The sequence below is a fragment of the Psychrobacter sp. 1176_08 genome, assembly GCF_052850615.1.
The window spans coordinates 115,344-173,014 of sequence record NZ_VXCU01000002.1; the positions used below are offsets into that span (position 1 = coordinate 115,344).

55 protein-coding genes, 1 tRNA gene and 1 pseudogene (2 of these 57 cut by a window edge) are annotated in these 57,671 nt (G+C 42.5%); 31 read left to right on the plus strand and 26 right to left on the minus strand.

Annotation, left to right across the window (positions count from 1 at the left end):
* From FW759_RS03065 to FW759_RS03075, 3 genes are all read right to left on the minus strand, one after another.
* On the minus strand, positions 1 to 622 hold the 5' end (the start) of the coding sequence (locus FW759_RS03065; RefSeq protein ID WP_443529876.1) for an ATP-binding protein. The gene continues 1,508 nt to the left of window position 1, outside the view; only the first 622 of its 2,130 coding nucleotides appear in the window; its start codon is at positions 620 to 622; its stop codon lies off the left edge, out of view.
* A 24-nt stretch (positions 623 to 646) separates the two neighbouring features.
* Positions 647 to 1,369, minus strand: a complete 723-nt coding sequence (locus FW759_RS03070) for a response regulator transcription factor (RefSeq protein WP_062845432.1) — start codon at positions 1,367 to 1,369, stop codon at positions 647 to 649.
* Between the two features lie 298 nt (positions 1,370 to 1,667).
* Positions 1,668 to 2,918, minus strand: coding sequence for an HlyD family efflux transporter periplasmic adaptor subunit (locus FW759_RS03075; protein ID WP_446442163.1), 1,251 nt, complete (start codon positions 2,916 to 2,918; stop codon positions 1,668 to 1,670).
* A gap of 701 nt (positions 2,919 to 3,619) precedes the next feature.
* Between FW759_RS03075 and pilG the strand changes: the two genes are divergently transcribed.
* The 9 genes and pseudogenes from pilG (at position 3,620) to FW759_RS03120 (ending at position 16,947) form a co-directional block, all read left to right on the plus strand.
* On the plus strand, positions 3,620 to 3,997 hold the full coding sequence (pilG, locus tag FW759_RS03080; RefSeq protein WP_446442164.1) for a twitching motility response regulator PilG: 378 nt from the start codon (positions 3,620 to 3,622) through the stop codon (positions 3,995 to 3,997).
* Positions 3,998 to 4,248: 251 nt separating this feature from the next.
* The gene (locus FW759_RS03085) at positions 4,249 to 4,611 is read left to right on the plus strand and encodes a response regulator (RefSeq protein WP_062845430.1); all 363 of its coding nucleotides are present in this window, start codon (positions 4,249 to 4,251) and stop codon (positions 4,609 to 4,611) included.
* Positions 4,612 to 4,614: 3 nt separating this feature from the next.
* Positions 4,615 to 5,145: a chemotaxis protein CheW gene (locus tag FW759_RS03090; RefSeq protein ID WP_062845429.1), complete on the plus strand. Its 531-nt coding sequence runs from the start codon at positions 4,615 to 4,617 to the stop codon at positions 5,143 to 5,145.
* Between the two features lie 516 nt (positions 5,146 to 5,661).
* Positions 5,662 to 6,732: pseudogene (locus FW759_RS03095) on the plus strand (methyl-accepting chemotaxis protein); the annotation flags it as partial.
* 182 nt (positions 6,733 to 6,914) lie between these two features.
* Positions 6,915 to 7,799: a CheR family methyltransferase gene (locus FW759_RS03100; RefSeq protein WP_446442165.1), complete on the plus strand. Its 885-nt coding sequence runs from the start codon at positions 6,915 to 6,917 to the stop codon at positions 7,797 to 7,799.
* A gap of 30 nt (positions 7,800 to 7,829) precedes the next feature.
* On the plus strand, positions 7,830 to 14,753 hold the full coding sequence (locus FW759_RS03105; RefSeq protein ID WP_446442166.1) for an Hpt domain-containing protein: 6,924 nt from the start codon (positions 7,830 to 7,832) through the stop codon (positions 14,751 to 14,753).
* The gene (locus FW759_RS03110) at positions 14,743 to 15,747 is read left to right on the plus strand and encodes a chemotaxis protein CheB (RefSeq protein ID WP_446442167.1); all 1,005 of its coding nucleotides are present in this window, start codon (positions 14,743 to 14,745) and stop codon (positions 15,745 to 15,747) included. The genes FW759_RS03105 and FW759_RS03110 overlap by 11 nt, the downstream gene beginning before the upstream one ends.
* Positions 15,748 to 15,764: 17 nt before the next feature.
* Entirely contained in the window at positions 15,765 to 16,271 is a 507-nt protein-coding gene (locus tag FW759_RS03115) for a hypothetical protein (protein ID WP_443566377.1), read from the plus strand.
* A 148-nt stretch (positions 16,272 to 16,419) separates the two neighbouring features.
* The gene (locus FW759_RS03120; RefSeq protein ID WP_446442168.1) at positions 16,420 to 16,947 is read left to right on the plus strand and encodes a cytochrome b; all 528 of its coding nucleotides are present in this window, start codon (positions 16,420 to 16,422) and stop codon (positions 16,945 to 16,947) included.
* Between the two features lie 123 nt (positions 16,948 to 17,070).
* On the opposite strand, the gene minE is transcribed toward FW759_RS03120, so the two are convergent.
* From minE to FW759_RS03145, 5 genes are all read right to left on the minus strand, one after another.
* Positions 17,071 to 17,361, minus strand: coding sequence for a cell division topological specificity factor MinE (gene minE / locus FW759_RS03125; protein ID WP_062846006.1), 291 nt, complete (start codon positions 17,359 to 17,361; stop codon positions 17,071 to 17,073).
* Positions 17,362 to 17,363: 2 nt separating this feature from the next.
* Positions 17,364 to 18,176 (minus strand): septum site-determining protein MinD, encoded by an 813-nt coding sequence (gene minD, locus FW759_RS03130; protein ID WP_062845422.1) that lies wholly within the window; start codon positions 18,174 to 18,176, stop codon positions 17,364 to 17,366.
* A 415-nt stretch (positions 18,177 to 18,591) separates the two neighbouring features.
* Positions 18,592 to 19,419 carry a septum site-determining protein MinC gene (gene minC / locus FW759_RS03135; protein ID WP_446442169.1) on the minus strand — a complete coding sequence of 276 codons (828 nt, stop codon included), beginning with the start codon at positions 19,417 to 19,419 and terminating at the stop codon, positions 18,592 to 18,594.
* A gap of 104 nt (positions 19,420 to 19,523) precedes the next feature.
* The gene (locus FW759_RS03140; protein ID WP_446442170.1) at positions 19,524 to 20,615 is read right to left on the minus strand and encodes a hypothetical protein; all 1,092 of its coding nucleotides are present in this window, start codon (positions 20,613 to 20,615) and stop codon (positions 19,524 to 19,526) included.
* Between the two features lie 238 nt (positions 20,616 to 20,853).
* Positions 20,854 to 21,807: an acyltransferase gene (locus FW759_RS03145; protein WP_446442171.1), complete on the minus strand. Its 954-nt coding sequence runs from the start codon at positions 21,805 to 21,807 to the stop codon at positions 20,854 to 20,856.
* Positions 21,808 to 22,260: 453 nt separating this feature from the next.
* On the opposite strand from FW759_RS03145, the gene FW759_RS03150 reads away from it, so the two are divergent.
* From FW759_RS03150 to FW759_RS03180, 7 genes are all read left to right on the plus strand, one after another.
* Positions 22,261 to 22,917 (plus strand): OmpA family protein, encoded by a 657-nt coding sequence (locus tag FW759_RS03150; RefSeq protein ID WP_062845418.1) that lies wholly within the window; start codon positions 22,261 to 22,263, stop codon positions 22,915 to 22,917.
* A 447-nt stretch (positions 22,918 to 23,364) separates the two neighbouring features.
* Positions 23,365 to 24,825 carry an imelysin family protein gene (locus tag FW759_RS03155; protein ID WP_446442172.1) on the plus strand — a complete coding sequence of 487 codons (1,461 nt, stop codon included), beginning with the start codon at positions 23,365 to 23,367 and terminating at the stop codon, positions 24,823 to 24,825.
* Between the two features lie 188 nt (positions 24,826 to 25,013).
* A complete protein-coding gene (locus FW759_RS03160; protein ID WP_446442173.1) occupies positions 25,014 to 26,684 on the plus strand; it encodes a di-heme oxidoreductase family protein in 1,671 nt (556 codons plus the stop codon).
* A 33-nt stretch (positions 26,685 to 26,717) separates the two neighbouring features.
* Positions 26,718 to 27,869, plus strand: coding sequence for an imelysin family protein (locus FW759_RS03165; RefSeq protein WP_446442174.1), 1,152 nt, complete (start codon positions 26,718 to 26,720; stop codon positions 27,867 to 27,869).
* A 3-nt stretch (positions 27,870 to 27,872) separates the two neighbouring features.
* Positions 27,873 to 29,504 carry a DUF1513 domain-containing protein gene (locus FW759_RS03170; RefSeq protein WP_446442175.1) on the plus strand — a complete coding sequence of 544 codons (1,632 nt, stop codon included), beginning with the start codon at positions 27,873 to 27,875 and terminating at the stop codon, positions 29,502 to 29,504.
* Positions 29,505 to 29,715: 211 nt separating this feature from the next.
* On the plus strand, positions 29,716 to 30,387 hold the full coding sequence (locus FW759_RS03175) for a M48 family metallopeptidase (RefSeq protein WP_446442176.1): 672 nt from the start codon (positions 29,716 to 29,718) through the stop codon (positions 30,385 to 30,387).
* A gap of 18 nt (positions 30,388 to 30,405) precedes the next feature.
* Positions 30,406 to 31,011, plus strand: coding sequence for a methyltransferase domain-containing protein (locus FW759_RS03180; RefSeq protein ID WP_446442177.1), 606 nt, complete (start codon positions 30,406 to 30,408; stop codon positions 31,009 to 31,011).
* On the opposite strand, the gene FW759_RS03185 is transcribed toward FW759_RS03180, so the two are convergent.
* Positions 30,989 to 31,657, minus strand: a complete 669-nt coding sequence (locus FW759_RS03185; RefSeq protein ID WP_446442178.1) for an HD domain-containing protein — start codon at positions 31,655 to 31,657, stop codon at positions 30,989 to 30,991. The two genes, FW759_RS03180 and FW759_RS03185, sit on opposite strands and share 23 nt — an antisense overlap.
* A gap of 164 nt (positions 31,658 to 31,821) precedes the next feature.
* A complete protein-coding gene (locus tag FW759_RS03190; protein ID WP_062845410.1) occupies positions 31,822 to 32,754 on the minus strand; it encodes a hydrogen peroxide-inducible genes activator in 933 nt (310 codons plus the stop codon).
* 328 nt (positions 32,755 to 33,082) lie between these two features.
* Here FW759_RS03190 and ahpC point away from each other — a divergent pair, with 328 nt between their 5' ends.
* Complete coding sequence (ahpC, locus tag FW759_RS03195; RefSeq protein ID WP_057761534.1) at positions 33,083 to 33,649, plus strand: alkyl hydroperoxide reductase subunit C; 567 nt, start codon at positions 33,083 to 33,085, stop codon at positions 33,647 to 33,649.
* A 169-nt stretch (positions 33,650 to 33,818) separates the two neighbouring features.
* Here ahpC and FW759_RS03200 read toward each other — a convergent pair whose 3' ends face one another.
* Positions 33,819 to 34,070 (minus strand): YdcH family protein, encoded by a 252-nt coding sequence (locus tag FW759_RS03200; RefSeq protein ID WP_062845408.1) that lies wholly within the window; start codon positions 34,068 to 34,070, stop codon positions 33,819 to 33,821.
* 465 nt (positions 34,071 to 34,535) lie between these two features.
* On the opposite strand from FW759_RS03200, the gene ahpF reads away from it, so the two are divergent.
* Positions 34,536 to 36,113, plus strand: coding sequence for an alkyl hydroperoxide reductase subunit F (ahpF, locus tag FW759_RS03205; RefSeq protein WP_446442179.1), 1,578 nt, complete (start codon positions 34,536 to 34,538; stop codon positions 36,111 to 36,113).
* 56 nt (positions 36,114 to 36,169) lie between these two features.
* Here ahpF and FW759_RS03210 read toward each other — a convergent pair whose 3' ends face one another.
* The 6 genes from FW759_RS03210 to FW759_RS03235 form a co-directional block, all read right to left on the minus strand.
* Positions 36,170 to 37,033, minus strand: a complete 864-nt coding sequence (locus FW759_RS03210; protein ID WP_446442180.1) for a bile acid:sodium symporter family protein — start codon at positions 37,031 to 37,033, stop codon at positions 36,170 to 36,172.
* 344 nt (positions 37,034 to 37,377) lie between these two features.
* Positions 37,378 to 38,121 carry a glutathione S-transferase family protein gene (locus FW759_RS03215; RefSeq protein ID WP_446442181.1) on the minus strand — a complete coding sequence of 248 codons (744 nt, stop codon included), beginning with the start codon at positions 38,119 to 38,121 and terminating at the stop codon, positions 37,378 to 37,380.
* 350 nt (positions 38,122 to 38,471) lie between these two features.
* A complete protein-coding gene (locus FW759_RS03220) occupies positions 38,472 to 38,804 on the minus strand; it encodes a TIGR01244 family sulfur transferase (protein WP_095569827.1) in 333 nt (110 codons plus the stop codon).
* A gap of 299 nt (positions 38,805 to 39,103) precedes the next feature.
* Complete coding sequence (locus tag FW759_RS03225; protein WP_131392767.1) at positions 39,104 to 39,430, minus strand: beta-lactamase hydrolase domain-containing protein; 327 nt, start codon at positions 39,428 to 39,430, stop codon at positions 39,104 to 39,106.
* A 224-nt stretch (positions 39,431 to 39,654) separates the two neighbouring features.
* A complete protein-coding gene (locus tag FW759_RS03230) occupies positions 39,655 to 41,364 on the minus strand; it encodes a SulP family inorganic anion transporter (RefSeq protein WP_446442182.1) in 1,710 nt (569 codons plus the stop codon).
* A 51-nt stretch (positions 41,365 to 41,415) separates the two neighbouring features.
* Positions 41,416 to 41,706 carry an ArsR/SmtB family transcription factor gene (locus FW759_RS03235; RefSeq protein WP_062846005.1) on the minus strand — a complete coding sequence of 97 codons (291 nt, stop codon included), beginning with the start codon at positions 41,704 to 41,706 and terminating at the stop codon, positions 41,416 to 41,418.
* Positions 41,707 to 42,053: 347 nt separating this feature from the next.
* Between FW759_RS03235 and FW759_RS03240 the strand changes: the two genes are divergently transcribed.
* Positions 42,054 to 42,920 carry an MBL fold metallo-hydrolase gene (locus tag FW759_RS03240; protein WP_443529853.1) on the plus strand — a complete coding sequence of 289 codons (867 nt, stop codon included), beginning with the start codon at positions 42,054 to 42,056 and terminating at the stop codon, positions 42,918 to 42,920.
* A 48-nt stretch (positions 42,921 to 42,968) separates the two neighbouring features.
* Positions 42,969 to 43,406: a thioredoxin TrxC gene (gene trxC / locus FW759_RS03245; RefSeq protein ID WP_443529852.1), complete on the plus strand. Its 438-nt coding sequence runs from the start codon at positions 42,969 to 42,971 to the stop codon at positions 43,404 to 43,406.
* Positions 43,407 to 43,589: 183 nt separating this feature from the next.
* Here trxC and FW759_RS03250 read toward each other — a convergent pair whose 3' ends face one another.
* The 4 genes from FW759_RS03250 to FW759_RS03265 all read right to left on the minus strand — a co-directional run bounded on the left by FW759_RS03250 (position 43,590) and on the right by FW759_RS03265 (position 45,945).
* Entirely contained in the window at positions 43,590 to 43,991 is a 402-nt protein-coding gene (locus FW759_RS03250) for a hypothetical protein (RefSeq protein WP_062845396.1), read from the minus strand.
* 164 nt (positions 43,992 to 44,155) lie between these two features.
* Entirely contained in the window at positions 44,156 to 44,515 is a 360-nt protein-coding gene (locus FW759_RS03255; protein ID WP_446442183.1) for a SirB2 family protein, read from the minus strand.
* A gap of 89 nt (positions 44,516 to 44,604) precedes the next feature.
* Entirely contained in the window at positions 44,605 to 44,928 is a 324-nt protein-coding gene (locus FW759_RS03260; RefSeq protein ID WP_446442184.1) for a BolA family protein, read from the minus strand.
* 204 nt (positions 44,929 to 45,132) lie between these two features.
* Positions 45,133 to 45,945, minus strand: a complete 813-nt coding sequence (locus tag FW759_RS03265) for a M48 family metallopeptidase (protein WP_446442185.1) — start codon at positions 45,943 to 45,945, stop codon at positions 45,133 to 45,135.
* A gap of 547 nt (positions 45,946 to 46,492) precedes the next feature.
* Between FW759_RS03265 and FW759_RS03270 the strand changes: the two genes are divergently transcribed.
* From FW759_RS03270 to FW759_RS03290, 5 genes are all read left to right on the plus strand, one after another.
* A tRNA-Gly gene (locus FW759_RS03270) sits at positions 46,493 to 46,567 on the plus strand.
* Positions 46,568 to 47,424: 857 nt separating this feature from the next.
* A complete protein-coding gene (locus FW759_RS03275; protein ID WP_062845392.1) occupies positions 47,425 to 47,784 on the plus strand; it encodes a hypothetical protein in 360 nt (119 codons plus the stop codon).
* A gap of 180 nt (positions 47,785 to 47,964) precedes the next feature.
* Positions 47,965 to 48,465, plus strand: a complete 501-nt coding sequence (locus tag FW759_RS03280) for a BLUF domain-containing protein (RefSeq protein WP_446442186.1) — start codon at positions 47,965 to 47,967, stop codon at positions 48,463 to 48,465.
* A 228-nt stretch (positions 48,466 to 48,693) separates the two neighbouring features.
* Positions 48,694 to 49,227: a GTP-binding protein gene (locus FW759_RS03285; RefSeq protein ID WP_062845390.1), complete on the plus strand. Its 534-nt coding sequence runs from the start codon at positions 48,694 to 48,696 to the stop codon at positions 49,225 to 49,227.
* 8 nt (positions 49,228 to 49,235) lie between these two features.
* On the plus strand, positions 49,236 to 49,640 hold the full coding sequence (locus FW759_RS03290) for a roadblock/LC7 domain-containing protein (protein WP_131392753.1): 405 nt from the start codon (positions 49,236 to 49,238) through the stop codon (positions 49,638 to 49,640).
* 40 nt (positions 49,641 to 49,680) lie between these two features.
* Here FW759_RS03290 and FW759_RS03295 read toward each other — a convergent pair whose 3' ends face one another.
* Positions 49,681 to 50,586 (minus strand): LysR family transcriptional regulator, encoded by a 906-nt coding sequence (locus FW759_RS03295; protein ID WP_446442187.1) that lies wholly within the window; start codon positions 50,584 to 50,586, stop codon positions 49,681 to 49,683.
* Positions 50,587 to 50,722: 136 nt separating this feature from the next.
* Here FW759_RS03295 and FW759_RS03300 point away from each other — a divergent pair, with 136 nt between their 5' ends.
* The 3 genes from FW759_RS03300 to FW759_RS03310 all read left to right on the plus strand — a co-directional run bounded on the left by FW759_RS03300 (position 50,723) and on the right by FW759_RS03310 (position 52,610).
* A complete protein-coding gene (locus FW759_RS03300; protein WP_062845387.1) occupies positions 50,723 to 51,121 on the plus strand; it encodes a DoxX family protein in 399 nt (132 codons plus the stop codon).
* A 192-nt stretch (positions 51,122 to 51,313) separates the two neighbouring features.
* Positions 51,314 to 51,868, plus strand: a complete 555-nt coding sequence (locus FW759_RS03305) for an NADPH-dependent FMN reductase (RefSeq protein ID WP_446442188.1) — start codon at positions 51,314 to 51,316, stop codon at positions 51,866 to 51,868.
* On the plus strand, positions 51,858 to 52,610 hold the full coding sequence (locus FW759_RS03310) for a YoaK family protein (RefSeq protein ID WP_446442189.1): 753 nt from the start codon (positions 51,858 to 51,860) through the stop codon (positions 52,608 to 52,610). The genes FW759_RS03305 and FW759_RS03310 overlap by 11 nt, the downstream gene beginning before the upstream one ends.
* A gap of 113 nt (positions 52,611 to 52,723) precedes the next feature.
* Here FW759_RS03310 and FW759_RS03315 read toward each other — a convergent pair whose 3' ends face one another.
* Positions 52,724 to 53,044 (minus strand): GNAT family N-acetyltransferase, encoded by a 321-nt coding sequence (locus FW759_RS03315; protein ID WP_446442190.1) that lies wholly within the window; start codon positions 53,042 to 53,044, stop codon positions 52,724 to 52,726.
* A gap of 275 nt (positions 53,045 to 53,319) precedes the next feature.
* Here FW759_RS03315 and FW759_RS03320 point away from each other — a divergent pair, with 275 nt between their 5' ends.
* The 3 genes from FW759_RS03320 (at position 53,320) to FW759_RS03330 (ending at position 55,903) form a co-directional block, all read left to right on the plus strand.
* Positions 53,320 to 54,033 (plus strand): pirin family protein, encoded by a 714-nt coding sequence (locus FW759_RS03320; protein WP_353670403.1) that lies wholly within the window; start codon positions 53,320 to 53,322, stop codon positions 54,031 to 54,033.
* 105 nt (positions 54,034 to 54,138) lie between these two features.
* Positions 54,139 to 55,077 carry a pirin family protein gene (locus tag FW759_RS03325; protein ID WP_446442191.1) on the plus strand — a complete coding sequence of 313 codons (939 nt, stop codon included), beginning with the start codon at positions 54,139 to 54,141 and terminating at the stop codon, positions 55,075 to 55,077.
* Positions 55,078 to 55,291: 214 nt separating this feature from the next.
* Positions 55,292 to 55,903 (plus strand): nitroreductase family protein, encoded by a 612-nt coding sequence (locus FW759_RS03330; protein ID WP_095569842.1) that lies wholly within the window; start codon positions 55,292 to 55,294, stop codon positions 55,901 to 55,903.
* A 75-nt stretch (positions 55,904 to 55,978) separates the two neighbouring features.
* Here the strand turns inward: FW759_RS03330 and FW759_RS03335 are convergent, their stop codons facing one another.
* From FW759_RS03335 to nadR, 3 genes are all read right to left on the minus strand, one after another.
* Positions 55,979 to 56,422, minus strand: coding sequence for an Mpo1 family 2-hydroxy fatty acid dioxygenase (locus tag FW759_RS03335; RefSeq protein WP_062845381.1), 444 nt, complete (start codon positions 56,420 to 56,422; stop codon positions 55,979 to 55,981).
* 194 nt (positions 56,423 to 56,616) lie between these two features.
* Complete coding sequence (gene pnuC / locus FW759_RS03340; RefSeq protein WP_446442192.1) at positions 56,617 to 57,348, minus strand: nicotinamide riboside transporter PnuC; 732 nt, start codon at positions 57,346 to 57,348, stop codon at positions 56,617 to 56,619.
* A 134-nt stretch (positions 57,349 to 57,482) separates the two neighbouring features.
* Positions 57,483 to 57,671: the 3' end of a multifunctional transcriptional regulator/nicotinamide-nucleotide adenylyltransferase/ribosylnicotinamide kinase NadR gene (gene nadR / locus FW759_RS03345; RefSeq protein ID WP_443566404.1), read on the minus strand. The gene runs 864 nt beyond the window's last position; only the last 189 of its 1,053 coding nucleotides appear in the window; the start codon falls outside the window, past its right edge — the gene reads right to left on this strand; it ends in the stop codon at positions 57,483 to 57,485.

The window sequence follows — 57,671 nt, forward strand, 5'->3', positions numbered from 1 at the left end:
CACCCAATTGTGCCATCTGCTGACTCATCTGATTGATACGCCAAGTAATGGTACGTGCAATCACCCACAGGACGCCTGCCATGATGATGAGCAAGAGCAGCGTACCCGTAAATAAATTTAGGGCAGCAGAAAGTACAGGTTTTTTGGGTGGTAAACGTGATTCATACAGAAGCGTATAACCAGTGCTGCTATATACTTGAGCTTGCTTGGTAGGGGAGGTATCTGCAAACGAAGGAAACACACGGGACAATAAAGAAGGTGGTGCTGGCAATTCAAGTGGTAGGTCACTGTTGTCGGTTTGCATCAACAAACGACCTTCACTGTCATACAAGCCCATCTTTGCTTGCAATGACTCATCAAAAATATCAAAGCTTTTTTTGACCACAGCCAGCATAAAGCGTGACTGTAACCTGTTATCTTTGCTAACAGAGATATTCAGCTCATGCAAAAATGGGTCGATTTGACCCAAAATCTGCGTGGCTAGGACTTCGGAGCGAATACCTGCATCTTTGTCATGGACAAGTTGTGTCAATAACACCATAGCAACGGCAAACAATATAAGAGCCAGCATGACACTGGCAAATAGCTTGGCAAATACGGAACGAAATCCCAACTGCTGCATTAAACCATCTCTTTTATCAGATGCTTATACCTGATCTGTTGCAAATTGATAACCAACGCCGCGTACGGTAATGATTCGTTTTGGCTGACGTGGATTGTCTTCAATCAAAGCACGCAAGCGCGAAATATGTACGTCAATGGCACGATCAATATTGTCTGAGCTGTCATCGTTTGGCATGGCTTGCCAAAGTTGCTCGCGATTCAGTACTTTACCAGAATGCGTGGCAAAGTAATGCAATAATTGAAACTGATGCGTCGTCAGGCGAACAGGCTCATCATCGATGGTGACTTCGTGGCTATCAGGGAACACGCTCAAACGACCAAACGTTAAGCTATCTGATTGGCTGTCTGCTTGATTGGGCTGTTCGTGCCGACGAATAACCGCACGAATACGTGCCAATAGTTCACGTGGCTCAAATGGCTTAGCGATATAATCATCAGCACCCATTTCAAGACCTAAAACGCGATCTGTCGTATCACCCTTAGCTGTCAACATGATGATCGGCACTTTATTGGTCATGTTATTTTTGTTACCGCGAATTTTTTGACACACTTGCATACCGTCCATATCAGGCAGCATCAAATCAAGTACAACCAAATCAATTTCACGTTCTTTGGCATCTAATAAGTCAAGCCCTTCCTGACCGAGTCCCGCATGATGGACGTCGTAATAATTCATGGTGAGATAGTCGCTGATTAGCTCAGCCAAATCAGGATCGTCTTCAATCAATAAAATTTGCTTGCTCATGGGTTATCCTCTAGTTGTTATAGTTACCAAAAGTGTAATACATCCGAATGCTTTATATATCAAATATTTCATATACAGATAGCTTTAACCAATCAATCGTGAGACTTCAAAGCATTTAATAGGTTAAGTCATCTGATAGGTCTCAAAACCTTAAATAAGCATCAAGATAGAAAAAATATAAAATCTAAATACTCGGTTAATGACATATATAATACCGTTATATTGCCTAATTAGGCTGTTACAAAACAAGAGCGGGTTTGTTAATGTTTCTGTGTAATGTAACTGTCAGTGCTGTTAATTAAGAAACGATAACTTTTTTACCATTAGAATCAACAGGTAAGTCTGCCAAACAAATCAGACTATCATTACTAATACCTGCAATTAAATATTGTTTTGTTGTAGGATTATATTCTACTACCTCAATAGGCCGACGCATCAAGCGCTGATCTTGTCCAATAATCCATACATTGGCCGTTAAAGGTCTTAGTGGCTTGTATGGTGGCTTTTGTAATTCTGTCAAGTCAACATCGTGAAGCGCACGCTTGGGTACAATTGTACCCACATCTATTTGACCATAGTCCACACGTCCTATGACTTTCATGTTTGGCAATAATGTGGCACGACTGGCTTTGTTTTCAATCACATCCACATGCACTAAAAGCTTTTTTGGTTGACTCGTTGTGGTCAGCTTGCTGATTTGACCGGTAAAATTATCTGATTGTCCATTCACTGAAAAATTGACAGTCTGACCAATCGAAAGCTGAGGCTTTGCCTGAATGGGTAACGATGAGACAAAGTACAACTGCGTCTCATCATTTAGCTGTAAAAGAGGTGTACGAGCTACGAGCTGATCTTCTGCTTTGACCTGTAACCCTTCTACGCGCCCTACAAAACTCGCACGTATTGTGACCAAGTTATACGGTGATTTTGAATGCGTTTCTTGATCGGCACTATCGGTTACGTCATCTTTGACAGAAACATTGTCATCGTTAGTGGATGAAGATCGTGAAGAGTTTTCTTCTTGTAGATCAGATATTTTGTCTTCAGCCGTTATAGATTTGGCCGATTTAGATTTATCGTGATTCTCCGGTAGCTTTGCACCACTGGACTCGCTTGTAAGCTCTTGCTCTTGAGTGCGTTTCGCTGATGTTGAAGTATTGCTTTCTAAAGTATCGGATGAATTTGCTTCGCTGTTGTCTGAACGTACACGTCGAACGATGAGCAATGGCATATCTTTTTCTACCAACTGACCTTCGGTGACCAATACCTCTTCGACAGTCACTGGATGTGCAGTCATGAGCTTGATTTGCTTGACAGGTTCAAGATTGCCTTGTAGCCCAATACTAGGCTGATAACGCGATGGTTTTATACTTAATATATGGTCTGGAGCAATGGTGACGCTATCATCGGTAATAACAAGAGGTGTATCTACAGTACTACTATCATCGACCATCACAGATTCGTCGGTAGGTGCAGAGGGCTGACAGGCAGCTAGTATCAAAGCACTGATTAAGTAGGTGCTGGTCTTTAAAATTTGAGAAGCTGTCATCGCAGTCACCATCGTAGTCGTCATTGTATTATATAGTAAATAGCAATGAGGGAAAACGACTGCCAAACCCTTATGCCGCTTACGAAGATAGCGCTTTCAACACCGCGGCGCAATCAAAATAATTACGCTGATAGATAAGTTCTACTGCTTTTATTACTGAACAGTACGAATATTGGATCGTTAATATCTGGAAAAAAATTAATAACTGTGCTAAAACAAGCTTAATGAAATATTACGATACATTTGTATTACAAAATAAAATTATTCAGCAATGTATTTTTCGTTTCTATATAATGCAAAAATATCATAGAGTTGTCACTTTTCTGATGTAGGCTTGCAGTCTTTGATAAAAGTGATAGCAAGAAATGATAGTGGCTGAATACAAAATGCGTTAATAGACCTGAAAAAAATACGGCATTTAGAGGCATCGATCGAAGCGTTATTACTCATTTAATAAGCGGATAATCTGCTTTAATTTAGTAAGATTCTTGAGAAAAAAGTGCGTATAGTAACCTATGTTGAAGCCGTATTTGAGAGGCAGATACTGACAGAAGGTAAGTTAGCTGTCGTAACTCATGGTAATGCAAATTTAGCTGTCCATCGTTGTCTAATAATAAGTAGTAGGGCAGATGGAAATAACCGTTAAAATTTTGTATTGATAGATAGCATTAAGAATAAACAGTCGTTTATAGGACAATATGATGGAAAATAATTTTGATGGCTTAAAAGTAATGGTGATTGATGATTCAAAAACCATTCGCAGTACCGCAGAAACCTTGTTACAAAAAGCAGGTTGTGAAGTAGTGACCGCAATTGATGGTTTTGATGCTTTAGCGAAAATCGTTGATAACAATCCAGATATTATTTTTGTCGACATCATGATGCCGCGTTTAGATGGCTATCAAACATGTGCATTAATAAAGAACAATCCAGATTATGCCAACAAACCAGTCATTATGTTGTCGTCTAAAGATGGTTTGTTTGACAAAGCAAGAGGCCGTATTGTTGGATCTGATGAGTATTTGACCAAGCCATTTAGTAAAGATGAGTTGTTTGAGGCAATTAACCAGTACCGCTAGTTTGAATACCTGCAAGTACTGGTTCGACTGGATATTTGCAGATAGGTATGTAGATACCTGTTGATATTGATAAGGTTGTAGGGTCAAGTATTTGGTAGTACTTAACCTGACTCATGATTGCTTAGTATTTAGTCGCAACTGTAAAAAAATTACGTCGCCATTCATTTTTGGCCTGTTATTTCTATGCAGCTTGTCTCAATAAATCTATTAATATATCCCAAAGGATATCTTTGAAAACAAAGGAAATTCCCATGACTACTGTCTTAGTCATTGATGACTCACCATCTGAAATGGCAAAATTCCGCGACATGCTTGCCAGACATAATTTTAAAGTATTAGAAGCGATAAATGGCGAGCAGGGCTGTCAAATGGCGGCGGAACATTTACCAGATGTTATCTTAATGGATGTGGTCATGCCTGAGATGAATGGCTTTCAGGCAACTCGAAAAATAACTCGTGGTAAAACCACCGCTCATATTCCTGTGATTATGATTAGTACTAAAAACCAAGAGACCGATAGGGTTTGGGGTAAGCGTCAGGGTGCTAAAGAGTACATGGCGAAACCAATTGATGAGAATGGTTTGGTGAATATCATTCATAAAGTAATGGGGTAGCTTGTGGCTTCCAAAGGATTCATTGAGCTTCTGCGTCTAGCCGATCTGGCACGTGCTCGCAAAAGTGGCCGTCGCGGTGGACAAGAGTATGACTGGCAAGGTGTGGTCTTTGAGATTGGCGGGCAGCGTTTGGTCGCGCCAATGGGTCAAGTCTCAGAAGTTTTGGCCATGCCAGAGTATACAAGCTTGCCTTTAGTCAAGCCTTGGATGCTGGGTATCGCCAATATCCGTGGTCGTTTGTTACCCATAACAGATTTGTCTCAGTTTTTACAAGTGCCGAGCCGCTTAGCACAAATGAGCCAGCGTAAAGTGATGGTTATAGATCACGGTGATTTTTTCTCAGGGCTATTGGTAGATCAGGTTATTGGTATTGAGCAGTTTACTCAGGATCAATACCGCGCAGAAGCCATTGAATCAAGTTCGCCCTTTGCTCCTTATAATCATGGCAAATTTTTTAAAAATGAGCAGGACTGGTATGTTTTTATGCCAAGTTTGCTCGCGCAAGATCCGCAGTATGCTGATGCTGCAATATAGCCGTCGATGATAGCCTAATTGGCTATTATATTGATGACAAAATAATGGCGAATGACATGATACGCTTGGATGTCAGCATTCATACAGACTTTGTTGATCACTGTTTCTTTTATAACAGTAAGATTGTCAAAGTCACGATAAGACTTTGACAATTGTCTGAAAGGAATACGTACGATGAGTGATGTTATAAATAAATCTGCAACTGGTACGACCAAAACAGCAGTAGATAGCAAAGATGCGAATGGTATGTGGAGAGTGTTATTAGGCGTTTTTGTTCTAATAAGTGTGGCTTGTCTGATCTGGCTGGTCAATTCACTGTCGTCAGTGAGTCAGTATTTGGTAGATTTCAATCAAGCTGTGGTGTTACCTGTGGCGATATTTGTCGTAGGGGTGCTGGGAACCTTATTTGCTCTTTATAATTTGCTTAAGCAACGCGGTGGCTCGGAGCGGTTACTCATCGAAAAAGAAACCTTACGTCGTCGTCAAGAAGCAGAAGCAGAATCTGAGCGTGCTCGTCAAATTCAAGAAGAGAACGAACGTAACCAGATAGCTATTCTACGTCTACTAGATGAGTTGGGAGATTTGGCAGAAGGGGATTTGACTGTCAATGCAACGGTATCAGAGGATTTTACAGGGGCGATTGCCGATTCTGTTAACTTCGCAATTGACCAGTTGCGTCAGTTGGTATTGGTCATCAACAATACGGCTGTTCGCGTCTCTCAATCTTCAGAGCAAACACAGATGAATGCGGTTGAGCTTGCCGAAGCTTCTGAACACCAAGCCCAAGAAATCGCAGGTGTATCAGCAGCTATCAATGAGATGACGGTGTCGATTGACCAAGTTTCAAACAACGCGGCAGAATCTGCAACTGTTGCTCAGCGTTCAGTAGCTATCTCTCATAATGGCGCGGCGGTTGTACAGCGCTCTATTGAAGGTATGAATGTCATTCGAGATCAGATTCAAGAAACGTCTAAGCGTATCAAACGCCTTGGTGAGTCTTCACAAGAAATTGGCGATATCGTCGGCTTGATCAATGATATTGCTGATCAAACCAACGTTTTGGCATTGAACGCGGCTATTCAGGCCTCAATGGCTGGTGAAGCAGGTCGAGGCTTTGCCGTTGTTGCTGATGAAGTTCAACGTCTTGCTGAGCGTTCTGCTAATGCTACCAAGCAGATTGAAACACTGGTAAAAACGATTCAGGCTGATACCAATGAAGCGGTAATGTCGATGGAGTCAACCACGTCCGAAGTGGTACGTGGTGCGCGTTTGGCAAAAGATGCTGGTGAAGCACTAGAAGAAGTTCAGAGCGTTTCTAATACTCTAGCCGACTTGATTCAGAACATCTCAAATGCAGCAATGCAACAGGCCGAATCTGCTGGGCACATTTCACAAACCATGAATATCATTCAAGACATCACTTCACAAACCTCATCTGGTACGATGGCAACAGCACGTTCTATTGGTGAGTTAAGTGAAATGGCTGCTGCACTTCAAGAGTCAGTGACAGGCTTTAAAGTATCGAATGATGATGAGTTACTGGATACTGAGTTACTCGAGAGAGAGATGTTTTCAGAAAATGTTTGAGAATAAGTCTTTACCTAAGTATGTATAAGAGGGTAAGTGTTTTTCATACTAATGTATTCATCAGCAAGCTGTGCGAGTAGGAATGACGTGCAGCTACAAACATATTAGGTGACGTGAATAATTTGACTCGACCAGACAGCTGTCTACCTGAAACATCAAAATCCGTATTGGCGAGAGCTTTAATGTCAGAAGACTATATTGATGTGCAGCAGTGGCAAAAATATATAGAACAAGAGATTGGCTTTGTTTTACCAGATGTTCAATTGCAGTGGCTGACCAATGCAATTAACCAGACAGCGTCATTGCATGGGTTGAGCATTACAAAGCTTTGGGATCAACTACCAAATAATAGCGCAATACGTCAGCGCTTATTGGACAAAGTATTGATTCACGAAAGCCGTTTTTTTCGCCATATGCCGTCTATAGATTTTGTTATAAAGTGCGCTTTAGAGCATCAGCAGCAACTGCTTATTGATACCCATATTGATAGAGTTCCTAACGAATTGTTTCGAATTTGGAGTGTGGGGTGTGCTTGTGGGCAAGAAGCTTGGTCACTTGCAATGAGCTTGGCATCGGAGCAGCTGACGAACTACTCAATTTTGGGTACTGACGTCAGCCAGCAAGCAATTGCAAAAGCACGATTGGGGCGGTATGACAGTCGACAGCAGTTGTTGATACCACAGCGATACCAGCAGTTTATTCGGCCATCGAGTACTAAAATTACAACTGATACTCCAAATTCAACTGATTCTGCTACGATCAGAATAAACACCGAGTCCCAGTGGCAAGTTGCGCCAGTTTTACAGCAGCATGTAGATTTTGCTTTACACAATGTTATTGAACAACAACCACCCACCTCACATCTTCAACATGTGATTATCTGTCAAAATATGCTGCTCTACTTTCGTAAATTTGATCAGCGAGATATTTTAACTAGGCTATCAGAGCAGTGTGTGTTAGGTGGATATATTATATTGGCTCCCGGTGAGGCGTTGTTTTGGCGTCCTTCAAATATGCGCCGCATTGCGCACCCGCAAGTGAATGTGTGGCAAAAAACCAGTGCCTAAATTAGCGCCTAAACGAGTTAGGATCAATCTATGAAAAACCAGCCCAATAACATAGTGACGCTTGAGTGGTTGTTACCACTGTTTAATCAACAATTATCACAGATATCTGATGGCTGGCAATCAGGGACTGATGACATTAATCAAGATCAGATAGTAGAGAGCTATCACCAAGTAAGTGGTGCTCTCACCATGGCTCGTCTTCCTTTACTTGCCAATCTTGCCAGTCATTTAGGTTTATTGGCACAATCCATCGGCCGTGAAGGCCTCTCTACTTATCACAGCCGTATTGGTCAGTTCTCTCATAAATTGTTGCAGCGCGAGCTAAACCAATATTCGCATACAGGTAGTTATCATAGTGATTTAATTCAGAAAACAGTGGAAGGGCTCGCCCAAACGCTGTCGAAATTGGGTATAACGACAAACTTGCCTCTGCACTTCATTGGTAGTCAGTATGAGAAAGCATACAGTCACCTTATCGAAGATACTATTTTCGATAGTATTGAGGCCATAATACCAGCAAGTAGCGTGACCGCTGATCTGACTGACCATCATTATCAACAGTTACTTCTAGTCTGGCGAAAGCAAGTACAAACCTTATTGGTGACCAATACCAACCAACCCTCTTTGTTGGCAGTTTTAGAAAAGGTTAGTCAGTACTTGTGGCAGACCACACAGAACAGAGAAGTAAAACACCTCTGGTATTTAACTGAAATATGGTTGAGAGATCTTGCACGCAATAATACGCCTCTACCTGAACACTATGCTGCATTATTAAATCAGCTTGAGCAAGCCATTGCGCCTTTCAATCAACACTCTGATGAGGTGTTGTCTAATTTTATCAAAAATTTGATCATAAACGTCTATATTGAGTTGAGTGGTCTGACAACAAGTAGCGAGCGTACTCAATCAGTATTGAGTCACTTGTCGCAGAATACATCGACAGCGTCCCGCTTTTTACCGCGAATCCTCAGCGCCCTTGAAACCCTCATTTTTAATCTCGATGAACCTCAAGCGCTATTAGTTCCTTTGCAAAAAATAAAGAACCAACTTGAAGGTCGAGGCTGGACGTATTATGGGTTACAAGTTGAGACACTCCTGATAGAGATAGAGCAGGCTTTATCTTCAGAGACAGGGTTCGTACAAGTACAGTGGCAAATTGAGCAAAAGCTGCAAGCGTTATATGACGCTATTTATAATACAGAACAGACGATATCTCTTAAAATAGGAGGTGCCGCCTCTTTTGTTTCGTCATCTGAATTGCCTTATCGTGTCGATACGCAAGCGCCAGATAGCTATGATGCCAACACTCCTGGTGAAGACTTACGTGAGCTGCGCATCGCGGTAGAAGAAGTAAAGCAAAGTTTTAATGATTACTTGCAACGTCAAAATATTCATTTATTGCCAAGTGAGGCTGAATTTGCTCGTATTGGCGAATCTTTTGCTGATATAGGTTTGCCAACCGTGCGTCAAACCATCGAGGACGTGGCCGGTATATTTACGCAATTGGTCACTCATAATATTGAGGTGCTCAGCTGGGATGTCACGCAGTCATTGGCGGAGGCATTGACTTCTATTGAGCTGTTGCTTGATTATCTTGCCCAACAAGTTTTTGACGAAACAGTATTAACACAAGCAAATGAATATAACGCTCGAGCTGCACAGCTACTTGCGCTTTACATTGAGGCACCAGAGAAAATTGACGACACCTTTTTGACTCAAAAACCTGTCGCAACTGACGTCCTTCGTTATGATGATAATGGTGAGATTTCTCCGGTTAGTCATCCGCACTTAACTGCGCAGATTTTAACCGATACAGACGATCAAAGTATAAAAGAGCAAGACACGTCTGATATCCGCAATAAGACAGAGAGTGCAGCTTTAGCACAAGTTCGCGCAGCCATTAAAGCGGATAGTTTCGAGATGGACGCAGAGATTCGCGACATCTTTATTGAAGAAGTGACGGATGTCATCACTGACCTCACAGACTTTCTGCCTATCTGGCAGCAAGACAAACAAGATTTGACCCCACTTACTGAGGTGCGCCGAGGTTTCCATACCCTAAAAGGTTCAGGCCGTATGGTTGGTGCTTTTAGTATTAGTGAAATGGCTTGGTCAATTGAAAGTTTGCTCAACCGCTTGTTAGACCATACTTTGGCTGTCACAGATAACGTGGTTAATCTGGTCACAGAAACTGTAGGCAGTCTGCCTATATTGCTCGCAGATTTTGAGGCACAGCGAGCGCCAAGCTTAGATCCAGCAGTCATCGTTTTAAAAAGTCAAAATCTAATCGCAAAGCAGCCCATCAATACAGGTCTTGCTATCTCTGATACCATTCTAATAGACCAACAAGTAGAATCAGATGACGCTCCTTTTGGACTAGAAGATGGCTTAGAGTTTGAAGTATCAAATCCAACTGACCATGTAGAAACATCTGAAATACTTAGTGCAGTTAGTGAGTCTCACCTAACAAAGCATGATGAAAGAGATGTGTTAAAACCTTTATCGATTTCTGAGATTCCAGCAGTACTCATGCCTTTTATGCAAGAAGCTGAGCAGTTGCCAGCCGAGGCAAGCGATGCAGATCCTGATATTAAAGAAATATTTATAGAAGAAGCCAAGGAAGTATTGGCTGAAATACTTCCTTTGTATGAGTATTGGCAACTGTCTCCTACAGATTTAAGTGGGCTGACAGATATCCGCCGAGGGTTCCATACCTTAAAGGGATCAGGTCGCATGGTGGGTGCTCACTATACTGCTGAGCTGGCTTGGGCCATAGAAAATATGCTCAATCGTCTCTTGGATCGTAGTATTACTGTGACTGATGATATGTGTCAGCTGGTTACAGAGGTATTAGCTGCTTACCCGACCATGCTAAATGTATTTGAAAACAACAAGCAAAATTATCCTGCTATGGTACCTCTATGGATTGCTTGTGCGAATGCCTACAGCAAACAGCAAGGTGATGCCTTTAGTTATGCTGAGTTATCTGCCAAGCAATGGGAACAAGTGACAAACGATCTTGAAGATAAAGACAGTAAAGATTCAATATTGTTGGCTGAATTAGAAGAGGATAACGAAGAGATAGATATCGCATTGCAAAACATCAACTCTGTGAATGAAATGATCGCAGAAGCTCCCATTGTTCTAATCCCTCAAAGTGAGCAAGAAAAAGCATTTTTTGAGATTTTTATCGACGAGGCAGAAGGATTGTTACGCGATATTGATCGATTCGTTGATGTGCATCAAGATCAAACTCATATTGAAGTCACAGATGATATTGTACGGGCATTTCATACGTTGAGAGGAGCTTCTGGTTCTAGTGCACTGGCTGCTATTAGCGAAGTTAGTGCAACTATTGAGCAGAGCTTAGAGCAGTTGCAGCAACAAGATATAGCCATGAACACTCAGCATTTAGAGGCTTTGGCCAAATCGTCTACGTTGATGAATGGTTATTTGCATAGCTATGAACAAAACTTCCAGATACAAGACATGCAGATGCAAGATACGCAAAGTCAGCAAGACCTAGCATCATTGCAAGCCATGCTTAGTGGAAAAGACTCTGTTAAAGAAACGGAAGACATATCTGATAACAAACCGACGATAGCACAGCTATTAGACAACAATATTGACGAGTTGTTAGATGCTGAGTGGGAATTGGACAATGCGCTCAATCATTCTGAAATAGAGCAAGTTCAAGATTATATAGAGCAACAAATATCACAAATAAAGCATTTATCTGATAAGGCAAAAAACTTTCCAAAATTTACGGCCATCCTAACTGAGCTTGGTCATGCTTATGCCTATTTGCACGATCATCTTAATAAAGTAAAAGATACAGACACTCAAGCCATACTACACGCTGGACATGCTCAGTTAGTGGGATTGTTCGATGCATTGGCTGGTAGTACCTCATTAAAAATAGACAAACAAGTACTCGAAGATTTGCAAAGTATTTACCAAGCAGATGAGCACGATAATGAAGACGCTTTTATTGTTCGTACTGTGTCAGTACCAGACATACAACTTGAATCTATTGATACCGATGCTGAGCTACTAGAGATCTTTTTAGAAGAGGCGCAGGAGCTGGATACAGCGTTAGACGAAAGCTTTAATAAGTGGCGTGCAGATATTAGCAATATCAACGCATTAAAAGTCTTACAGCGACATTTGCACACCATCAAAGGTGGTGCACGAATGGCAGGTATCCGCAGTATTGGCGATCTGACGCATGAAGCGGAAAGTATCTATGAAGCCTTCGTAGAAAACAGAAAAGCGCCAACCGTGCAGTGGTTAGAGATTATGCAACGAGTGCAAGATACCATATCTTTGCAAGTAACGCATATGGTGAATCACAACAAATCATTCTTTACCTCAGAACTTATTGAGCAGCTCCAGCAGTTTGAAAAAGCAAAAGTATTGCCAGAGATAGTAGAACTCATCATACCAAACCCAAAAAACAATCTTGAAGCGGACACTTATAATACAGCTGCTAACCCCGTTCAAAGTATCGATGACGTGTCTGACACTATCAGCTTAGATAGAATGATTAAGCAGTCATGGGCGAATGGTTTGCCCGACCCTGACATTTTGGCGGTATTTTTAGAAGAAGCAGAAGAGTTAACCAACCGCAACAAATATCTGCCTATATTCTTAAAAGATACGAGCAATACCACTGTGATACAGGCACTCCAGCGTGACTTGCATACCATTAAGGGTGGTGCGCGAATGGTGACAGCGAGTGGTATTGCCGATCTGGCTCACGAAATGGAAGCGGTCTACAAGGATTTTGTAGATGGTCGCCGCCCTGCCACTAAAAAGGTGGTTGAATTGTTAGTGGCAAGCCATGATTGGCTTGCAGATGCAGTGTCTGTTCTTAGACAAAATGTCAATCCGCCGGTTCCAGGCTTGTTAATCGAAGCATTGCAGCTGTTTAGCAAAAATCCTGACGGGTTAAAGCATATCCCGAAAGAGTCATTACAAGCACAGCGAGAAGCGATTCTTATTGCTAAAGAAAAGCAAGACTCCCAGTATTTGGCAAAAGATATTAGCGAGATGCCCTCCATGCTCAGTAGTAGTGTTACTGAGGACGATCAGAGTGTGAGCAGTAATGAGATGATTCGTATCTCAGGCGGTCTGATTGAGCATATGATCAATCTATCTGGAGAGTCAGCCATTAACCGCGCTCGTATCGATATGGGTATCAGTAGCTTGACCAACAGTATTGAGGATATGGGCATCACTGTACAGCGACTGGCTGATCAGTTACGCCGAATGGAGATTGAGCTGGAAGCACAAATACTATCGCAAATCGATGATGAGCTGATTAATAATGAAGATTTTGACCCGCTAGAAATGGATCAATATTCGTCTTTGAATCAGCTATCAAAATCTTTGACAGAATCTGCCTCAGATTTGATTGATATTAATCACACATTATTAGAAAAGACCCGTGATAGCGAAAGTTTGCTATTACAGCTATCGCGTACGCAAACCGAGCTGCAAGATGGTCTCATGAATTCGCGTATGGTACCGTTTACGCGTTTGACGCCGCGCCTTGAGCGTATCGTACGTCAGACTGCCAATGAGCTTAATAAGTCTGTTGAGTTGACAATCATCAATGCCGATGATGAAATGGATAGAACCATTCTAGAGCGTATTACCTCGCCACTTGAGCATATGCTACGTAATGCGGTTGACCATGGTATCGAAAACACTTCAACGCGCCTAAAGGCAGGCAAGGAGCGCAGTGGGCATATCACGCTTGAAGTACATCGCGAAGGTAGTGAGATTGTTATTCAGCTGATAGATGATGGTCGTGGAATCGATGTAGAAGCGGTACGTAGCAAGGCGATTGCTCAAGGTCTTATTGATGCAAATGATAATAGCCTTACTGATCTTGATGTCATGCAGTACATCTTCAATGCAGGACTAAGTACCAGCACACAAGTGACCCAGATTTCAGGTCGCGGTGTAGGTATGGATGTGGTCATTAGCGAAATTCGTCAACTGGGCGGCGTTGTATCGGTTGTCTCAGAACTTGGCAAAGGGTCGCATTTTACGATGCGTTTGCCACTAACAGTTGCGGTGTCTGATGCGTTGGTGGTTCGAGCAGCAGATCGTTACTACGCCATACCTTTGGTGCAAATTGAGCGTGTGGTGCGTGTCAACCCAGAGAAGCTTTATGATTATTATCAATCAAATGAGGCCACATTAAGCTTTGAAGATGTTGACTATCGAGTGCGCTACTTAAATGAGATTTTATCCGGTAATAAACTCAATGAGTTGGTCGTCAACACCAATACCAGTCTACCGCTGATTCTTATTAAGAACCGTACTGGTCATAATATTGCTCTGCAAGTCGATCAAATCGCAGGCTCTCGTATTGAAGTGGTGGTAAAACCCTTAGGACAGCAGTTGTCTCATATACCAGGGGTTTCCGCTGCAACTATTATGGGTGATGGCTCAGTCATGCTGATCTTAGACCTGATTGCATTAATGCGTAATGTACAACTAGGGAGAAACCTCTCAAACGCTGATGATTTTAAGCGCGGGCGTATAGAGTCTAAGTCAACCATCTTAGTGGTTGATGACTCAGTGACTGTACGTAAAGTAACGTCGCGTTTCTTAGAGCGTCAAGGGTTCAATGTGGTGGTTGCAAAAGATGGTATCGATGCGATTGATATATTACAAGACACGACACCAGATATGATACTACTAGATATTGAAATGCCGCGCATGGATGGTTTTGAGGTGGCAACTCAGGTCAGACATAATAAGCATTTGAAACATATCCCAATTATCATGATCACATCACGTACGGGTGAGAAGCATCGTGAGCGTGCTTTGGAGATTGGTGTAAACGATTACATGGGTAAACCATTCCAAGAACAAGAGCTACTAAATAAAATCCAGAGAATACTGGGTAAAGAGGTCAGCTTGACTCATGAAGGATAGTGCCAGTAGGTTAGAACTAAAAGAAAAAAACAAAGAAAGTGTTAAGGTGATGGTCATTGCAGAAGACCATCACCAGCGCATGGCGTTTTCGGATACCGTGCGTAGTTTTGGCCTAATCCTTGTGGGCTGTATGTCACAAGAACAGTTACGAAAAAAAAGCGAGCTTATAGATCCAGCGATTGATATCTGGCTGATAGACAGTGACTACGATGACAATATAGTTGCGGCAACGACGGGCTCCAAAGCGGCGGCTATTTTGATAGGATTTAGCCAAGCGCCTTATCTGAATGAGGCATGGCAATATGCCAAATGGCAGCGTAAGCTCAAACGCAAACTGGCGCATACACTGGCTTTACCCACTTTAATCGATGTGCCAGTTCAAAAAAATGAGAATAGAGATAGAGAGTGGCAATACGTAGTATTTTTAGGTGCCTCTATGGGTGGACCTAGTGCGATCAAAGAATTCTTGGATAATTTGTCGCCCATGCTGCCCGTTTGTCTGTTATTGGCCCATCATTTTAATAACGCCATGATTGGTACTTTACCACGCGTATTGAATCGCCATAATGATTGGCCTTGTCATATCATTACTTCTTCACAGCGACTGCGGGCAGGTCAATGTCTTATCGTGCCGATTGATCGACAGATTGTCTGTGATTCGACAGGTCGAGTGATATTATTAGAACAAGAGTGGGTTGGCGAGTACAAACCAGCCATTGGACAGATCCTCAAAAACACCAGTGATGTGTATGGTAGTGAGCTTATCAATATTATATTTTCTGGTATGGGCAACGATGGTTCTCAATATTTAGATCTTATTCAAGACAATCATAGCCAATTGTGGGTGCAAGATCCAAGTTTAAGTGCTTGTCCCAGTCAGCCTCAAGCTATTATTGACTCAGGATATTGCGATTTTATCGGTAGTCCAGCCGATTTAGCGAAAAAATTGACAGATTATATTAGTGAACAGGCAGTGACTGCCTCTTTGTCTTAACTTATGGTGAGCGACATATGAAAAAAATCTTGAAACATTCGTTTGAAGCAGTGAGCTTACTGACCACCAATAATGGGATGCTTGATGTCACAATTGTCCCAGCATTTAACCAACCTGATTGGCTGATTCCTAGTAGTTTGATCTTGAGTGTAGACGATTACGATGAGCGTACTTCGTTGTACGACTGGCAGCAACAGGACGTAGTTGTGTTTCATTTATTACCAAAAAATGAGACACCAGATAAGATGATTGTATTAGAAGGTAATACATCGAGTCATCGCTTAGCATTACAAACGGCAGGCGAGCTTCAACAATTACAAGCCCGTATTGCTGAAGTCAAAGATATTGAGCTGCCAGAATCGTTCAATAATACAAAGATTGCAGATAACTCAGAAGCGATGATACCGCTTGACGAAAACGTTGTGCTATCCTATCTTTTTCAAGCCGTTATGATTGATGATAAAGTGTACTTGGTGCCAGACCTAGATAATATTGCTTATCAATTGATTGATTTGGATAGCTAGTTTCTTATTTAGGTTTGGAATGGTCTTCGCGCCAGAGATCATAGCTCAATCCATTCAATTATCCTTAACTATTGAATGAATAATGAGTCGCTGTTTGGTCTATATCATTGATAATAGATAACTAATGATGAGGGTAATAGGACAGCTCATGAGAAACACAGAGGTAAGTTTGTCAAAATGGTCAGTCAGTAGTCGTATTTTCCATTGGATCAGTGCGGTTTTATTACTGGTCACGTGGTCGATGATACTGTTATACGAAAATCTTGATAATGGTTTTTACATCGGATTACACAAAGCGTTTGGTATCAGTTTACTGTGTTGGATGATAGCACGGGTGATTAACCGCCTATTGACCAAAGCGCCACCATCTGTGCCAATGCCGAATTGGCAAGCTTTATTGGCCCACTTAACACATTTTGGACTGTATGCTCTATTGATTGCGATGCCAATTGCAGGGTTGTTGATGTCGGTTTATGGTGGACGACCAGTGGATATTTTTGGCTTATTTGAGATCCCCGTATTTGTTACGCCAGATAGAGGTTTGGCGCGCTTTTATAATGATTTGCACACGGGTATTATCTGGCCTGCTATCATTACGTTTACGCTTGCCCATATTGGTGCGGCTTTATACCATCAGTTCATCAAAAAAGACAATTTAATCGCACGCATGAAATAGTGAATGCTTCATTAGCGACTGATTGACACCTGTACTAGACACACAATAAAAAAGCCCTCAGTATCATACTGGGGGCTTTTTTAATACGTTATCAAAGCATCAATAACGGATACTTTGATAAGCTTATTTTTTGTGTTCAGGTAAGCTGATGTTCATCTCTAAGACATCTAAGCTGTCCTCAGAACGATGATTGATATTCACATCATCTATCTGAACGCCATTCACGTACTTATTGACCACTTCGAGTATTTCACGTTTCATCTTTTCGATACGATCAGCAGTGAGGCGATTGTTCAACCGATTTTCGCTAGCCACGATAACCTTGAGGCGTTCAGTAGCCAAATTAGCACTGCCTGCGCTATTGCTGTCATCAGTACCAAATAGGCTACTCCAAAATCCTTTTTTCTTAGTCATTATTAACCTCCAAACCAGCGCTGCAATAAACTCTTTTTCTTCACGTCAATGTGACGCAAAGGACGTTCTTCGCCTAAGAAACGGGCAACGATATCATCATAACACTGACCAGCGATAGAATCGGTATAATGAATGACTGGCTCACCATGGTTAGATGCTTCTAGAACTGAATGGCTTTCAGGAATCACACCAAGTAAAGGCACTTTCAAGATATCATTAGAAATGGTATCAATATCCATCATTTCATTAGCAGCGGCACGTTCGGCATTATAACGAGTGATGACCAGATGCTCACGGACTGAACCTTGGTTTTCTTCTACCTTTTTTGTCTGGCTTTGCAAAATACCAATGATGCGATCTGAGTCACGCACTGAAGAAATCTCAGGGTTGGTGACAATGATGGCCTCATCCGCATGATACATAGCCAATTGTGCACCACGCTCGATACCAGCAGGCGAGTCACAGATGATATAGTCGAACTGTTTAGACAGCTCTGTCATAACTTCTGCCACACCTTCATCTGTCAGTGCGTCTTTGTCACGCGTTTGACTGGCAGGAAGGATGTATAAATTTTCTAGCTGTTTGTCTTTGACAAGCGCTTGCGACAAACGGGCACTACCAGTGATGACATCAACGAAGTCATAAACAATTCGGTTCTCACAACCCATGATCAAGTCTAGATTACGTAGACCTACATCAAAATCGATAACGACTGTTTTATAGCCACGCAACGCTAAACCGGCAGCAAAAGAGGCACTTGTTGTGGTTTTTCCCACACCGCCTTTACCTGAAGTGATTACAACTATCTTCGCCACAATGGCACACTCCTATGAATCAATGGGATATCTTTTATATGAATAACGCAATTTACTATTGCTCATACACGAGGTGACGACACATACAATGTATGAGCTATCTGCGAAGCTAGCCTAGCATAAATAAACATAAAATTATAGCAAGTCTATACTAAAGCAAAAAACAACTTATAGATAATTTACAAGGCGTTACTGCCCAAAATTGGTCTGACGATTGGGCATCTTGTAAACAGTAAAATAAACGCTCATGGACTCTGCAAATAGTGGCAGAGCTAGAGATTCATCATAGAACATTTTTGTTAAATAAACTTACTATAATATTGATATAACCATTCAAAAGTTTTTTATCGAAGATTTCTAGCGTATTTTGCTGAAAAATAACTGAAACATCTGTGATAAAGAACAATTTTTTGGTTTAAGCATTGTCCATAACAGTAAATACCAAACCTTCACCCTCGACAAACCTCACTTGTACTGACTTATCAATCACATGCTCAGGTAGGTTGTCTCGCAAGCAGTAAGTACCTGCCACTGAAACCAGTGTCGGGTTAAATACTTGACAGAAAATACGAGCATCTTTATCGCCTGTTGCCCCTGCCACCAACCGACCTTGAGCACGGCCATAAACATGTAAGCTATTGTCAGTGATGGCTTCTGCGCCACTATTGACACTATTGGTCAAGATTAAGTCGCCACCAACGTGGTTGAGGCTCTGACCTGAGCGTAGCATTTGATCATAGAACAGACTGGTAATATGCTCAGCACTCACCAATGTTTCTGCTGTGACAGTCGATATAGTTGTTTCACGTGCTGCGTCACTGGTTGCAGCAGTGTCATGACTTGTCGTAGTGGTCTCGCCACTTTGAATATCTGGCGTTTCGCTGACTTTAGCAGGTGGTTTTTTGTTAGAGACAATACGTTCGATACGTTTGCCATCGGCGGGGAATATGGCCAAACGCTGTGCGCGTGCTTGCTCATCTAAGATACCTGTAACGACGCCAATAGGCTGTAGACCCCATGACCATAATAATTCTACCAACGCCGACAAATCCTGCTCAACGTCACTATCGATTAAAACGGGAATATTGCTCGATTTATTACTCAGTGTTTTGGCAAGTTCAGCCTCAATAATACTCAGATCATCTGTACTGAACTGCACGCGAGAAAAGGTCAGCATTTTGCCATAAAATGCCAACGCTGTTGCAGCGCTTGAAGTCTGATGGTCATTGGTTTGGATGGTCATATATAAATCCTCAAAGATAATCTTGTCGCTGTGTATTCGGTGGCATTTTTATTTTGAGTCGACGCTATTATTGGTTTTATTGTCGAGTCATATAATAGTCAGCATTATAAGTCGAGCATGTCTTGGTGCTTCCAATGCTGTACTTTTACTTGTGCTTCAAATTCGGTCAAACTGTCATCAATGATACTAGAGATCAACGTATTTAGGGCTGTGTTGTCTGTGTCTATTTTTGCGACGCCACTGGCAATAGCCACCATCAGTGAATCGAGACGCTCAGGGTCAAGAAGACGCTTATTCAAGGCGTAAACGACGTTTTCGCCTACATTATGACCTATATGCTGCAACTGCGATTCGATCAAGCTACCAGCAATAGGTATCATGCGTAGATAGCGGCGCAATTCAGGGGTGTTGGCCAAGCCTTCTTCAATAGCATTACCCACTTCAGTCGCTAAGACACCACTACCTGAAGAGGCGGTCAGTTCCTGAAGTTTTGGTGCAAGCTCTTGGCGCAGGACAGACAATAATGCCGCTTCTATCTCGCCACGATTGCGCGCAATGGTAGATTCAATAAACGATTTATGCGTATTAGGGTCGGTCAACTGCTGCCGAAAATTCTGAATGGTCGTTAATATGACGCGATCAGACAGCTCTTCTAACAAAAGGTTGATGTAGAATTTGATGCGGTTGATCCATGGTTGCGGCAGTACTTGGTAGCCGAGCTGATACAGGCGTCTACCAATAATCACCGCTCGAAACAAGCGTAAGGCTCGCAGTTGCGGAAAGCAGCCCAATACCTCGTACCAATGTACAAAAGGAAAAAAGAACCAGCGATAATAGATTTTTTGTTTAATCGCAACGGCCCAGCGTAGTAGTAGCTCAACAATTAAAAACACGGTAAAAAACCCACCAGCCGTACGTAAAGGCTCATGCAACGTATTTTGGTACCAATCAAGCGCTGTGCCAATGGTCAGCCAGGCAGCAGCATTGTGGCTAAAATCACTCATCAAGATGGCATCAATACTAATCAATAAGAGATCAATACTGATGGCGATAATCATCACAATATCATAAGTGAGCCGTAACCGACTTGGCTTATGGCGATTTGGTCGTGGCGGTTCATCATCTGACAGATAGGATGATCGATTCGGCACGGTTGCTGAGTCTAGATGCGGGCTAGTAGTAGAGGAGGCGGGCACAGACAAACCTTATAGAGAATGAATAACACAAAAAATAGCGACGTAAATAGAAACGTGGCTATTGAATAATGAGAGGGCAAAAAATCATAGGTTTATGACTTCTCACATTATCAATGAATAGGGGCAAAAAACAACCTATCTTTTATGATAATTACACATTAGTCCTGACCATTTTAAGCGCCATCATTTAACCCAGCCATGTTTACTATTGTCTAAACCGCCTCGATACTCTCAACTCTTAAGCAGTAGGCGCTGTTTCAAACTCAGCCAGCATGTCTGTAATCAATTGATCCTTTTCGCGCCATATTTGTTCAACCCATTCAAACATTTGCGCTTTGATTGCAGGGTCATTTTCGTAGCCACCGTTTTGAATACCAGCAAATAAATCATCCGGTATCTTGATGTGTCTGACATCAACCCCCAAGCGCTTGATGTTCCCTTTCCATAGATCGCCATAAGTTGGCACGCCATCTGGATAAACAATGGTCATATCTAGCATGCCATCGATATCTGCTCCTAACGCGTTAATAGCCAGCGATAGACCGCCTGCTCTTGGCTTAAGCAAGTGCGTATAAGGAGACTTTTGTAGATCATGTTTGGTCTTAGTGAAGCGCGTACCCTCTAAATAGTTTAGCAAGGTAAATGGCTTGTTTTTTAATAATGTGCAAGCCCGCTTGGCTTCCTCAATGTCTTTGCCTTTTAGGGCAGGGTTTTTTGCGACGGCTTCTTTAGAATAACGACGCATCATTGGGAAGTCTAAAAAGTAAAAAGCTTGACCCACTATCGGAATATAAATCAGCTCAAACTTGGTAAAAAACCGGGTCAATGGTAGGCGCTTTTCGCTAATGTACTGCACAATACTGGTATCGACCCAAGACTGATGGTTGCTGACGAGTAGGTATTTGCCATTAGTATTGACGTCATCGGGTAATTGAATGCGCCAGTCTTTTCTTGGCAACATATTATCGATTAACGCATTATTGCTACTAATCCAATGATTGGTGATTTTAATCACAGTTTTATCGGCAATCGATGCGCCAGTCAGTATCTTACCAACACCCATGAACCATAAGGGAATACTACAGCTGATACTATTAGCGGCGATGACCCCTGTTGCTGTGGCAAGTGAGACGGCTTTTCCTAGCTTAGGATTACGTTTGTGTATGTTTTTGATAGTAGATGTCAGTCGCATGCTAGATCCTTTTCGGTCAATCTTATTAGTATATAAACTATCGGTTACGGGTGTCGTATATTACCGCTTTTTATCATATCTAATGCTATAGCGTAATTTTAGCAGAAACCTATCCTAGTGTACGAGTGTAAACGTGACTGATGATAATAAAGGTGTGAGGCGTTATAAATAGGATAAGCATGATGATGTTCTTCAAATTCTGATCGAATGTTTATATATAGATGTTATACATAGATGTGACAAAATATTACACATAATTAGAATGTAATTGCCATAATAATGACGAGTGCATATATGCACCTAGAAGGAATTAATACCAAATATTTATAAAAAGCACATTGTACTTATAACTTAGCAACTATTTAGTTAGTGCCTACCTGTCTATGTTAGTGTCTATCTATTTAGTGTCTATCTATTTAGTGTCTATAACTTTTAAGCTTAAGAGGAACGATTATGCGTAATACATTAATGATTGCAGCAGTAGCATCAGGCTTGGCTCTTAGTGGTTGTACTACTGATCCAAACACTGGACAACAGCGTTTAAATAAAACAGCACTTGGTACTCTAGTAGGTGCTGCAGGTGGCGCAACGATCTCTAAAGCAACTGGTGGTGACAAAACTGGTCGTGATGCAGCTATCGGCGCAGCTCTAGGTGCAGGCGTTGGTTATTACATGGAGCGTCAAGCCAAGCAACTTGAGCAACAAATGGCTGGTACTGGTGTATCAGTTGAGCAAAACCCAACCACAGGTAACATCGACTTAGTTATGCCAGGTAGCATTACGTTTGCCTTTGATGATGCAACACTAAACTCATCATTCAAGCCTACGCTTAGCAAGCTTGCACAAACGATGAACCAATACAACAAAACCACGGTAAACATCGCTGGTCATACAGATAGCACGGGTTCTGCGTCTTATAACATGGGTCTGTCACGTGATCGTGCTTATTCAGTCGCTAACTACCTAACCGCTCAAGGTGTTGCTTCTAACCGTATCAATGTGATTGCTTATGGTCAAACCCGTCCAATCGCTAGTAACAACACTGAAAGTGGTCGTCAGCAAAACCGTCGTGTTGAGCTAACCATCAACTCACCACAAAGTGTTAACTAATCTATAGTTTTCTATAATTACCATTTATATAATACCTATCAGTTATATCCAAAAAAGATCAGCAACCAGCTGGTCTTTTTTTATGGGTAACGTTTGACCATCAAATATACTTACCACGCCTTTAGCGTCTTTGAGTTTCTAATGTGATGATGAAAAATCATCAATGATTACAGCAGTGACTATTAAGAGCATATATTCATATCTAAGTGTTCTATTCTAAACAACAAAAAACTTTGGAGCCAATTAACTATATGAAATAATTTGTTGATAATGATTATCAATAAAACTATAATCTATACACATTTTTGTTGATGTAATATAAATTAGCTTATTAGATATGGTAACCAGTTAACAGCTTGCTAAGTGTTTACAATTTCGCAATATTCGATATAGCGACTATTATTCAATCAAATCCAACTTGTTTTTGCTGTCTTTTTGAGGATATGTATGACGATTACTACAGTAATGCGCCGTCAGATTTTACCAACGACTTTGGCTGCTACGCTCGCAGGGCTGTTGATGGTGTCAGGCTGCACTAAGCAGACCAATGAAGATACGAATGCTGATGCGACCACGCAATCAGAGGTGCAAAGCACAGAGACAACGGATGACACAACGCTATCAGCTGTCGATAAGGCACATACTGATAGACTGATGATCAGCTACGCTAATATGGCGCATGCTGCATTTAAAGACTCACTCGATACTGCCAAAGCATTACAAGTGGCAATTGACACTTACGTGGCAACGCCCACGCAAGCCAATTTGGACGCCGCGCAAGCTGCCTATAAAATTGCGCGTCAGCCATACTCGCAAACTGAGATTTTTCGTTTTGACGAAGGCTTTGTCACGCCCAATGATAAACGAGCGATTGCTAGTGTAGATAGCTGGGAGGGACAGATAAATGCATGGCCACTTGATGAAGCGTTGATTGATTATGTCAGTGACACCTACGAAGGTGAGTACAGTAGCAAAGACAATATTATTAACAGCGAGAGCATCACGGTTGGTAGTGTCAAGCAAGATACCAGCACAATCACGCCTGAGCTGTTGGCAGAGATGAATGAGATTGGGGGAAGTGAAGCCAATGTGACAACGGGCTACCACGCGATTGAGTTTATGCTGTGGGGACAAGATACCAATGGGGTTAATGAAGGCGCGGGGAATCGTCCAGTAAGCGATTATGTCACCGAAGCGGGTCAATGTACCAGTGGCGATACAGTCAATGAAGATGCCAGTATCTGTGAGCGCCGCGGTGCGTTCTTAAAAGCGGCTGCGCAGTTATTGGTAAATGACCTCACGGCGATGGAAGCTGAGTGGCAGCCTGAACGTGACAATACGCTACGCAGTGATCTTATGGCGCGTAAGTACGATAATGGTCTGCGCCAAGTGATGTACCAGATGGGCAGCTTGGCATTGGGTGAGCTTGCTTCTGAGCGTATGCAGGTTGCTTTTGTCACAGGGTCTACAGAAGATGAACACGAATGTTTCAGTGATTTGACGCATCTAAGCTATGCCAATAATGCTCGCGGTATTCAAAATGTCTTTAACGGCAGCTACAGAACAGTCACTGGCAAAACGGTCGGTGGTTATGGCGTAAAAAACTATCTGGCTGATACTGGTAATCAAGAAGCAGCTGAAAAGTTGGCTGCCGATTTTATCAAAGTAGAAAATGCCTTTAACGTCATTGTAGAAAAAGGCGAAAAAGAAGGCATTAAGGTTGATCAAATGATTGCTACTGTGGGTCAAGCGAGCAAACAAGGCATTTCTGCCGAAGAACAAAATACCCGACGTGGCTGGATTGAAAACGCTATCACAAGCTTACAAGAGCTCACTGACGGTATCGAAAATGCAGCAAAAGCGGTCGGTATAGAAAACTTAGACGCTGATGCTGGTTCGCAGTTTTAAAGCGATAAATACAAGATAGTGAAACCACCTGTGAATAAGTGACACGCGTTGCCAGCGACGGTTGGCAACGTGTTTTTTGCGTAGTATAAAAACGATTTAGTCGGTGCGTCGTTATTAATGATTCATCAAAAGCATTACACTTTATAGCACGTTTCTAATGGTTCTAAGCTAGGACTAAGGTACGCTCCATGAACGCCTCACATATTACAAAATCTAAATCGTCTTCCTCACTGTACCTGTCTGCTACCAACAAAACACTGTCCGCAAAACTGACACTTGGTTTGGTATGCGCTTTAGCGATTGGTGGTTGCCAGCCTGCTGATAACGAATCTAATGAAGCTTCTGACAATAAAAAAGCGGCAACCAATGACGGTCCAAACCAAGCGCTTGCGCCTGAGCGTATTCAGGTTATAGAGACGCTCTCTGGCGTACCCATGCAGCAGCTGGCAAGCTTTGATCCGCAAGAGATTAAGCAGGGCGGTGACACGGGTATCAGTATCAGTAGTGCTGAGAGCTATTCTAAACCTTCCTCAAATCTGACAGCTTCACGTAAAGGGTCATTTTTTATTGGTAATGCGTTTTTTCGGCAGCCATGGGTGGTTGCGCCTGCCAGTACAGACAGCCGTGATGGTCTGGGCGCCTTGTTTAATGTCGCGGCTTGTCAGTCTTGCCACATAAAAGATGGTCGAGGTCATGCACCAATGAATGCGGATGACGACGCTGACAGTTTACTCATTCGTCTTGCCATGCCAGCCACCACGAACGAACAACGACAACAGTTGCAAGATTCACTTATCGAAAAAATCGCGCATCCTATGTATGGCGGCCAGTTACAAGACCGCGGCATTCAAGGCGTACCTGCCGAAGCAAAAGTTGCGGTGCAGTGGGTGGATAAACCCATCACGTTCGCTGATGGTCATGTCGAAACGTTACGCGCCCCCACTTTTACCTTGGACAACCCAGGTTATGGGACGTTTGATGAAGAACTGATGTTATCACCGCGCATTGCTTTGCCGATGATTGGATTGGGATTGTTAGAGCAAATTCCAGACGAAGATATCAAAAAACAAGCAATCAATCCTAATAAAAATAGCCCAAATGAGGGTATCAGTGGTAAATTTAACTGGGTAATGGATCCGCAAACAGGCAAAAAGGCGCTTGGACGCTTTGGCTGGAAAGCAGGTCAAACCAAGCTCATTACGCAGAACCAAAGTGCTTTTAATGAAGACATGGGATTGACGTCGAACATTCGTCCTCATGAGTCTTGTATGCCGATGCAAACCGCTTGTGTCAATGCGGTGACTGGGGCAGATGAGCAAGGCAATGATAAACCGCCTGTGGAAGTGAATGATGAAGTGGCGAAATTTGTGGAATTTTATACCCGCAATTTGGCTGTACCTCATCGACGCCGTGCGGATGATAAACAGGTACTGGCGGGCAAAAAGCGTTTTTATGATATGGGTTGCCAAAGTTGTCATACGCCACGATATCAGTTGCCAAAAACCGATGACGACCATTTTGAGCAGCATGGACAAGTGATTTATCCTTATACAGATTTATTGCTACATGATATGGGTGATGACCTTGCAGATCGTACAGTTGCGGGTAAGCTACCACCAAGAGATGCCCAAGTTGAATTTTTAGCCAACTCTTACGAATGGCGGACGCCTGCGTTATGGGGCATCGGTCTTGCCAGAACCGTCGATCCACAAGCGACTTTTTTGCATGATGGTCGCGCTCGTACATTGATGGAGGCAGTGCTTTGGCATGGCGGAGAAGCCAAAAAACAACAGCAACAAGTCCTAAAGTTGGACAAGCAGGGGCGTGATGAATTGAATGCGTTCTTGAAATCATTGTAAAAACTATTATAAAAATCACTAAACGAGAACTGTATGAAAATAAACCATGCTTTAGCAATGGCCTTATCTGCCCTAAGCGCTGGACTCCTTATCAGCTGCGTAAAGCCTGCTGACGAAAATAAAGCACCAGATGACAGTAGCCAAAAGGTGGCGCAAGATAGTGCTGCTCCTGCCAGTGCAGAAGAAGGGGCGACTGAAAATGCCACTAAAATTACTGCTGTAAGTATCAGCGCCGATACTGAAAAAACCTACTTAATGCATGTGGCAAACGATATCGTCATTCCAGCGTATGCGGATGCAGCCAAGCAAAGCGATGTGCTGCATGATCTGGCGCAAAAGCATTGCCAACAAGCACCAGTAAGCGGCGAGAAGCTACAAGAATTGCGTGAGCAATGGTTGGTATTGGCGCAAGCATGGGCACGGGCTGAGATGGTGAATTTTGGTCCGGCAACCGATAGCATGAGCAATCTGTATGTCAACTATTATCCGGATGAGCGTGGATTGGTACATAGTGGCGTCGCTGAGCTCATCGCTGCCAATCCAGAATTGACGGCTGAGCAGCTTGCTGATGAAAGTGCTATCGTTCAAGGCGTACCAGGGTTGGAAGAAGCCTTGTATGCCAATGAGCGTTTAGATGCCGGTCAATGCGCTTATGTGATAAGTGCCAGCAGTGCTTTGAGTACACGTCTAAAGGATATTGAGAAAAACTGGCAGCAAAGCGCAACCCAATTATTGGCAATGGATAAAACCGCTGAAAGCGATCAAGGGTTGAACCAATGGTTTAATGGTTTGCTGTCCTTAGTTGAGACCATGAAGTCAAATGCTATTGAGCAGCCATTAGGCTTGACAGGGAAAGCCAAAGGTCATCTGCCTGCTGCGACCGCTGGGCAAAGCCGTGCCATCATCAATGCCAAATTGGCGGCGTTGAATGACACCCTGACAGATCCTGTATTAACGGCGATTTTGGGCGGTAACGATAAAAATAAAGTGGCGGATAATCTATCGACTGCGCTTGCTGACGCAACAACACTATTGGCGCAGATGCCAGAAGATTTGGCCACTGCTGATAAGGCTACCCAGCAAGAGCTACTGAATCATATGACGACCATTACTCGCTTGATTAAGCGTCAATTGATTCCGGCGCTCGGTATCCGGGTTGGTTTCAACAGTACTGATGGCGATTAACCCATGCAAATTATCGACGCAAAGCCTGCGCCACCTCTGCTCGAAACGACCAATCAGTCATCTGGATCTGGCAATGGACAAGTAAGAGAAGTCACGAAGCAGCTGGCTCGTGAGCTACTGGTGACATCAGCACTGACCATAATAGGCACGGGCGCACTGGTCGGTATACATCATTGCTATCGTAAGCAGCGCCAACTTGACGCAAGCGTGCAAGATTATGTGACGGGGCTGCGCTCACAGTTTGGTGTATTGCCGTCAGTGTCTAAGCGGCAATTAAAGCGTTTGGGTAACGCTTGTCAGCAAGCAACAATAGCATGGCAACGTGCTTATTATCATGACTCGCTAGCAGATAATAGTGGCGACAATAGAATGGTTGGCTCTGACATTACCGACATTAGCACAGCACACATAACGACAGTGCTTTCGCGCCCTGTCTGCTGGGTCAGTGGTGTCGCTTCAATGCCAAAGAATAATACAGTGCTGCAAGATAAAAACGATACTCAAGCTAACGATGTCAACGATTTTGGCGTCGTTGGTATCGATGCGGATAGGCAAATCGTTTGGCAAACCACCATGCCTGAACGTGTCCATGATATTGTGGTGCAGCCAGTGATTGATGCCCAAGACAGGCCTAGCAACACAGATGAAGGCCATGACGTCGTGGTAATGGGTCGTCGTCCCAGTGAACGTTTTTGGGTATTAGAGGCCGCGACAGGCCAAGTAAAAGCCGCTATCCATGCTTTAGACAATCGCCATTTTTATGGTCATGCTTGCTACAGTCTCGATGGTAAGTGGCTCTATGTGACCGAGAATGACACGGTAAGCCTACAGGGTAAAATCGGTCTTTATGATGCCCATGAAAATTATAAAAAAATTGCAGAATTTGACTCGCATGGCATTGGGCCACACGAGTTAATCATGCATCCAGATGGCAAAACACTGGTCATTGCCAATGGCGGTATCAAAACTGAGCAAGCCTCACGTGAGGAGCTGAATCTAGATACCATGCGTCCATCGTTGGTGTATCTCGACCGTTATGATGGCTCGTTGCTTGAGCAAGTTGAACCTGAACACAATCAAATGAGTGTGCGTCATTTGGCGATGCACGATAATGGCACGGTGATGATTGGCATTCAGTTCCAAGGCGATAAGCACATTAACGTACCACTGGTACTGACGCATAAACGCGGCGATACTGACTTTTGTCATTTACGTATGCCGCACAACCAGTGGCAACGCTTTCATCAATACATTGCCAGTGTGGCAGTGGATAGTGAGCGTAATCAATTATGTGTGACTACGCCGATTGGTGGATGTGCCGCACTCTTTGATTTAAACACTTATGCTTTGATCGACACCATCCGTTTGCCAGATTGTGCCGGCGTTGCCGTCATCGCGGAGAGCGCAAACATAGCTGACAGGGCAAGCAATCAGCATAAAAAATCAGGTTTCATTGTCAGTGATGGACAAGGTCACTTAACCACATTGCGCGTGAATCACGGATCAGCGACTTCATCAAATTTAAATAACATTGATTTTAATCATGAAAGTTTGAGTGATGATCAAGAGCATGTACAGGTAGATAGCCTGCAACATAGAATGTCTTTTGATAACCATTTGCAAGCGTTACTATAGAGTCGATTCTAAATAAAACAGAACCACTATATTGCAACGCGGCACTGGTATAAATGTTTCTTGATTGCTGTGCCTGCGCAGATAGAGGCTGCGAAAAACCAACTCCAGTCCCGCTGTATTACTTCTATATTGAACGCACTATAACAAACGAGACTGTAATAAACGAGACTGTGACAAGCGCGGCAGGAACAGCCAAATTAGGGAAAAGATGATGTTACAGGACAAGACCTCGATATTGACAGATGCCAAAGCGCGTCTTGCTCAAGCAGGTATCGAGTTACACGTGACCAAAAAACACGTCAAAAACGTCAATTTTCGTCTTAAGCCATACACTTTGACGGTCTCTGTACCGAGAGTAATTAGCACCGTACAAATTGAACAAGCAATCGCTAAGCGTGTGCCGTGGGCGATTGCAAATCATGCGCGAGTATTAGAGCAATACAAACGCAAACAACACCGTTCATCAGATGCGTTAAATGAAAACTTAAATAATGACAGTCCGCTGTTGTTGTGGGGTTGTACGCAACCTTTTGTACTAAACCACGATGAAAAAATGGCGTATTATCGGCAGCAGCTCGCTGACGTACTACCAGCGTTGTTTGAAAAATGGCAGCCAGTCGTTGGCGCTAGTGCCAATGAGATACGTCTAAAAAAAATGCACACACGCTGGGGCAGTTGTAATACAAGAGCACGGCGAATTTGGCTGTCTACCTACTTGCCAGCTTATCCGCTTGAATGCACCGAGTACGTTATTGTCCATGAGTTATGCCATTTGCATCAGGCGAATCATAGCCCTGCCTTTTGGCAAGCGGTGGCGACAGCAATGCCAGATTACCAGCGCTGGCATAATATATTGGCAGGTAAAACGGGACAGTTAGATTAAACAAGACAAGGAAGTCAAATGGAACAGGTCAGTGAAGCCAAATTTTGGCAGCAGCGTTATGAACAAGACAGTATCGGCTGGGACATGGGTGAGGTGTCATCGCCGCTCAAAGCTTATATCGACCAATTGCCTGAATCGGCTAAAGACCAAGCCATTTTAGTAGCGGGTGCGGGTAATGCTTATGAAGTTGGTTACTTGCATGAGCAAGGCTTTACTGACGTGACCTTGGTTGATTTTGCGCCAGCACCTATTGAGGCGTTTGCTCAGCGCTATCCTAAGTTTCCCATCAAAAATCTGATTTGTGCCGATTTTTTTACCTTGTCAGCTGAGGACCGTCAGTTTGATTGGGTGCTTGAACAGACGTTCTTTTGTGCGATCAATCCGTCGCGCCGTGATGAGTATGTGCAGCAGATGGCAGCGCTACTCAAGCCTAATGGCAAGTTAGTGGGTTTGTTATTTGATAAAGTGTTTGGGCGAGATGAGCCACCGTTTGGTGGCACAAAAGCGGAGTATCAACAGCGTTTTGAGAGTCACTTTGAGATTGATATCATGGCGCCCAGTCATAACTCGCACCCAGCACGGCAGGGGAGTGAGTTGTTTATCAAGATGCGCGTAAAAGGTTGATTTCATGTTCTATGTTTGCGCGAGCCTGCCTCTCTAGCTGCTGATAATTCTCAGTGAGATACAAGCGCGAGTGTGCCAACAAGGTCTGTAATACCTGCGTGCGACCCGTTTTATAATCTGCCATAGGTACATGCGCATACTCTTGACGGATGGCTTGTGCATAGTGCTCATACTCAGGCCAAGGCATGCCTAATATGCTTAAATCCATGTCCAGAAAATAAGCGGCATCACTGCGGTTATCCTTATCTGCCAACTCAGTTAATTGGTGAGTCGCCGTCATCATAATCAAGTCGTAGATATGTTGGCATTGCTGGTCATTCAAATAATGGACCAGTTTATCTGACATATACTCAGCGCTTTTTAGCTCGTTGTCTGAGCGCATCGGATTGTATATCACATCATGATAATACAAAGCCAACGCAATGATATGAGGCTGGTGAAAATGCTGGCGAATGTGTTCAAATTGAAAAAACAGCTGCTGGATATGACGTAAGCTATGATAAGCACGCTGAATCTCATTGTAATGCGCAGCAATATCGAGCCACAGAGTGCGTGACTCTGCTGGCGTAATATCGCTATTGAGCGCAAATAGATGCTGCGAAAAACGATTGCCAAGCTCAGTATTTATCTGTGACAAATCTCTCATAATCACCTTGATTATTTATCTATCGCCGTTATGGTCAATCCAATATAAAATACATACAGGGCTGCCAGCGTCTATTTTCTTGCTTGCTGCGCCTCCGCAGACAGAGGCTACGAAAATATATTGCGGGCAATGCCTTATTATGGTTGTACCTTTTTTATTTAGGATCAACTATATTTATCAGCATCTTTCGATCCGCTCTGAGCCGCATCTTCAAACGCTTGTTTAAATAGCTTGCCAAGTAGATTGACATCATCGACACGAGCATAGTTTAGACGGGTCACAAAGGCAATGTGACGATGTGGTCCTTCTTCTGCCAGTGGTACTGCTACGGCGTTCTGATCTTGTAAATTGAGCTGATCCAGCGCCATCTCAGGCACCAATGTTGTTCCCATATTAGCAAGAGCCATCTGGATAAGAGTGTTGAGACTGGCATCCGAAAAACTGGACTTCATTTGTGTGCGGTCGAAGTGACATACGGACAGCGTTTGATCAGTTAGGCAATGCCCTTCACCCAATAGCATCAGATTGGCAGTGGCCAGCTCATCAGAATTAATAGTATCAAGCTTAGCATGCACGTCGTTTTTTGGAAAAACAGCAAAGAAATCTTCGCTCCAAAACTCAAAGCTGTGTAGTCCGTCTACTGCATACGGCAACGCAATGATAGCGGTATCAATATGACCATAACGCACCTGCTCGAGCAGGCGCTCTGTTTGCTGCTCAACGATACTCATGCGAAACTCTGGATAGTGTTTTCGTAGAGCAGGCAATACTTTGGGCAATAAATAAGGGGCAATGGTGGGGATAATACCAACTGTCATGGGGTAAGCAAGCGCAGACTGATGACTGTGTGCTCGTGTGGTCAAATCGTTTACTTCAGAGAATACCCGCTGCGCTCGGGCCAAAATATCTTCACCGATTGGGGTAATCAATACTTGCTTGTTATTACGCTCAAAAATCTGCGTATCCAGTTGTTTCTCTAACTCTGCAATACCTAAGCTCAGTGCAGACTGTGAGATATTACAGTCCTCTGCGGCACGTTTAAAATGTCGGTGTTTGGCCACGGCTAGAGCGAATTCAAGTTGACGTAAAGTAATCATAAGACCTCTTCTATTAATGGGCTTTCGGTGTAGTTTATGATGTTGACCGACTCGGTACAGCGGTTCGAGACAATTATTCGACATCATCAATTATTAATGTTCTTAATAAAATTGTCACTTACCTATAGTAAACTGAGAATAAAACTAGAGAGAATAGTTTAACAAGTTTAATAAAACAAAACATCACATTAAAAAGTTTTAACTGGATTAACGATAGAATTCGCGTATAGTTTGTCAGGTAGCCCAGAACGTATAAGGCTTAATAGAAAAACCAGATAAATATGTTCTACATTATGTTCCACTTAACTTAACAATAAAGGAGCCAATCATGGCGTCTATTATCAATCAAGAAATCCCAGAATTTTCAGCAGATGCGTATGTAAATGGTGAATTCAAAACCATCACTTCAGAAGACGTAAAAGGCAACTGGGCGATTTTCCTATTTTACCCAGCTGATTTCACGTTTGTTTGCCCAACTGAGCTTGAAGACATGGCCGCTCATTACGACGAGCTAAAAGGTTTGGGCGTAGAAGTATACTCAGTATCGACTGACACGCATTTCACGCACAAAGCATGGCATGATTCTTCAGAAGCGATCGGTAAAGTACAGTATCCAATGATTGGCGATCCTACTGGTAAAATCACTCGTGGCTTCAACGTCATGATCGAAGAAGCAGGTTTGGCTGAGCGCGGTACGTTCTTAGTTGATCCTGATGGCTTGATCCAAGTAGCTGAAATCCATGCAGGCGGTATCGGCCGTAGTGCAAAAGACATGCTACGTAAGGTAAAAGCAGCACAATACGTTCGTGAGAACGATGGTGAAGTTTGTCCAGCAGCTTGGGAACAAGGCGGCGACACTTTGAAGCCAAGTCTTGATCTTGTTGGTAAAATCTAATATTCAAATAATTATCTTATAAAGAGTACTTATCTTATAAAGATAATCATTGAATATAGTAAAGGCTCTATCAGCGATGATAGAGTCTTTTTTAATGGTCTCAATATGATGCTTGTTATAACAACAGGGTTGTTATAACAAGCATCATATTTTAAAAATTCAATGTGGTTTACTCGCTCAAAGCATGTGGTTTGTTTTTCTCAATCACTCTGTAAATTTCATCTTTGAGGTGTAATTTTCGTCGCTTCATATGTTCTATTTCTTCTTCGCGACTGGCATGCTGTACCACATCTTTTTCAAGCTGGTTGATTTGCTGATCAAGCTCAGTATGCTCATCAAAAATACTCGCAAAATGGCTGTCTTTTTGCTTAAGTTCAGCAATGATCTCTTTGTTGTCTTGAAATGTTTCCGTCTTTCTCATCTGGTCATCCTTATTATGAGGCGCAAATTTGCGACAAGCGATCGCGCAGTATGGTTAAGATTTTAAGACTTAAATAGTATTGAAGCAGAAAACTATCTGACCCAATATCAGCAAAAAAACTTTTAAAGCACACATACAAAAGCCAATTTGCCATAGGAGTAGTGAGAAGTTTTCTCACTACCCTCATTCGATTGTAGCGAAAAAACACCCTTGATACTACGGTAATAAATCGTCTTTAGGTTTATATTTAATTATATAATTTGATTTATGATTGGTTTTATAAAACATAAGGTTTGGGTTTCTCAGCTTGCTCATAATGCTATAACCTATGATAATAGGGACATTAAAGGGTATTACTCCATTGCCCAAACTGTTTTAAATAAAATGACTCACATTAACTGATTGACATCTAATTACGCAACAAGACAGTTGCCGTTACATATCCAGTAATAATAAGGAACAAACATGATAGATCAAGCTTTATTAGATGCCGTAAAGAGCTATAGCGAAAACATGACTCGTCCTATTACCTTTGTATTGGGTAGTGGCGAACATAACAAGCGTACTGAATTGATTGATTTTTTAACCAAAATCGCAGGTACGACTGACAAAATCAACTTCGATGCAGAAGCGACTGACGATAGTTTGCCGAGCGCAATTAGTTTCAAAGTAGTCAGTCACATTGATGGAGAGTCGGCTGATACAGGTATCGTGTTTAGCGGTATTCCTGGCGGGCATGAATTTACGTCATTGATTTTGGCAATCTTGCAAGCTGGCGGTCACACCCTAAAGTTGGATGAAGGTATCCAAAAATTAATTAAGCGTTTTAATAAGCCGCTACAGTTTCAGACCTATGTATCATTGTCTTGCCACAGCTGTCCTGAAGTGGTGCAAGCCTTGAATCAGTTTGCGTTACTCAATGACGACATCAGCAACGAGATGATTGATGGTGCATTGTTCCAAGAACAAGTAGAAGCAAACAAAATCCAAGGTGTACCAGCGGTATTCTTAAACGGGAAACCGTTTGCCAATGGTTTGATCGACACGGCTAAATTGATCGGAAAACTACAAGAACAGTTCCCAGATTTGTTGGCAGACGTTGAAGACGATGCCGAGCAATTGGAACAGCAAGACGTTACTATTATCGGTGCAGGTCCTGCGGGCGTGGCAGCAGCTATTTATACCGCGCGTAAAGGTCTTAAAGTCACCATGGTCGCTGATCGCATCGGTGGACAGGTCAAAGACACGCAAGATATCGAAAACTTAATCTCTGTGCCTTTAACGAACGGTACTGACTTATCGACCAATTTTGTTAAGCACTTGGCTGAATATAACATCACGTTAAAAGAGCATGTGAGTGTCAAAGACATCGGCGAGACAGAAGAAGAAAACTACAGCATCAACCTAAATACTGGTGAGACGTTTGAGACGCGCAGTATTATCTTGGCGACAGGTGCCCAGTGGCGCAAGCTTGGTGTACCGGGCGAAGAAGAAAACATCGGTAAAGGCGTGGCGTTTTGTGCCCACTGTGATGGTCCATTCTTCAAAGGCAAAGACATCTCAGTCATTGGCGGTGGTAACTCAGGTGTTGAGGCTGCATTAGATTTGGCTGGTATCGTCAAGCATGTCACTGTGCTAGAGTTTGCTGATGAGTTAAAAGCGGATCAAGTATTGATTAATAAAGCCAAAGAAAAATCTAATATCGAATTTATTACTGGTGCCGCGACCCAAGAGATCAAAGCGACTGACGGTAAAGTGTCTTCTATCGTTTATCAAGATCGTAGCACGGGTGAAACTCATGAGCGTGATTTATCAGGCGTGTTTGTACAGATTGGTTTAGTGCCAAACACTGGGTTTATCAAAGGTTTTGTCGATTTAAACCGTTTTGGTGAAATTGAGATTGATGAGCGCTGCCGTACCGATCGCAAAGGTATTTTTGCTTGTGGTGACGTGACTACCGTACCATTTAAGCAAATTAATATTGCAATGGGTGAGGGTTCAAAAGCAGCGTTATCAGCGTTTGAATATTTGGTTATGCAATAAGCCAGTCTATAGTCCGTCAAAAACCACCTCATTTGAGGTGGTTTTTTTTGGCACGATTATCCGCTCTTGTTGCGAATCAAAGCAATGACGGGTAACGCCACCACATACATCAAAACTCCATACACAGCCGCTGGTAGGGCAATAGCTGGTAGACTTGCTGCTGTACCCATAATAATAGGCGCAAGAGTAATGGCTGTCGTGCTGTTTTGAATACTGGTTTCTATGGAGATGGTTTTGGTATCAAACCAGCTCAGCTTAAATAACTGAGAGGTCAAAATACTCAAGACAAACAAGCCCATAATAATCAATATAAGCTCTACGCCAATATTGGCAAGCTGCGACTGTAGCAACGCCCAGTTAGAGGCAATAGCAGCAAAAACAATCAAAACAAAGAAGATACTGGCTAAGCCATTTAGAATACCGCTTCTACGTATCATAAAGTTAGTGAACTTATAACGAGCAAGCATACCCAGCGTAACAGGTAATGTCGTCAACAAAAACATTACTAATCCAATTTTTACAGCGCTGATGGAGCCTGCTTGATCTTGCATAAAGTGGTCAAAGGCTACGGTGATAAAGATGGGCAACGTCACGACTGATAACAAACTGACCACGCCTGTGAGTGCAACCGATAACGCTACATTACCTTTGGCGTAATAGGTGAGAATATTGCTGGTGACACCGCCTGGACAAAAACTGATTAACATAATGCCAAAAGCCATGGCAGGTGGTGGCACCATGACCAGCACTACCGCCAATGCCACCAGTGGCACGAATATCACTTGATTGACTAAACCCACAAAAAACGCTTTGGGATGACTAGCGATTACCTTGAAGTCACTGGGTTTTAATCCTGTACCTAAGGTAAACATAATGTAGGCAAGTGCCAGTGGAAGTAAAGCGAGGGCAGTGTTATCCATAAAACGTTCCTTGTAAAATGACACTCAAGCTAGGACGATTTTCACATCACTCACATTCCTTGTGACGATATTTTTTAGCGGCTACCTATCGGTTCTTTAGGGACTACAAAACACAATAACATACGATAAGAAGGGTCTTCTAATACTAAGACTGTCGCAGTAGTCCATTTTGCTATCTTTAATCCCAAATAAAAAAGGCACAACAATGGTAATGGACTGCCAACGATATGTGTTCGTAGCCTCTGTCTGAAGGCACAGCAAGCAAGAAAATATGACGTTGGCAGCACTGTATTTATTTTATATTGGAGCGACTATATTTCATTATTGATGGTGTTTTTACAAGGTTAATTCGCTAATACGCCAGCCAGTGAAATGATCTCGCCTGTCTCGTCTTCTGTAATAATCCGCGTCTCCTTTAAATCAGTTTTGATCCAAGTGTCCATATGCGGGTTGTTTATCATCATCTGACAATACTGCTGAGTCGTTGGTTGTAACGTTAATCCAGAAGCTTTGGCGTAGGTTTGTAAACGTAGAACCACGGGGGCAAAAAAAGCATCGGCAACCGTAAAACATCCAAATAGGTAGCTGTCTGATGAGCGGTTTTTTAAGCAATCTGCAAAGATGGCTTCAATACGAGCGATATCTGCTAAGCAGGCGCTGCTTGGTTGTATCTTAGCCGTCGCTCGAATATTCATTGGCATCTCATTACGAATACCTGTCATCCCTGAATGCATCTCTGCCACGATACTTTGGCAGTAAGCGCTATCTATTCTACGACGATTGTCGTTCTTATTTACCTCAGATTTAAGGCTTCCTGTCCAAATGTCTGTGTCTGTCAAAAAACTATTGGCATACATAGCAATCGCTAACGTGTCCCAAACGGTGACTTTTTGATCACCTTGACCGCAGACGAGTACGGGTACTTTACCCGTTGGCGCATGCTCGTTAAGTATGGGCAAGGCTGACGAATCAAACAGCTCGATAGGCTGCTCCTCAAACTTAATTTCAAAGGCTTTTAAGAGTAGCCATGCTCGCAATGACCAAGAGGAGTAGTTTTTATTACCGATAATAAGTAAGGGCTTTGACATGATAGTGACCTGTTAAAGGAGAAGAACAGAGATTTAGTGCGTCAAAAATTCGATAGGTTACTGGTGTAAAATTCTGATAGCACTTATAGGATATTCAAGGATTTATGCTTATTTGTAAAGCAAACATTGTTCTAATCTCGGCGAACAGGCTGATGCGGTATTATTTGTAAAAGTTGGAGAGTTGCTGGGACAGACATTGGCTTAATATTCGATTCAAAAGTTTGTAGAAATGAACACTACCAAAACCGGCAGCCAATTTTATAAGAGCTATAACGACAAACGCCCATCCAAAATTTGGACGGGCGTTTTCTGCTTTAAGTATTAGCACATTTCGTTAGTTTGACGAAAGATTAGTCGTCTAACAAATCCATTTGCTTGGCAGCTTCATAGATACCGTTTGAGCGATTGCCTGTGCGGCAAAAGATAAGCATCGGCTGCTCGGCTTGGTTAAAAAAGTCTGCAAATGCTTCAACGTGGGTTTGATTGAGCTCATTACCCGCAAAAGAAATCTCTTTATAAGCAAGGCCAGCTTCTTTAGCAGCCGCTTCAATCTCAGCGCTGGTTGGTTGATTTGGCTCTTCACCATCTGGACGGTTATTGATGATGGTTTTAAAACCATTTTCGGCGATCATCGGTACTTGGTCTGGGGTGATTTGTCCAGTAAAACTGACTTGATGACTCATAAGTGATCCTTATTATTTTCTATAGTAGGAAAAGATAGGTTGGTATAAAAGCACAATGTCTAAGCATAAGTGAAATGGGTCGCTTTCTAAAGGCAAAGAACGTAAACAACAGCAACATTGTCTCAGCTGTGACCGTAGCCTTTTTACTCAACTTTTCTATATCCAATCCAAGATAAAAGCAGCACGTACGATCATCATATTCTACAGAGATAAATATCGTTGCTGGCTGCTTGCAAGAATGCCAGAGGCGACAAGGACAGTTACCTCAGTAGAACCGTATGCTTTTTAAAATAGAGTAATTATAGTAACCCTTGCATCAATGCGCTTTGATACAGTAATTTGGCGCGAGCACCCGTGCCACAAAACATCAAGATGGGTTTTGGCATCGAACGATAAAACGCAGCAAACTGCTCGACAGTCGCCATGCTCAGACGCTCATCGTCAAATGGCAGATGATGGTAAGTCAAGTTGGCTTCTTTAGTGGCATGACTAAAGTCAACGCTATTTGGCTGAGTTTCTGTTTCGGCATCAGGGCGTATGTTAAGTACGGAGCGATAGCCAAGCTCTGCGATTTTGAGACATTGGCTTGGGTAAATTTGCTTGTAAATCGTTAAATTATCAGTCATAAGTAAGGTCATTCGCGTATATGAAAAGGCATTTGACTCAAGAATGGGGGTAGCCAATAGTATTTTTTGAGACTATTAGGTACTGTCTTTCAGTACAATTTTCTTAAGTCCATTATGTCTAAAGCTTATAAGGATTTAGCATAACACAGCTTGCATAATATCGGTATTTTGTCACAGACAATAATAATTCTTAAGAGTATAACAACATAAGGTTTATAAAAATTTTAAGTGTCTTTAAGCGCATCCATCGCATCCATAGTACTTAAATACACATGGCCTGAGAGCTCTGTAATAATGGGGGTATTTTCAATAATATCCATCACAGGCCCTTTGATAAAACTAAAATTCAGGTGCTTATTTTGACTCAGTAGCTCTTTATTGAGGCTGATGAGCATCTCTTGTCCTGTCAGATCAATGTGATTGACCGCTGACATAATCAGAACAATCTCATGAGCGTCTGGATACTGGCGAGTGGCTTGGACGACACGGTGATGGACAGACTCACTATTACCAAAAAAGATACTCTCATCGATACGTAACATCAATAGGTTGCTAAAGGTCACCACGTTATGGCGGTTGATGTTGCGAAAATGACCAGTCCCTGCCAATTGGCCAACGATAGCAACGTGTGGCTTGCTTGATTGCCAAATTAAGCTCGCAAAAGATACCATAAGACCGATGACCAAACCTGTATTGAGACCAAATATCAATACTCCCACGAAAGCTGACATAAAACTGGCAGCATCTAGGCGATCACGTTGCCATGCAGCCTGCAACGTTGCCACATCAATCAGACTAATAATAGAAGCCATGATTGTCGCGCCCAATAAAGCATAGGGCAGCGGTGACAGTGCATTACCAAAAGCAATCAAAGCGGCGATCATGACTAGCACTGTCACTAGACTTGCCACTGGTGTTTTGGCACCTGAATCTGAATTGATGGCCGTTCGCGAAAATCCGCCAGCGACGGCAAAGCTTTGGAAAAATCCACCTGCCATGTTGGCCAGCCCCAAGCCGGTCAGCTCACGATTGGCATCGAAGGACTCACCGCGCAGGCGTGCATAGTTGTTGGCAACCGAGCTGCTTGAAACAAAGATAATTAAAGCCATTAGCCCTGCACCAGGTAGCAAATCGAGCACTTCATCGAAGTTTGGTACATAAGGTAAAGTAAAGGTAGGGAGGCCTTGCGGAATACTACCAATAGTCGCCACGCCTTTTGTGGACCAATGCAGGCCGATGCTCAGGCCGATAGCAATGACCAATAGGATAAGTGGAAACAAGCGCTCGGCCCATTTGGCATAGGATGATGACAGCCAAGATTGCCACACCCATCTACTACCGTAGCGATTGGCAACCAAGAGCATAAAAGCGATCACACCGATTAAGAGTGTCAGCGGATGCAGCTGGCGCGCATACATCTGCATACTTGATAAATAACCGATTAAGCCATTGCCTGCGATCGGAATAGCCGTTACGTATTTTAACTGACTGATAAAAATCAATACGGCAGCGCCGCTAATAAAACCAGCAGATACCCCGCGACTGATGAATTGCATGATCCAGCCAAGCTTGAGCCGACCTGCCAACCACAATAGCGTACCGACCATCAATGACAGCAAACTTGCCATGAGTGCATATTGCTGAACACCTTGTGATGCATAAGGGTGCAAACTACTGGCAGTCATAATAGCAGTGATCGCAACAGGCCCGACTGCTTGAACGCTACTTGAGCCGATCCAAGCGTAAACAATCACCGGTACGATTGCTGCATACAGCCCATAAACAGGTGGCAATCCTGCCAGTACTGCATAACCTAAGCTTTGGGGAATGACCAACACGCCAACCACTAAGCCTGCGATAATATCAGTTGGCAGGGTAGAGGGTTGGTACTGGCGCAACCAAGCAGGAATCAGACGAGCCAATATAGAAGGCATAATAATATGTCATCACAATAAAAAATGAATGACGCTCAGCCCATAAACAAGCTATTCAGCTGTTTTGGCACAAAAGCGTTCGTATAATAACTGTAGCACTGCAAACGCATCATCACTGGCGATGCTATAGTAAACCTGCTTACCATCGCGGCGAGTCTTGACCAGCTCATCTTTACGTAAGATACCCAGTTGCTGTGATAAGCTTGGTTGACCAACACCGACTAAGTTCTCAAGCTCACTGACACAAAATTCACCTTGCGTCAGCTGACATAAAAGCAATAAGCGATCAGGGTGCGATAGTGATTTTAGTAATTGGCTGGCTTGCATCGAGGCCTTTCGCATTTGTTCAGAGAGGTCTTTAGGGACGGTATCTGCTGCGTTGGTCAGTATGTTATCACTAGTGCCATTAGTGGATTTGCTCAATGCTGAAGTAGAAGTAGACAGAGTGAGCTCCTTATGTAGAGTATAAATGTCAGGTTTGTGGATAAAATATATTGAATTATCAATGATATTCAGTGTGACAGCAAGTTATTGTTTTTTACATTATATAAATTGATAAAATGTTTATTGATGGTTATATTGGTCTGTATATAGAAAAAGAGTAGGGCAAATAATCTCGATTAAAACCCCATATCATACATAATACGCTCTTAAAAATTAATATATCGTTTAAAAGTAAAGAGGCTGCCATGCAAGTTCATTCTTTCTTACATAGTGACACAGAAACCTACACTCATGTACTCGCGGATACTCAGCAGCAAGTTTGTGCGCTCATCGATCCTGTATTGGATTTCGATGCGAAGTCAGGCCATACCAGCTCTAAGAGTGTGGATGAGGTTATCGATTTTGTGCGTGAACAAGGCTGGGAGCTGCTCTACATCATAGAGACCCATGCCCATGCTGATCATTTATCAGCGGCCATGCATGTCAAAGAGGCGCTCGGTGGGCAACTGGTCATCGGTCAGCATATCACTGAAGTGCAAAAAACATTCAAGAAAATTTTTAATTTTGATACCAGTTTTCGTACCGATGCGAGCCAATTTGATATTTTGACCAATGATGGTGATACATTGAAGGTTGGTGATATCCTTATTACAGTGATGCATGTGCCTGGGCATACACAGGCTGATACTGCTTATATAGCGGCTGATGAAGAAAAAACTGTGGTCTTCGTCGGAGACACTTTATTTGCTCCTGACGTAGGGACGGCTCGTTGTGATTTTCCAGGTGGTGATGCCAAAACCCTTTATCAATCCATCCAAAAGCTATTGGCACTGCCAGACGACACGATAATATATCTGTGTCATGATTATCCAAGTGCAGGTCGTAAGCACTGTCCGACGACCACAGTCGCTGCGCAAAAACTGGGAAATATTCATGTCAAAGACGGTATCAATGAAGCAGAGTTTGTGCAGATGCGTGAGCGTCGCGATGCGACTTTGGAGATGCCTCGCTTAATTATTCCAGCGGTACAAATCAATATTGATGCAGGTCACTTACCAAAGCCAGAAGCCAATGGCGTGCGCTATCTCAAGGTACCACTCAACGCCCTTTGATAGGATGTTTGGAGTCAATAGCCATTATATTTGTAGGAGAAATCCCCAATGAGTGAACAAAATGTACATTTGGTATGCCCACATTGCCAAGCAATCAACCGTGTACCTATGGCAAGACTCAGTGCGACACCAAATTGCGGTAAATGTGGTCAGACCTTACTGACAGGTAATCCTCACGAGTTGAATGCACAAACGGTCAATAAGATTATTCAAAAAAATGAGGTACTGACCATCGTTGATTTTTGGGCAAGCTGGTGTCAACCCTGTCTTATGATGGCGCCGCAGTTCAAAGCCGCTGCCAGTCAATTGCCGCAAGTGGTCTTTGCTAAAATACAAACCGATAAATATGAGCAAGCTGCCGCACCTTATAATATTCGTAGCTTGCCAACCATGGTTGCTTTTAAACATGGTAAAGAAGTCGCGCGACAGTCAGGTGCACTACCTAGTGACCAAATCGTCCAATGGGTACGCAGTCTCAGGGCTTAGCGCTACATTCATCTTTATAAGCCTGAATAATATAAGTACTATAAGCGTATACAATAGCCATTAAAAAAGCCGATACACAATCACTGTATTGGCTTTTTATATATTGGTTCTGCGGTAATAACAGCCAATAGTGCTGGAAACCCTATGGAAGAACGACGCTAGAGGGCTACACGATTATAGCAATTATTCACCATAAATCTTAATGCCATTGGCAAAGCTACAACGTTGAATGCGAGCAGATTGAACGATTGCATCGCGCTCACCATATAGTCTTGATAGTTTGACATCGCGAGCTTTGGTGTCGTTGCTTTTGCCAACGCCAAAGCTGATATTGGGTGAAATACCCCAACGTCCTGCCGATACCCCAACACCGACACCTGACGTCGATAGCGTTGAGCGCTCATTGTTTGCATCCGCTACATAACGATTGACGCGAGTGTATTCTTGGTTCAATGCTTGACAGTCATAATTTTGATACGTACTAGGTGGTACGTATTGAGGCGTGACATTACCTGTGGACGCACAGCCTGAGAGACCGAAAACGCCAGCTATTGCCAGTAATGCCCCTGTAGTAAGAGTTTTCATAGCGCCTCCATTAGGCTTCATATATAGTTGCATTCAGTTAAGACAGCAAAAATGATGTGATTAAGACATTGAGAATATATCGATTACTCAGTGGTTTTCAATTCTATCAGTGTGACGATTTGTGCCGCTTTGTACTATCTCATTTTCAAAATACTGTTTGATTATCAAAATAAGTTTTCAGGCTTGGTAAAAGCCAATATCACGATTCCGATATATGCCACAGCAGCAATGAGAATGCCTGTTTTTCTTTGACCAGAGGTGGCATGAGGATTAAAGGCTTTTACACTAGCGCTAATCGCCGCAATAAGTAAAACGATTTTGGCAAACACCCACTGTATAGGTGCATTGGCACTCATCAGCTGCATGAGCATGATTGCCCCTGAGACAATAACGAGTGCATAGACAATATGATTGGCAATCTTGATTGCTCGCGGCGCTTGTCTGTTGGCACCCAAGACCAAAGAGCTTTGATATAAAAACAACACAATGGCCAGTACTGCCATGAGCATGTGTAAATGTTTCATTGGATAGGACTTCCTCTAAAAATATGGTGTTCAAGCGTGGCTATAATGTCTTAGGACTATGTGATTAAAACACCGTTTTCAAGCTTTTTTTAAACTTTGTTTTGTCCGGCGCATAATGGACTAGTAGGGCTCTGACCTTGCCACTCTGTCGGTGTATAGGCATGGATAGCCAAGGCATGTACATGACCACCTTGTGATGTCAAAAGGGCATTCACTAATTCATATACTAACTGATGGCGGGCAACCAAACGTTTGCCTTCAAAAGCCTCACTAACCACAGTCAGCTTAAAGTGACTCTCTTTACCTTCAAAATAACCAGCATGATTCATAGATTCATTGATCAGCTCTAGATGTTGTGGTTGCAACGCTTGTAGCTCAGCGTCAAGGGCATCGGCAGTTGGAGTGTTACTCATAATGGTCCTTCAATATAGTTTGCTAAATGAGGTTAGACAATCTGTGATTGATATATGTCAGTTATTATAGCAGACGTCATAAGTATTAGGAGTCGTTGTCACCTCCGTCAGATACCTAAGCGTGCACACAAGACATAAAAAAGCAGAGCACCCTCTATAAATGGCGCTCTGCTAGCATTATTTAACAATTTTTAAGGATGTCGATTAACGACGTGTCTTTTGGTATAACGGCATCACTTTAGGCATGAGTGACTGCAAGTTGGCGATACGGTTGCTGCTGGCAGGGTGAGTGCTTAAGAACTCTGGTGGCTCGCCTTGGCTGGCACGCTGCATTTTTTGCCATAAGGTTACAGCCGCTTGTGGGTTGTAGCCTGCACGTGCCATTAGCTCTAGACCGATTTGGTCTGCTTCCGCTTCTTGTGTACGGCTATGAGGACGACTTAACCCTAAGTCACCGGCGACATTGGCCAGATCAGCTTGACCTTGCGACAAACCAAAGATACTGGCTGCGACACCGATACCGGTCTGTGTGGCATATTGACGTGACAGACGCTCGCGTGAGTGCTCACGCAGTGCATGTGACATCTCATGACCCATAATGGCCGCAATCTCATCATCAGTCAGATTCAAGCGATCAATGATGCCTGAATAGAACATGATCTTACCGCCTGGCAATACGAACGCGTTTAGCTCATTGGACTTAATGGTATGTACTTCCCATTGCCATTTTGCAGCATCTGGACGATAGACACCAACTTGACCGACCAAACGATTGGCGATGTTTTTCAAACGATTGAGCTGGGCGGTGTTAGTATCAAGTACACGCTTTGCTCTGGCTTCTTGTATCGTCTTAGCATAGCTTTGTGCTGATAGTTGCAATACTTGCTCACTTGAGACCAAAAGTAGCTGCTGGCGATCAACGCCCACAGCGCCAGTACTGGTTGTGCTTGAACAACCTGTCAATGTCAGTGCCGACAATGAAGCGGCCATCACAGTGGTGGTTAGTAATTTTTTCATGATAAGAATCCTCGCTATAAATAATAAAATAAGTTAGACAAAAGGGCGATACAGGCAGTAGATAAAAAGGCAGTCTTTTATTAATATTTTACTTGCTCTTATCAATCTACCGATACGGTAAAATTTTACCTCAACCGCTATTGCCCATGAGTATAATAATGTTAACAAGCCAAATCCAAGGCAGGAATAGTAACAACGCACCATAGGATTGTAAGTGACGGATAAGAACTTAATCAAAATGCGGTCTTTTTTATGTTTATCGAAAGGATTGATTAGACGGAAGCATCAAGTAATGTCTGAGAAAACCTTTAGGCTTAAATAATGAGATACAATTGAGCGTCAGCTTTGTTATGATGATAAAATAATTGGACGATAATAGGTGTCATTAAATCAATGGGTTATGCTGGATGCTCATATAAAGCGGCAATAAAAGCCAAAATATTTCAAATTAATTTTGAAAAAGGTGTTGACACTCTCAGAATATTTGATAGAATAGCCAGCCTATCGAGACGTAGTAGTTGTTAAAAACACTATGATTTGATACTAAGCGGGAATAGCTCAGTGGTAGAGCATAACCTTGCCAAGGTTGGGGTCGAGAGTTCGAATCTCTTTTCCCGCTCCAAATATGGCTTGAAAAAGCACTAAAATCCTCATTTCTAATATAAGAAATGAGGATTTTTTTTGTGCGTAAAATTTAATTGAGTCTGCTGAATTATTATAAAACTAACGTCACAATATCTTGCTTAACCTCTCTAAGTTATTCTCACATTACCATGTTCATCAGCATTTTTTAAGTTTCGTTCCTCTATTCAGTGATCTTGTTTAATTCTATCTTTTCTCTAAAAACCCAACGTATCAGTTTTAGGTAAATATAAGCTTTATACACCTCATAGAAATAAAGTCGTTTCTGTAGACCGCTATCTTTGTATTTTATCCTCAAAAATTATGAATCACACGACCAATTTGATCATCATTCAAACGGTTAATGAGTGCTTTTTTTACAAGCAGTGAATAATTATTCATAGCCTTTTTTTGTGTTTCAGTACCTCATAATTTCCTATCATTGTTCATACGATATTGTTTGAAAAGCATTCTTTTTTCAACCTCAAAAATTTGCTTTGTATGGGGTAAATCTAAGTCATTACTGAAGATACTCGTAAGTTTCCTACTCAGTGGTTGTTATTTGTTCATGAGTGGTCATGACCCTTCCGCTCTTACGCTATTAAATACAATATAATGACCGCAGCTACAATGAATACGTTTTATTTACGTGTACGATATATTTTTTGTACCAAAAAAAACAATTGAATAAGATTATTTCACTATTATAACTGGCTTACATTTGCAGTAATACTTTTAAGAATATCTAACAAATACTTGCAGGATTTATTTGCTCAGTGCCATGTAAAAATAGTGAAAAATGAGCGTATTCTTACAACAAAAATTTTATTCAAATACAAACCCACTAATAGGAAAGTTATGTCAAATATTAACGAAGCTTTAGAAGAATTGATGACCCTTGATGGCGCGATGGGCGGCTGCATTGTTGACTATATGTCAGGTATGGTATTAGGTATGACTGGCGGCGGTGTTGACTTAGAGTTGGCAGCAGCAGGTAACTCACAAGTGGTAAAAGCAAAAGTAGCTACTATGAAGTCGCTAGATATCAAAGGCGAAATTGAAGACATGTTGATTACACTAGAGTCTCAATTACACATCATTCGCCCAACAGCCAAGCACGAAGATTTGTTCATTTACTTGGTACTTGATAAAGCCAAAGCGAACTTAGCGCTAGCACGTCGTAAAGTACAAGCAGTAGAAAATAAACTAGAAGTATAATCTGCTGGACATTGTTTAAGCTCATGACGAGTCTGTCTAACGAGTACTCCTGATTATTCTCAAATAAAAGCAGCAATAAGGGTCTATTTGTCATGTATCTATCATGCATGACAATGACCTGACTGTGGACAGCTATCGCCGTTTGGTTACGCTTTAAATGTCTTATTAATTGGTGGCAAAATGAAATGTATTGCATATATCAGCAGAACACCTACAAGTGATCGTAGCGTTCGTATGCCTACTGGATTATCAGACATCATCAGCGTCTCTCGCAAGCATAATCCACAATCGCAAATCACTGGTATTATCTCGTATCGAGAAGGGCAGTATCTGCAAATAATTGAAGGGCCTTATGCTGAAGTTGACAAGTTGATGGCCAAAATAGCAGCCGATCCTAGACATGAAGATCTTTGGGTTTTTCTTGATGGACCTGTGGAGAAACGTAGCTTTGACAGCTGGGCGGTTAATGTCTTTGATTTTGTCGATCAAAATGCTTTGCTCAATACTTTCGTTGAAAATCATATGTCGGTCTTGGCAGGTTTTGATGACTATCAAAAAAGTCGTATTCAACCCTTTATCGACATAAAGCAATCTGACGCTGTGCTTGAAAAGCATTATGAAGATAAAGATCTTAGATTGTTGGCCTGGCCTGATTTGAACACAGTCAGCCTCAATTGGTGATGAACCTGTGCATTAAATTGACCAAAAAACCTTATCCATTCAATTCATTGGTTAATAGTGGTGAATTTGGGGCGCCACATGAAGTCACACAAATGATCAGAGCATTTGACCAGTCGGGCTTGTTGAGTATTACTGAATCAGAGCCAGTGAAAGAACAAATCGTTGTTGAAAAAAAGCCTAATAAATTTTATGGTGCCATCAAAAAATTCTTAGGGATGAGGTAAAAAATTGAATTATCAAAAGCTAGCTATCATTGGTGAGGTCGGCGCTGGAAAGACGCAACTGGTCAAGACACTCAGTGAGATCAGTCCTATTGAAACAGAAGCGAAATCCAGTATCGATATTGGTAAAGAGTTCACCACAGTAGGTATTGATTACGGGCGAATCACCCTTTCTGAGGATATGGCTTTGGGTATCTATGGTGTACCAGGTCAAGAGCGGTTTTCTTTTTTGTGGGAGTTTGTCAATCAATCGCTATGGGGATTGCTCATTTTGATCAAGCATGGTGAGACGCCTGACTATGCCAATTTAGACAAGCTACTGCATTTTTTTGCGCCAGAAAAAAACCAAACCACTTGTATTGTAGGTATCACCCATTGTGAAGGTGCGGACAAGCAAAGCGTCATCGCGCTGGGTCAAGAAATTAGAGTGATGCTGATGCAGCATAATGTGGTCGCACCTGTGATCAATACAGATCCTAGAAGCAAAGAGTCCGCTGTGTCTCTTCTGTCTTTATTTAATACTCTTAACAACCAAGATTGATGTTCGATATGACTACACCAAACGAAAAATCACCTGCAAAAATCGCATTGTTACGTCACATGAAAGCGTTATGTGAAGCCAACAGAGAAATCATATTGGCAAGCCTTTGTACGACAGATGGGTTTCCTATCAGCTGCTTTTCTATCAGCGATCTGAGCAATCAGGCCGATAAGTTTGCAGCGATGAGTAGTACGCTGTCTGCTCTCAGTGATTCATCTGCGACGCAAATGAAGCAAGGCAAATGCGACATCACGATCGTTGAAGCGACTTCTGGCAACATTTTATTTGTCAAAACAGACTATATCGGTAAGCCATGTGTATTGACGGTGGTTGCACAAAACAGAATGACCTTGGCAGAAGCCAGATATAAAACCAAAAAACTGATGGGCGAAATCGCTGCTATTAGCGAGTAGCGTCCTCACTGAGGCTAGTGTGACATGCTCAACTGGCGCATCAGAAATCATCCCAGTATGGATTGTCACCGAAACGCTCAGCAATAGAGTCAATCAAATAACGGCAACGCTGCGATAAAAACCGGTTTTTTGGATAAACGGCATAGGCATTGAGTGTCGGCAGCTGGTACTGCTGGAGAATGGGCACCAGCTCGCCACGTGCCAATCTTTGATAAGCGATAAAGGTTGGTATAAACGTAATACCATGACCTTTTACTGCCAAATCGACCAAAAACTCACCATTGGTGGCTTTGATTTTGGCATGAATCGTATGGTTATGCTTTTTCCCTTGTGCATCCGTTAGCTCAAGATTGCTGGTCTTGCCCAGGCCATATTGCAAAAACTCATGATTGTCTAACGCTTCTAGGGTCTCAGGTGTCCCCATTCTTTTTAAATAATCGGGGCTGGCGCAAAGCGCGTAACGAATCAATGCAAGACGTTTAGCTTGATAGCTCGAGTCTTGCAACTTTTTGATACGGATGGCCAATTCATACCCTTCTTCAATCAGGTCAACATGCCGATCCGAAAAATCCAGCTCAAAATCCAGATTGGGATGCTGGCTGGCGTATTCATCAATCACAGCGTTCAGATGCATAAGGCCAAAGGTCAAAGGTGCGGTTATCTTCAGCGTGCCCTCAACACGTGTGGGTGCGCCACTGGTTTGCTCGTTCAGCGCATCAACGGCACTTAAGATATTGTTCACTTTTTGGTAATACTGCTCACCCGCTTGAGTCAGGTGAGATTGCCGCGTGGTTCTGCTAATAAGCTGACTGCCTAAACGCGTTTCTAACTCCTTAAGACGGCGACTGACGGCAGATTTGGCAACATTTAATTGTTCAGCCGCTTTAGTAATACTCCCTGCTTCCACGATGCGCACGAACATCGACATATCTTCTAACTGCCCCATCTTGATCGCCTCATCATTGTTCTAAAATTGAGAACTTATATTTGTAATTATTGCTATTTATCCATTTATAGTCAACGCTTATACTGCCATCATTCTTAACACAATATCTCATCAACACTATTTTTGGAGAATTATAATGGACAAATTACAATCACTGAGTGCCCCCATTGGTCGTCTGCTTTTATCGATGATTTTTATTTTTTCAGGTTTTAATAAGATAACAGGATATGCAGCAACTCAAGGCTATATGGAGTCAATGGGTGTACCAGGTATGCTATTACCATTAGTCATTGCGCTTGAGTTGTTCGGTGGTATTGCGATTTTGCTTGGATTTAAAGCGCGTCTGATTGCGGTGTTGTTTGTTGGATTTAATATTGTCTCAGCGCTTTTGTTTCATCAGTTCTGGATTGATGCCTCACAGATGAATCCGTTTATGAAAAACATTGCCATAGCAGGTGGTTTTCTGATGATTTTTGCTCATGGCCCAGGTGCTTACTCGATAGATAATAGCCATGCTCGCAAAAGCTCAGTATAGTAATCCTAAATAAAAAAGATACGACAATCATAATCTATTGCCAACGATATATTTTCGTAGCCTCTGTCTGCGAAGGCGCAGCAAGCAAGAAAATATGACGCTGGCAGCGCTGTATTTATTTTATAGTGGATTGACTATAGTGATCCTCAAACAATGCAAAAAGCGTTTTATCATCCTATATAAGGAGTCATCATGAGCACACCAATGAAGATTGCCCTAATAATCGGCAGCTTGCGCAAAGCGTCAATCAATCGCAAGTTTGCAGCATATATTGCATCGCAAATGCCAAAGAATGTCATGGTTGAAGAGGTGCATATTGCAGATTTGCCGCTTTATAATCAAGATTATGATGATACAACGATAGACAGCTATGAGCGTGTTCGTCAGCAATTAAAAGCCGCTGATGCGGTATTGATTGTCACACCAGAGCACAATCGTACGATGCCCGCCGCACTCAAGAACGTGATTGATATTGCTTCTCGTCCGTATAAAGACAGTGTTTGGCGCGATAAAAAGGTAGCCGTCATGACAGCGTCGCCAAGCAATTATGGGGGTATCAATAGTGGGCTTGATGTACATAAAAGCATGCAAATGTTATCTGCAAAAATGATGATTCACTCAGAAGTGTATCTGAGCCGCGCGACTGAAAGCTTAAACGACGATGGTAGCGTCACTGAACGAACCCAACAATATCTGCAAAAATTCGTTAATGATTTGGTTGCATTCGTAGGAAGTAATGGTGCCTAACTCAATATCTGACCAAAATAATAATAGTCCATATAGCAAAGGTAACGAGGCGTTGCCACCAAGTTTTTGGCAACGCTACCAAGCGCCTGTGCTATTGACCATCGTTGGCGGTGCGATTGATACCATTGGTTTTATCGCCTTATTTGGATTTTTTACGGCACATGTCACAGGGAACTTGGTGATGGCAGGGAGTGGACTGGTCAAAGGTGAGGATGGCTTATGGATTAAGCTGGCGGCCTTGCCGTTATTTGTATTGACCGTGATGCTGACCAAGACTTTTATTGATAAGAGTAAAAAACGAAAACTGATATTAAGTCATCTGTTTCTTGCCGAAGCCTTTTTTTTGACCGCATTTATGATCGCAGGTTTGTATTATCAACCTTTTGTAGGGGCGGGTAGTCTTACAGTCGCACTCACAGGTGGGTTGGGTCTTATTGCCCTTGCCATACGCAATACGGCAAGTAAGACGCTGATCAAACATATGAGTCCGACGGTGCTAATGACAGGTAATACCACGCAGCTTGGTATCAATTTGACCGATTATGTCAACAATCGCACACCTGAAAATGCCAAAAAACTGGGTCACAGCTCAGCATTGGTATTTAGCTTTTTGATTGGCGCATTGGTCGGCGCACTTTTGTATCTTGAACTGAGCTTTTGGGCAGTGGGATTATTCGTGTTACCCGTATTGTATTTGGCTGTCTTGGCACGTGATGAAGCGTTTTTAAGCCATGTTGGCTAGGGCGTTCCATGATTCAATCAGTTAAAAGACAAAATTAAGGGTTAAATAGCATTCTTTTAATAAAACGCCGTGTCGCAAAGATACGGCGTTTTTTTGTCTCTTAAATAGTTAGGTTAAGGAGCGGCATTATGAAAGACAGAGTTGTCTTGGTATTGTGGATGCTTGTCGATGTAGGCTCTGACATACGGACAAATAGGTTTCACCCTTAAATGTTTAGCTGCTGCTTCGTCTAAGATGGACTTAACCAGATAACCTGCGATGCCTTGCCCGCTAAGCTCCTTTGCAACCTCAGTATGAAGATAGGCAATGCCTTTTTCGCCCTGACTGGTGGTAAAAAAATCATAATCTTCGAAGGCGAGATATCCATCAACGTGGATCTCGAAACGCTTTTGTGCTGTATTGTCTATCAGCTCATGGTTCAATTCATTCGGCATAGTTATATTCCTTTATGTAGATTAGATTAAGTGTATAGATAAGAGCTAGCTAACCCTTTAGCGACCTAATTAGGCGTGGTAACTGCGTATACTGATTGCTCATTATGATTATATGACGTTATGCATAGACACATTGTTCTAAAAATAAGAATAGTTATTTGCATTAATGCTTATTTATCTGCCTGTGCTCAACAATTATAATAGGTTCATTGTTTAGGCAAGGTCATTAATGAATTGTCATATAAGATTAAATTACTGATAAATAAGGATATATCATGAAAAATATCTATCATGCAGCAGATTCTCGTGGCGATGCTAATCATGGCTGGCTTAAAAGCAAGCACACCTTTAGCTTTGCCAATTATCATAATCCTGCACGTATGGGTTTTGGGGTTTTACGTGTCATTAATGATGATTTTGTCATCGGTGGCCAAGGCTTCGGTAAGCATTCACACCGCGACATGGAAATCATCAGTATTCCATTGTCTGGCAAGCTTGGTCATGGTGACAATATCGGCAATGAAGGCATTATTGAGACAGGCGAAATCCAAGTGATGTCAGCAGGTACAGGCATCACTCATAGCGAGATGAATGGCGATGCCAACGAACCTGTGAAGTTTTTACAGATTTGGGTCATCCCTAACAAAATGAACGTCAATCCTCGTTATCAGCAGATCCGTATGGATGACATCATGCAACCAAACGAGTTTAACCAAGTTTTGTCACCGAATGCGGATGATGCTGGTGTGTGGATTCATCAAAACGCTTGGTTCAGCATGGGTAATTTCGATAAAGGCGTGACGCGAACTTATCACATAAAGGATGCAAATAACGGTGCTTATATTTTTGTCATCAGTGGTAAGGTAGTGATCAATGGTCAGACTTTGAACACCCGCGATGGTCTTGGTATTTCAGATACTGTCGACTTCACTATGGAAGTAGAAGAAGATGCCAAGGTCTTGGTCATGGATGTGCCGATGTCGTTTTAGGTTGGTTGTATCAAAACGCTAGCGCCGTCGTTTATTAAAGGTCATTTGAGCACTATTAATTAAGCACTATGACGCAAATACTCATTGCATATTGAGAGGTGAATAATGACAATTAAAACCTTAGAGCCAAGGTTGGCAAGTGTTGGTGGTATCCCTATTGCTCGATTATTACCCAATAAAGGCAATCAACCAATTGGTGCTTGGTGCTTTTTGGATCATGCTGGTCCTGCTGAGTTTGGTGATGATGAGTTAGGTATGCAAGTGGGTCGTCATCCGCATATTAATTTGCAAACCTTTAGTTGGATGCTAAATGGCGAAGTACTGCACAAAGACAGTTTGGGAAATGAGCAAGTCATCACCAAAAACCAAGTCAATGTTATGACCGCAGGTACAGGATTGACGCAAGGCATCAGCCATACCGAGCAAAGCGTCTTTCCAGACACGGGTGGCTCACCAGATGCCGCGCGAGGTCTGAGTATGGTGCAGCTATGGATTGCGCTACCAACCGATCAAAAAATCGAGCGTAGCTTTCATCATTATCCCAAATTGCCTACGTGGCGTGAGGATGGTGCCGAGATGATCCTCACCACAGGCGGTTATGTCAGTGTGACAGGGGCGCATTATCAAGCACCGACCATACAGTACTCAAAAATGATCGGCATTGATGTGAGGTTTTTGGAAGATAGTGACGTCACGCTCAATCTAAAACCCAGCTTTGAGTATGGTATCTTGGTCACAGAAGGACAGATCGAATCTGAAGGCAAAGTATGCGAAAAAGATCAATTGTTTCGCTTTCACGATTCGGATGTGGCTAATAATCGCAGTATCAGACTGTCGGCAAAAAAAGGCACCCGGTTGATGTTTATCGGTGGTGAGCCACTCAACAATAAAGTGCTTCTATGGTGGAACTTTGTAGCCGATAACAAGCAAGAGCTCGAACAGTCTATTATTGACTGGAATAATGGTCATGAGCGGTTCGGAGAGGTTAATTCTATGATGAAGCGCCTACCTTCACCAGAACTGCCTAAAGGCTTCAAAGGGTAGTATCACAAAGTAGTATCGTAAATTGCATTTGTTAATTTAACTTTCTCATATTCCTGTTTAGTTAAGTTTTTTTACAAAAAAGAAATATGGGTTTGGGTCAATTACTCCCATAATGAAGCAAATTACAAATGAAGAAAATCAAAAGTACCGTTTTAAAGTAACGTGTTAGTCTTATTGATTAACCAGATTTATATCAACAATGTGGAGAAGTACTATGTCAGATTTAAAAACATTACAGCAATTGGCTGAAAAACGTCGCTCAATCTATGCGTTAAATGATCAACTACCCGTGTCTAATGAAGAGGTCGTTCAGGTGGTTGAACATGCTATTTTGCACACACCATCATCGTTCAACTCACAATCAACGCGTATCGTTGTTTTGTTTGGCGATGACCATAATAAACTATGGGACATGACAGAAGAGACGTTACGTGTCATCGTTGGTGATGAAGAGGCATTCAAGTCAACCAAAGAAAAAATCGCTGGTTTTAGAAACGGCGCTGGTACGGTCTTGTTTTTTGAAGATCAAGCGGTTGTCAGAGGCATGCAAGAAGCGGCGCCTCTTTATGCAGAAAACTTCCCAATTTGGTCGACGCAAACCAATGCCATGCATCAGTATGTGATCTGGACAGCATTGGCCAGTATCGAAGTCGGCGCGAATTTACAGCATTACAATCCTGTCATCGATGAAAGAGTGGCTAATGCTTGGAACGTTGATGAAAACTGGGAATTGAAAGCACAAATGGTATTTGGCGGTATTGAGCAACCAGCAGGCGACAAATCATTCAAACCTGTTGAAGAACGTCTAAAAGTATTTGGTGCGTAATAAAACAGATTGATATAAAAAAAGTGCCGCTCAATCATTGAGCGGCGCTTTTTTTTATCTAACAACCAATAATAACTACGGTTTGGAGCGCATTAAACTATTGGCGACCCATGCAGGACCAATCAATAAGAACTGTAAATCTTCAAAGAATGAAGGCTTTTTACCTTCAATTTTATGACCAATAAACTGTCCAATCCAAGCCACGATAAAAATACCTGCCCAGACTTTAAATCCCCATGGTAGTAATGCCATCACTGATAGACAAATTAAGATAAACATACCCATCGCTAAAAAAAGCGGCGTGGATAAGCGCATATAAAACAAAAGTACTAAGGCGCTTAGAACTAAGGTGAACCAGACAGAAAGCGACATACCCATACCCAACAAACTGACAAAGATGGTGGGAACACACAGCCAATGGATTTTTTTGTTGACTAAGTTTTGATGACTGACTGCGTACTCACTGAGCCACTGTTCAAGTGTGCGTTTAGACACTCTTTGTTGACGATTGCGAGACATACTAACCTCCTTGTTAGCCATTGATATGATGGACAGATATTGATTACCATGTCGGTAATCAAACAGTCCTTGGTATCAGTTGTAGCATTAATTGAGTATGTCTGCCATTTTATCTAGTAGACGGCACAGTCAAATCTAACCATACTGCTCAACTTGCTACTCAAATCCAAACGCGTTTTTCTCTAAGTAACTCTTTAACCTTGCTCGCTGCGCTGCCATTCATAAAGACCGATGAAGGCGTTGATTTGATAAATCATAGTTTGAATGGCAAAAATATAATTGCCAGACATGAGGTTGACGATAAGCCAAACAAAATTCACGATGATCCATAACCACCAGTTAAACGAGTAGCGCAAAATCATCGCGGCCTGTGCTGTGATTGAAAGCACAAACGCGATCACATTGATCCAAAAAAAAGAAATAAATCCTAGAAATTTACTGTTATCGTCCTCGACCACCGCATAGCCGTAGCTCGCCAATAAGCTATTTACGGTTGGGAAAAGCGCCAGACCAAGAACAATAAACACAGCAGTGATCAACCAAACTGCTTTGTTGGCAGATTTGGGTATCATGTCACCGTCAGGATCGGTGTGTTTTGACCAATAAAAAATCCCATAAACGTGGGTAAAAAAGTTAAACAAAGGGGCGAGCATTAAACCAACTGCGCCTGATGTTGCTTGTACCACCACTTCGCCTGCCGTGGCTGCCATCCCAAGACCATTACCCATGACATTTTTGCGAAACGACAGCGAGACCACGCAGACCAATCCGACAAAAGAGACGCCTAAATAGAACATATCAAGTGTGGTGTGGTCGGTGGTGAGCCAAAATCCTGCGGACAAAGCAATAACACCGCAAATGAACCAAATAACAATCCATTGCATAGCCCATTTGCCGGTGATGTTGTCCAATAACTGAATACGCATAGCGCTTTTTCCCTAAACATGAATGTCGATGATTGCCTAATACTGATGAAATCATATAAAAATGAGAGATATCAGTAGTAAGCAATTATCCATGACCTGTTATATTTTTAATTGATTGTCTGGTCGAATATATTTTATGTTTTTTTACCATAGATATGCTGATCAATAAACAGCAACGCTTGCTGGTAGCGCGCATCATAATCAGGCTGGTCGATCATGTACGGCGCGATATCATGACGCGCAAAGATGTCTACTAAGCGCTGCTCAAAGCGTCCTCGCGCCTCGGGTGTACCCAAAGAGCGCATGCCATCGTCAATCCATGG

Excerpts from the sequence above, each read along its gene's own strand:
- FW759_RS03070 (WP_062845432.1), bottom strand. The coding sequence starts at position 1,369 with ATGAGCAAGCAAATTTTATTGATTGAAGACGATCCTGATTTGGCTGAG.
- FW759_RS03075 (WP_446442163.1), bottom strand. The coding sequence starts at position 2,918 with ATGACAGCTTCTCAAATTTTAAAGACCAGCACCTACTTAATCAGTGCT.
- pilG (WP_446442164.1), top strand. The coding sequence starts at position 3,620 with ATGGAAAATAATTTTGATGGCTTAAAAGTAATGGTGATTGATGATTCA.
- FW759_RS03085 (WP_062845430.1), top strand. The coding sequence starts at position 4,249 with ATGACTACTGTCTTAGTCATTGATGACTCACCATCTGAAATGGCAAAA.
- FW759_RS03100 (WP_446442165.1), top strand. The coding sequence starts at position 6,915 with ATGTCAGAAGACTATATTGATGTGCAGCAGTGGCAAAAATATATAGAA.
- FW759_RS03105 (WP_446442166.1), top strand. The coding sequence starts at position 7,830 with ATGAAAAACCAGCCCAATAACATAGTGACGCTTGAGTGGTTGTTACCA.
- FW759_RS03110 (WP_446442167.1), top strand. The coding sequence starts at position 14,743 with ATGAAGGATAGTGCCAGTAGGTTAGAACTAAAAGAAAAAAACAAAGAA.
- FW759_RS03115 (WP_443566377.1), top strand. The coding sequence starts at position 15,765 with ATGAAAAAAATCTTGAAACATTCGTTTGAAGCAGTGAGCTTACTGACC.
- FW759_RS03120 (WP_446442168.1), top strand. The coding sequence starts at position 16,420 with ATGAGAAACACAGAGGTAAGTTTGTCAAAATGGTCAGTCAGTAGTCGT.
- minE (WP_062846006.1), bottom strand. The coding sequence starts at position 17,361 with ATGACTAAGAAAAAAGGATTTTGGAGTAGCCTATTTGGTACTGATGAC.
- minC (WP_446442169.1), bottom strand. The coding sequence starts at position 19,419 with ATGACCATCCAAACCAATGACCATCAGACTTCAAGCGCTGCAACAGCG.
- FW759_RS03145 (WP_446442171.1), bottom strand. The coding sequence starts at position 21,807 with ATGCGACTGACATCTACTATCAAAAACATACACAAACGTAATCCTAAG.
- FW759_RS03150 (WP_062845418.1), top strand. The coding sequence starts at position 22,261 with ATGCGTAATACATTAATGATTGCAGCAGTAGCATCAGGCTTGGCTCTT.
- FW759_RS03155 (WP_446442172.1), top strand. The coding sequence starts at position 23,365 with ATGACGATTACTACAGTAATGCGCCGTCAGATTTTACCAACGACTTTG.
- FW759_RS03160 (WP_446442173.1), top strand. The coding sequence starts at position 25,014 with ATGAACGCCTCACATATTACAAAATCTAAATCGTCTTCCTCACTGTAC.
- FW759_RS03165 (WP_446442174.1), top strand. The coding sequence starts at position 26,718 with ATGAAAATAAACCATGCTTTAGCAATGGCCTTATCTGCCCTAAGCGCT.
- FW759_RS03170 (WP_446442175.1), top strand. The coding sequence starts at position 27,873 with ATGCAAATTATCGACGCAAAGCCTGCGCCACCTCTGCTCGAAACGACC.
- FW759_RS03175 (WP_446442176.1), top strand. The coding sequence starts at position 29,716 with ATGTTACAGGACAAGACCTCGATATTGACAGATGCCAAAGCGCGTCTT.
- FW759_RS03180 (WP_446442177.1), top strand. The coding sequence starts at position 30,406 with ATGGAACAGGTCAGTGAAGCCAAATTTTGGCAGCAGCGTTATGAACAA.
- FW759_RS03185 (WP_446442178.1), bottom strand. The coding sequence starts at position 31,657 with ATGAGAGATTTGTCACAGATAAATACTGAGCTTGGCAATCGTTTTTCG.
- FW759_RS03190 (WP_062845410.1), bottom strand. The coding sequence starts at position 32,754 with ATGATTACTTTACGTCAACTTGAATTCGCTCTAGCCGTGGCCAAACAC.
- ahpC (WP_057761534.1), top strand. The coding sequence starts at position 33,083 with ATGGCGTCTATTATCAATCAAGAAATCCCAGAATTTTCAGCAGATGCG.
- FW759_RS03200 (WP_062845408.1), bottom strand. The coding sequence starts at position 34,070 with ATGAGAAAGACGGAAACATTTCAAGACAACAAAGAGATCATTGCTGAA.
- ahpF (WP_446442179.1), top strand. The coding sequence starts at position 34,536 with ATGATAGATCAAGCTTTATTAGATGCCGTAAAGAGCTATAGCGAAAAC.
- FW759_RS03210 (WP_446442180.1), bottom strand. The coding sequence starts at position 37,033 with ATGGATAACACTGCCCTCGCTTTACTTCCACTGGCACTTGCCTACATT.
- FW759_RS03215 (WP_446442181.1), bottom strand. The coding sequence starts at position 38,121 with ATGTCAAAGCCCTTACTTATTATCGGTAATAAAAACTACTCCTCTTGG.
- FW759_RS03220 (WP_095569827.1), bottom strand. The coding sequence starts at position 38,804 with ATGAGTCATCAAGTCAGTTTTACTGGACAAATCACCCCAGACCAAGTA.
- FW759_RS03225 (WP_131392767.1), bottom strand. The coding sequence starts at position 39,430 with ATGACTGATAATTTAACGATTTACAAGCAAATTTACCCAAGCCAATGT.
- FW759_RS03230 (WP_446442182.1), bottom strand. The coding sequence starts at position 41,364 with ATGCCTTCTATATTGGCTCGTCTGATTCCTGCTTGGTTGCGCCAGTAC.
- FW759_RS03235 (WP_062846005.1), bottom strand. The coding sequence starts at position 41,706 with ATGCGAAAGGCCTCGATGCAAGCCAGCCAATTACTAAAATCACTATCG.
- FW759_RS03240 (WP_443529853.1), top strand. The coding sequence starts at position 42,054 with ATGCAAGTTCATTCTTTCTTACATAGTGACACAGAAACCTACACTCAT.
- trxC (WP_443529852.1), top strand. The coding sequence starts at position 42,969 with ATGAGTGAACAAAATGTACATTTGGTATGCCCACATTGCCAAGCAATC.
- FW759_RS03250 (WP_062845396.1), bottom strand. The coding sequence starts at position 43,991 with ATGAAAACTCTTACTACAGGGGCATTACTGGCAATAGCTGGCGTTTTC.
- FW759_RS03255 (WP_446442183.1), bottom strand. The coding sequence starts at position 44,515 with ATGAAACATTTACACATGCTCATGGCAGTACTGGCCATTGTGTTGTTT.
- FW759_RS03260 (WP_446442184.1), bottom strand. The coding sequence starts at position 44,928 with ATGAGTAACACTCCAACTGCCGATGCCCTTGACGCTGAGCTACAAGCG.
- FW759_RS03265 (WP_446442185.1), bottom strand. The coding sequence starts at position 45,945 with ATGAAAAAATTACTAACCACCACTGTGATGGCCGCTTCATTGTCGGCA.
- FW759_RS03275 (WP_062845392.1), top strand. The coding sequence starts at position 47,425 with ATGTCAAATATTAACGAAGCTTTAGAAGAATTGATGACCCTTGATGGC.
- FW759_RS03280 (WP_446442186.1), top strand. The coding sequence starts at position 47,965 with ATGAAATGTATTGCATATATCAGCAGAACACCTACAAGTGATCGTAGC.
- FW759_RS03290 (WP_131392753.1), top strand. The coding sequence starts at position 49,236 with ATGACTACACCAAACGAAAAATCACCTGCAAAAATCGCATTGTTACGT.
- FW759_RS03295 (WP_446442187.1), bottom strand. The coding sequence starts at position 50,586 with ATGGGGCAGTTAGAAGATATGTCGATGTTCGTGCGCATCGTGGAAGCA.
- FW759_RS03300 (WP_062845387.1), top strand. The coding sequence starts at position 50,723 with ATGGACAAATTACAATCACTGAGTGCCCCCATTGGTCGTCTGCTTTTA.
- FW759_RS03305 (WP_446442188.1), top strand. The coding sequence starts at position 51,314 with ATGAGCACACCAATGAAGATTGCCCTAATAATCGGCAGCTTGCGCAAA.
- FW759_RS03310 (WP_446442189.1), top strand. The coding sequence starts at position 51,858 with ATGGTGCCTAACTCAATATCTGACCAAAATAATAATAGTCCATATAGC.
- FW759_RS03315 (WP_446442190.1), bottom strand. The coding sequence starts at position 53,044 with ATGCCGAATGAATTGAACCATGAGCTGATAGACAATACAGCACAAAAG.
- FW759_RS03320 (WP_353670403.1), top strand. The coding sequence starts at position 53,320 with ATGAAAAATATCTATCATGCAGCAGATTCTCGTGGCGATGCTAATCAT.
- FW759_RS03325 (WP_446442191.1), top strand. The coding sequence starts at position 54,139 with ATGACAATTAAAACCTTAGAGCCAAGGTTGGCAAGTGTTGGTGGTATC.
- FW759_RS03330 (WP_095569842.1), top strand. The coding sequence starts at position 55,292 with ATGTCAGATTTAAAAACATTACAGCAATTGGCTGAAAAACGTCGCTCA.
- FW759_RS03335 (WP_062845381.1), bottom strand. The coding sequence starts at position 56,422 with ATGTCTCGCAATCGTCAACAAAGAGTGTCTAAACGCACACTTGAACAG.
- pnuC (WP_446442192.1), bottom strand. The coding sequence starts at position 57,348 with ATGCGTATTCAGTTATTGGACAACATCACCGGCAAATGGGCTATGCAA.